General features: G+C 63.7%; 60 protein-coding genes, 2 tRNA genes and 1 pseudogene (2 of these 63 cut by a window edge). 13 read left to right on the plus strand and 50 right to left on the minus strand.

Going from position 1 to position 54,491, the window contains the following annotated elements; translation table 11 throughout:
• Positions 1–248, plus strand: the 3' portion of a protein-coding gene (locus tag AO057_RS00260) for an MDR/zinc-dependent alcohol dehydrogenase-like family protein (RefSeq protein ID WP_057673739.1). It extends 130 nt beyond the left edge of the window; the window shows 248 of its 378 coding nt (coding positions 131–378); its start codon lies beyond the left edge, outside the window; the stop codon is at positions 246–248.
• 22 nt (positions 249–270) lie between these two features.
• Here AO057_RS00260 and AO057_RS00265 read toward each other — a convergent pair whose 3' ends face one another.
• A complete protein-coding gene (locus AO057_RS00265; protein WP_057673740.1) occupies positions 271–747 on the minus strand; it encodes an FKBP-type peptidyl-prolyl cis-trans isomerase in 477 nt (158 codons plus the stop codon).
• A gap of 73 nt (positions 748–820) precedes the next feature.
• Between AO057_RS00265 and grxD the strand changes: the two genes are divergently transcribed.
• Positions 821–1,144: a Grx4 family monothiol glutaredoxin gene (gene grxD / locus AO057_RS00270; RefSeq protein WP_057673741.1), complete on the plus strand. Its 324-nt coding sequence runs from the start codon at positions 821–823 to the stop codon at positions 1,142–1,144.
• A gap of 69 nt (positions 1,145–1,213) precedes the next feature.
• Here the strand turns inward: grxD and AO057_RS00275 are convergent, their stop codons facing one another.
• On the minus strand, positions 1,214–1,867 hold the full coding sequence (locus AO057_RS00275; protein WP_057673742.1) for a lytic transglycosylase domain-containing protein: 654 nt from the start codon (positions 1,865–1,867) through the stop codon (positions 1,214–1,216).
• A gap of 2 nt (positions 1,868–1,869) precedes the next feature.
• Positions 1,870–3,615 (minus strand): proline--tRNA ligase, encoded by a 1,746-nt coding sequence (locus AO057_RS00280; protein ID WP_057673743.1) that lies wholly within the window; start codon positions 3,613–3,615, stop codon positions 1,870–1,872.
• A 92-nt stretch (positions 3,616–3,707) separates the two neighbouring features.
• Between AO057_RS00280 and AO057_RS00285 the strand changes: the two genes are divergently transcribed.
• A complete protein-coding gene (locus tag AO057_RS00285) occupies positions 3,708–4,355 on the plus strand; it encodes an RNA pyrophosphohydrolase (protein ID WP_057673744.1) in 648 nt (215 codons plus the stop codon).
• Positions 4,356–4,506: 151 nt separating this feature from the next.
• On the opposite strand, the gene proB is transcribed toward AO057_RS00285, so the two are convergent.
• From proB to rplU, 4 genes are all read right to left on the minus strand, one after another.
• Entirely contained in the window at positions 4,507–5,643 is a 1,137-nt protein-coding gene (proB, locus tag AO057_RS00290; RefSeq protein ID WP_057673745.1) for a glutamate 5-kinase, read from the minus strand.
• Between the two features lie 127 nt (positions 5,644–5,770).
• The gene (gene cgtA / locus AO057_RS00295) at positions 5,771–6,847 is read right to left on the minus strand and encodes an Obg family GTPase CgtA (protein WP_057673746.1); all 1,077 of its coding nucleotides are present in this window, start codon (positions 6,845–6,847) and stop codon (positions 5,771–5,773) included.
• A 140-nt stretch (positions 6,848–6,987) separates the two neighbouring features.
• On the minus strand, positions 6,988–7,245 hold the full coding sequence (gene rpmA, locus AO057_RS00300; protein ID WP_057673747.1) for a 50S ribosomal protein L27: 258 nt from the start codon (positions 7,243–7,245) through the stop codon (positions 6,988–6,990).
• A 12-nt stretch (positions 7,246–7,257) separates the two neighbouring features.
• Positions 7,258–7,569 carry a 50S ribosomal protein L21 gene (gene rplU / locus AO057_RS17320; protein ID WP_082605348.1) on the minus strand — a complete coding sequence of 104 codons (312 nt, stop codon included), beginning with the start codon at positions 7,567–7,569 and terminating at the stop codon, positions 7,258–7,260.
• A gap of 210 nt (positions 7,570–7,779) precedes the next feature.
• Between rplU and AO057_RS00310 the strand changes: the two genes are divergently transcribed.
• The 8 genes from AO057_RS00310 (at position 7,780) to AO057_RS00345 (ending at position 14,466) form a co-directional block, all read left to right on the plus strand.
• The gene (locus AO057_RS00310; protein ID WP_205630052.1) at positions 7,780–8,709 is read left to right on the plus strand and encodes a polyprenyl synthetase family protein; all 930 of its coding nucleotides are present in this window, start codon (positions 7,780–7,782) and stop codon (positions 8,707–8,709) included.
• A 24-nt stretch (positions 8,710–8,733) separates the two neighbouring features.
• Positions 8,734–8,810, plus strand: a tRNA-Pro gene (locus tag AO057_RS00315).
• Between the two features lie 197 nt (positions 8,811–9,007).
• On the plus strand, positions 9,008–10,744 hold the full coding sequence (gene pilB / locus AO057_RS00320) for a type IV-A pilus assembly ATPase PilB (RefSeq protein ID WP_057673749.1): 1,737 nt from the start codon (positions 9,008–9,010) through the stop codon (positions 10,742–10,744).
• Positions 10,745–10,768: 24 nt separating this feature from the next.
• Positions 10,769–11,986 carry a type II secretion system F family protein gene (locus AO057_RS00325; RefSeq protein ID WP_057673750.1) on the plus strand — a complete coding sequence of 406 codons (1,218 nt, stop codon included), beginning with the start codon at positions 10,769–10,771 and terminating at the stop codon, positions 11,984–11,986.
• A complete protein-coding gene (locus AO057_RS00330) occupies positions 11,986–12,828 on the plus strand; it encodes a prepilin peptidase (RefSeq protein WP_057673751.1) in 843 nt (280 codons plus the stop codon). Before AO057_RS00325 ends, AO057_RS00330 begins: the two co-directional genes overlap by 1 nt.
• Positions 12,829–12,831: 3 nt before the next feature.
• Entirely contained in the window at positions 12,832–13,440 is a 609-nt protein-coding gene (gene coaE, locus AO057_RS00335) for a dephospho-CoA kinase (protein WP_057673752.1), read from the plus strand.
• A 22-nt stretch (positions 13,441–13,462) separates the two neighbouring features.
• Entirely contained in the window at positions 13,463–14,218 is a 756-nt protein-coding gene (gene zapD, locus AO057_RS00340; protein ID WP_057673753.1) for a cell division protein ZapD, read from the plus strand.
• A 29-nt stretch (positions 14,219–14,247) separates the two neighbouring features.
• On the plus strand, positions 14,248–14,466 hold the full coding sequence (locus AO057_RS00345; RefSeq protein ID WP_057673754.1) for a DNA gyrase inhibitor YacG: 219 nt from the start codon (positions 14,248–14,250) through the stop codon (positions 14,464–14,466).
• Between the two features lie 15 nt (positions 14,467–14,481).
• Here the strand turns inward: AO057_RS00345 and AO057_RS00350 are convergent, their stop codons facing one another.
• The 5 genes and pseudogenes from AO057_RS00350 to AO057_RS00370 form a co-directional block, all read right to left on the minus strand.
• On the minus strand, positions 14,482–14,958 hold the full coding sequence (locus AO057_RS00350; protein ID WP_057673755.1) for an NUDIX domain-containing protein: 477 nt from the start codon (positions 14,956–14,958) through the stop codon (positions 14,482–14,484).
• A complete protein-coding gene (locus AO057_RS00355) occupies positions 14,955–15,833 on the minus strand; it encodes an ATP-binding protein (protein WP_057673756.1) in 879 nt (292 codons plus the stop codon). The genes AO057_RS00350 and AO057_RS00355 overlap by 4 nt, the downstream gene beginning before the upstream one ends.
• Positions 15,834–15,839: 6 nt before the next feature.
• The gene (gene argJ, locus AO057_RS00360) at positions 15,840–17,069 is read right to left on the minus strand and encodes a bifunctional glutamate N-acetyltransferase/amino-acid acetyltransferase ArgJ (RefSeq protein ID WP_057673757.1); all 1,230 of its coding nucleotides are present in this window, start codon (positions 17,067–17,069) and stop codon (positions 15,840–15,842) included.
• A 38-nt stretch (positions 17,070–17,107) separates the two neighbouring features.
• Positions 17,108–19,852 carry a preprotein translocase subunit SecA gene (gene secA, locus AO057_RS00365; protein ID WP_057677113.1) on the minus strand — a complete coding sequence of 915 codons (2,745 nt, stop codon included), beginning with the start codon at positions 19,850–19,852 and terminating at the stop codon, positions 17,108–17,110.
• Between the two features lie 391 nt (positions 19,853–20,243).
• Positions 20,244–21,194: pseudogene (locus AO057_RS00370) on the minus strand (M23 family metallopeptidase); the annotation flags it as partial.
• Between AO057_RS00370 and AO057_RS00375 the strand changes: the two are divergent.
• Complete coding sequence (locus tag AO057_RS00375; protein ID WP_240480701.1) at positions 21,189–21,536, plus strand: hypothetical protein; 348 nt, start codon at positions 21,189–21,191, stop codon at positions 21,534–21,536. The pseudogene AO057_RS00370 and the gene AO057_RS00375 overlap by 6 nt on opposite strands.
• A gap of 41 nt (positions 21,537–21,577) precedes the next feature.
• Here AO057_RS00375 and AO057_RS00380 read toward each other — a convergent pair.
• From AO057_RS00380 to AO057_RS00420, 9 genes are all read right to left on the minus strand, one after another.
• A tRNA-Thr gene (locus AO057_RS00380) sits at positions 21,578–21,653 on the minus strand.
• Positions 21,654–21,728: 75 nt separating this feature from the next.
• Positions 21,729–22,232: a ClpXP protease specificity-enhancing factor gene (locus tag AO057_RS00385; RefSeq protein ID WP_057673759.1), complete on the minus strand. Its 504-nt coding sequence runs from the start codon at positions 22,230–22,232 to the stop codon at positions 21,729–21,731.
• 17 nt (positions 22,233–22,249) lie between these two features.
• Complete coding sequence (locus AO057_RS00390; protein WP_057673760.1) at positions 22,250–22,861, minus strand: glutathione S-transferase N-terminal domain-containing protein; 612 nt, start codon at positions 22,859–22,861, stop codon at positions 22,250–22,252.
• 156 nt (positions 22,862–23,017) lie between these two features.
• Positions 23,018–23,773, minus strand: coding sequence for a cytochrome c1 (locus AO057_RS00395; RefSeq protein ID WP_057673761.1), 756 nt, complete (start codon positions 23,771–23,773; stop codon positions 23,018–23,020).
• Positions 23,774–23,789: 16 nt separating this feature from the next.
• Positions 23,790–25,226 (minus strand): cytochrome b, encoded by a 1,437-nt coding sequence (locus AO057_RS00400; RefSeq protein ID WP_057673762.1) that lies wholly within the window; start codon positions 25,224–25,226, stop codon positions 23,790–23,792.
• A gap of 11 nt (positions 25,227–25,237) precedes the next feature.
• Positions 25,238–25,849, minus strand: coding sequence for a ubiquinol-cytochrome c reductase iron-sulfur subunit (gene petA, locus AO057_RS00405; RefSeq protein WP_057673763.1), 612 nt, complete (start codon positions 25,847–25,849; stop codon positions 25,238–25,240).
• A 170-nt stretch (positions 25,850–26,019) separates the two neighbouring features.
• Positions 26,020–27,075 carry a 4-hydroxythreonine-4-phosphate dehydrogenase PdxA gene (gene pdxA, locus AO057_RS00410; protein WP_082605351.1) on the minus strand — a complete coding sequence of 352 codons (1,056 nt, stop codon included), beginning with the start codon at positions 27,073–27,075 and terminating at the stop codon, positions 26,020–26,022.
• Position 27,076: 1 nt separating this feature from the next.
• Positions 27,077–27,835 carry a Nif3-like dinuclear metal center hexameric protein gene (locus tag AO057_RS00415; protein ID WP_057673765.1) on the minus strand — a complete coding sequence of 253 codons (759 nt, stop codon included), beginning with the start codon at positions 27,833–27,835 and terminating at the stop codon, positions 27,077–27,079.
• Positions 27,832–28,212 (minus strand): hypothetical protein, encoded by a 381-nt coding sequence (locus AO057_RS00420; protein WP_057673766.1) that lies wholly within the window; start codon positions 28,210–28,212, stop codon positions 27,832–27,834. Before AO057_RS00420 ends, AO057_RS00415 begins: the two co-directional genes overlap by 4 nt.
• Positions 28,213–28,239: 27 nt before the next feature.
• Here AO057_RS00420 and AO057_RS00425 point away from each other — a divergent pair, with 27 nt between their 5' ends.
• Entirely contained in the window at positions 28,240–29,385 is a 1,146-nt protein-coding gene (locus AO057_RS00425; protein WP_057673767.1) for a S1C family serine protease, read from the plus strand.
• Positions 29,386–29,387: 2 nt separating this feature from the next.
• Here AO057_RS00425 and tatC read toward each other — a convergent pair whose 3' ends face one another.
• The 29 genes from tatC to AO057_RS00570 all read right to left on the minus strand — a co-directional run.
• A complete protein-coding gene (tatC, locus tag AO057_RS00430) occupies positions 29,388–30,173 on the minus strand; it encodes a twin-arginine translocase subunit TatC (RefSeq protein ID WP_057673768.1) in 786 nt (261 codons plus the stop codon).
• Positions 30,174–30,240: 67 nt separating this feature from the next.
• On the minus strand, positions 30,241–30,708 hold the full coding sequence (gene tatB, locus AO057_RS00435; protein WP_057673769.1) for a Sec-independent protein translocase protein TatB: 468 nt from the start codon (positions 30,706–30,708) through the stop codon (positions 30,241–30,243).
• 22 nt (positions 30,709–30,730) lie between these two features.
• Complete coding sequence (gene tatA, locus AO057_RS00440; protein ID WP_057673770.1) at positions 30,731–30,982, minus strand: Sec-independent protein translocase subunit TatA; 252 nt, start codon at positions 30,980–30,982, stop codon at positions 30,731–30,733.
• A 65-nt stretch (positions 30,983–31,047) separates the two neighbouring features.
• Positions 31,048–31,419: a histidine triad nucleotide-binding protein gene (locus tag AO057_RS00445; protein WP_057673771.1), complete on the minus strand. Its 372-nt coding sequence runs from the start codon at positions 31,417–31,419 to the stop codon at positions 31,048–31,050.
• Positions 31,420–31,457: 38 nt separating this feature from the next.
• The gene (locus AO057_RS00450) at positions 31,458–31,838 is read right to left on the minus strand and encodes a phosphoribosyl-ATP diphosphatase (RefSeq protein ID WP_057673772.1); all 381 of its coding nucleotides are present in this window, start codon (positions 31,836–31,838) and stop codon (positions 31,458–31,460) included.
• Positions 31,839–31,843: 5 nt separating this feature from the next.
• Complete coding sequence (gene hisI / locus AO057_RS00455; RefSeq protein WP_057673773.1) at positions 31,844–32,233, minus strand: phosphoribosyl-AMP cyclohydrolase; 390 nt, start codon at positions 32,231–32,233, stop codon at positions 31,844–31,846.
• A gap of 26 nt (positions 32,234–32,259) precedes the next feature.
• On the minus strand, positions 32,260–33,051 hold the full coding sequence (gene hisF / locus AO057_RS00460; protein ID WP_057673774.1) for an imidazole glycerol phosphate synthase subunit HisF: 792 nt from the start codon (positions 33,049–33,051) through the stop codon (positions 32,260–32,262).
• Positions 33,052–33,082: 31 nt separating this feature from the next.
• A complete protein-coding gene (locus tag AO057_RS00465; protein WP_057673775.1) occupies positions 33,083–33,925 on the minus strand; it encodes a D-hexose-6-phosphate mutarotase in 843 nt (280 codons plus the stop codon).
• Positions 33,918–34,658 carry a 1-(5-phosphoribosyl)-5-[(5-phosphoribosylamino)methylideneamino]imidazole-4-carboxamide isomerase gene (hisA, locus tag AO057_RS00470; protein WP_057673776.1) on the minus strand — a complete coding sequence of 247 codons (741 nt, stop codon included), beginning with the start codon at positions 34,656–34,658 and terminating at the stop codon, positions 33,918–33,920. The genes AO057_RS00465 and hisA overlap by 8 nt, the downstream gene beginning before the upstream one ends.
• A 55-nt stretch (positions 34,659–34,713) precedes the next feature.
• A complete protein-coding gene (gene hisH / locus AO057_RS00475; protein WP_057673777.1) occupies positions 34,714–35,388 on the minus strand; it encodes an imidazole glycerol phosphate synthase subunit HisH in 675 nt (224 codons plus the stop codon).
• 4 nt (positions 35,389–35,392) lie between these two features.
• Positions 35,393–35,989 carry an imidazoleglycerol-phosphate dehydratase HisB gene (gene hisB / locus AO057_RS00480; RefSeq protein WP_057673778.1) on the minus strand — a complete coding sequence of 199 codons (597 nt, stop codon included), beginning with the start codon at positions 35,987–35,989 and terminating at the stop codon, positions 35,393–35,395.
• Positions 35,986–37,083, minus strand: coding sequence for a histidinol-phosphate transaminase (hisC, locus tag AO057_RS00485; RefSeq protein WP_057673779.1), 1,098 nt, complete (start codon positions 37,081–37,083; stop codon positions 35,986–35,988). The genes hisB and hisC overlap by 4 nt, the downstream gene beginning before the upstream one ends.
• Positions 37,080–38,408, minus strand: coding sequence for a histidinol dehydrogenase (gene hisD, locus AO057_RS00490; protein ID WP_057673780.1), 1,329 nt, complete (start codon positions 38,406–38,408; stop codon positions 37,080–37,082). The genes hisC and hisD overlap by 4 nt, the downstream gene beginning before the upstream one ends.
• The gene (hisG, locus tag AO057_RS00495; protein WP_057673781.1) at positions 38,405–39,046 is read right to left on the minus strand and encodes an ATP phosphoribosyltransferase; all 642 of its coding nucleotides are present in this window, start codon (positions 39,044–39,046) and stop codon (positions 38,405–38,407) included. The genes hisD and hisG overlap by 4 nt, the downstream gene beginning before the upstream one ends.
• A 12-nt stretch (positions 39,047–39,058) precedes the next feature.
• Complete coding sequence (gene murA / locus AO057_RS00500) at positions 39,059–40,324, minus strand: UDP-N-acetylglucosamine 1-carboxyvinyltransferase (protein WP_057673782.1); 1,266 nt, start codon at positions 40,322–40,324, stop codon at positions 39,059–39,061.
• Positions 40,325–40,330: 6 nt separating this feature from the next.
• The gene (locus tag AO057_RS00505) at positions 40,331–40,573 is read right to left on the minus strand and encodes a BolA family protein (RefSeq protein ID WP_057673783.1); all 243 of its coding nucleotides are present in this window, start codon (positions 40,571–40,573) and stop codon (positions 40,331–40,333) included.
• A 5-nt stretch (positions 40,574–40,578) separates the two neighbouring features.
• Entirely contained in the window at positions 40,579–41,334 is a 756-nt protein-coding gene (locus AO057_RS00510) for an ABC transporter permease (RefSeq protein ID WP_057673784.1), read from the minus strand.
• Entirely contained in the window at positions 41,331–42,248 is a 918-nt protein-coding gene (locus AO057_RS00515; RefSeq protein ID WP_057673785.1) for an ABC transporter ATP-binding protein, read from the minus strand. Before AO057_RS00515 ends, AO057_RS00510 begins: the two co-directional genes overlap by 4 nt.
• Positions 42,249–42,288: 40 nt before the next feature.
• Complete coding sequence (locus AO057_RS00520; protein ID WP_057673786.1) at positions 42,289–42,561, minus strand: STAS domain-containing protein; 273 nt, start codon at positions 42,559–42,561, stop codon at positions 42,289–42,291.
• Positions 42,562–42,563: 2 nt separating this feature from the next.
• On the minus strand, positions 42,564–43,214 hold the full coding sequence (locus AO057_RS00525) for an MlaC/ttg2D family ABC transporter substrate-binding protein (RefSeq protein ID WP_057673787.1): 651 nt from the start codon (positions 43,212–43,214) through the stop codon (positions 42,564–42,566).
• A gap of 91 nt (positions 43,215–43,305) precedes the next feature.
• Complete coding sequence (locus tag AO057_RS00530; RefSeq protein ID WP_240480807.1) at positions 43,306–43,998, minus strand: MlaA family lipoprotein; 693 nt, start codon at positions 43,996–43,998, stop codon at positions 43,306–43,308.
• A gap of 83 nt (positions 43,999–44,081) precedes the next feature.
• Entirely contained in the window at positions 44,082–44,564 is a 483-nt protein-coding gene (gene mlaD, locus AO057_RS00535) for an outer membrane lipid asymmetry maintenance protein MlaD (RefSeq protein WP_057673789.1), read from the minus strand.
• Positions 44,565–44,574: 10 nt separating this feature from the next.
• Positions 44,575–45,357: a lipid asymmetry maintenance ABC transporter permease subunit MlaE gene (mlaE, locus tag AO057_RS00540; RefSeq protein WP_057673790.1), complete on the minus strand. Its 783-nt coding sequence runs from the start codon at positions 45,355–45,357 to the stop codon at positions 44,575–44,577.
• Positions 45,354–46,169: an ABC transporter ATP-binding protein gene (locus AO057_RS00545; RefSeq protein ID WP_057673791.1), complete on the minus strand. Its 816-nt coding sequence runs from the start codon at positions 46,167–46,169 to the stop codon at positions 45,354–45,356. The genes mlaE and AO057_RS00545 overlap by 4 nt, the downstream gene beginning before the upstream one ends.
• 184 nt (positions 46,170–46,353) lie before the next feature.
• On the minus strand, positions 46,354–47,820 hold the full coding sequence (locus AO057_RS00550; RefSeq protein WP_057673792.1) for a glutamate synthase subunit beta: 1,467 nt from the start codon (positions 47,818–47,820) through the stop codon (positions 46,354–46,356).
• A gap of 77 nt (positions 47,821–47,897) precedes the next feature.
• On the minus strand, positions 47,898–52,619 hold the full coding sequence (locus AO057_RS00555) for a glutamate synthase-related protein (RefSeq protein WP_057673793.1): 4,722 nt from the start codon (positions 52,617–52,619) through the stop codon (positions 47,898–47,900).
• A 174-nt stretch (positions 52,620–52,793) separates the two neighbouring features.
• A complete protein-coding gene (locus tag AO057_RS00560) occupies positions 52,794–53,492 on the minus strand; it encodes an REP-associated tyrosine transposase (protein ID WP_057673794.1) in 699 nt (232 codons plus the stop codon).
• A 48-nt stretch (positions 53,493–53,540) separates the two neighbouring features.
• Positions 53,541–53,999 carry an outer membrane lipoprotein gene (locus AO057_RS00565; protein ID WP_057673795.1) on the minus strand — a complete coding sequence of 153 codons (459 nt, stop codon included), beginning with the start codon at positions 53,997–53,999 and terminating at the stop codon, positions 53,541–53,543.
• A gap of 49 nt (positions 54,000–54,048) precedes the next feature.
• Positions 54,049–54,491, minus strand: the end of a protein-coding gene (locus AO057_RS00570) for a class I SAM-dependent methyltransferase (RefSeq protein WP_057673796.1). 502 nt of this gene lie beyond the right edge of the window; 443 of the gene's 945 nt are visible here — the last part of the coding sequence; its start codon lies beyond the right edge, outside the window; its stop codon occupies positions 54,049–54,051.

Below are 54,491 nucleotides of genomic sequence, written 5' to 3' on the forward strand. Positions count from 1 at the left end.
GTCAACTCGCGGTCAAATCCGGCATTGCGATCAAGTCGCTGGACGACATCGTGGCACTGGGTAACCGGATCGATGTGATCTTCGATCTCACCGGCATACCCGAAGTGCGCCGCGAACTGCGCGACAAGCTGGTGGCCGCCAAGAACGCGCACACGGTGATCGCCTCGGAAACCATCGTGCGCGTGATCTGGGCCCTGATCAGTCAGGACGCGCTGCCCGTGATCCAGGGCCGCAAGACGGGTTATTGAGCCGGGCGGCCCCAGCCGCCACTCAATGATGGTGGCCGTGCGCTCCGTGCACATGACCGTGGGCGATTTCCTCTGCGCTGGCGGCACGCACGTCCACCACGGTGACATTCAGGCGCAAGGCCTTGCCGGCCAGGGGGTGGTTGCCGTCCAGGTGCACCTCGGGGCCCTTGATCTTGACCACGGTGAAGACATGGGTGTGGCCGTCCTCGCCCCGGCCTTCGAGCTGGCCGCCGACCTTGACCCCGGGCGGGAACTGGGTCTTGGGGATGACCTGCACCAGGGCCTCGTTGCGCTCGCCGAAGGCGTCGGCCGGCTGCAGTTCCAGGCTGGCCTGGTAACCGGCTTCACGGCCCTCCAGCGCCTCTTCCACCTTGGGGAAGGTGTTGCCGTAGCCGCCGTGCAGGTAGGCATTGGGCTCCTTGCCGTCCTCCAGCAGCTTGCCCGTGGCGTCGCTGATGCGGTAGCGGATGGTGACGGCGGTGTCTTTGGTGATCTTCATGATGAGTAGGGGTTCTGCGGCCGGGGGCCAAAAATGAAATAATTGCGGTATTCGACTTCAAGGATACCGAAATATGAGCGACGCCCAGCAACGCATCGACGACCTCGTCAAACAGAGCGACGTGCTCCTTTTCATGAAAGGCAACGCCAGCTTCCCCCAGTGCGGTTTTTCCGGCCGCGCCATCCAGATCCTCAAGGCCTGCGGCGTGGACCCCAAGGCCGTGAAGACCGTCAACGTGCTGGAAGACGACGGCATCCGCCAGGGCATCAAGGAATACAGCAACTGGCCCACCATCCCCCAGCTCTACGTGAAGGGCGAGTTCATCGGCGGCTCCGACATCATGATGGAGATGTACGAAAACGGCGAACTGCAGAAGGTGCTGGGCACCCAGGCCTGAACCAGCCCGTTTCCAGATCAAGCCACCGCCAGCCCTGGGCTGCCGGTGGTTTTTTCACGCCCGCGCCGCTCAGCGTGCCACCGGCACCGCAGGCTCGTCGCGGTACTGCCAGGAGCGCTGCGCGGCGAGGACGGCGTTCGGGTAAGGGGACTTGCCGCGCGAGCCGTTGTAACGCCCCAGGGCCATGAAAAGATCGCCGCGCTCACGCTCCAGGTAATGGCGCAGGATGACGCAGCCAAAACGCAGATTGGTCTGCATATGGAACAGCTTGCCCACGTCACCGTCGCCGATCAGGCGCGACCAGAAGGGCATGACCTGCATATACCCCCGTGCGCCCACGCCGGAAACGGCAAACTTGCGGAAGTTGCTTTCGACCTGGATCAGGCCCAGCACCAGCGCCGTGTCCAGGCCGGCGCGCTTGCTTTCGTACCAGACGGTCTGCAGGAAATCACGGCGCTCGGGCCACTCCGCCTTCTTCTTGCGCAGGCGCTCGCTCATGGCACCGAGCCAGCGCAGGTAGGCCAGGCGGGCCTCGGTATCGGTGAATTCGGGCACCGGCGGCGCCCTGTTGGCGATGGCCGCGCCCAGGGCCGTGCGCACGGAGTCGGCCAGCGGTTCTTCGATCTGGCCGCCAGCGCGTGCCAGCGGCGGCAGGGCCAGGCCCGCGCTTATCGCCAGCAGGGCCCGCAGCCCCGTGCGCCGCTGCATGGCCGGACCCGTCATCGTCAGGCGCCGAGCCTGGATTTCAGCATAGCGGCCATGTCCGCCAGCGGCAGCTGGGTGGCGGCCGCGTCACGACGATGCTGGTACTCGACCTTGCCTTCCTTGAGCGTGCGGTCACCGATGGTGACGCGGTGCGGCACGCCGATCAGCTCCCAGTCGGCAAACATGGCGCCGGGGCGCTCGCCGCGGTCGTCCAGGAGCACGTCGATGCCGGCGGCCATGCACTCGGCATAGAGTTGCTCGGAGGCCGCTTTCACTTCGGGGCTGCGGTCCGGGTTGATGGGGCAGATCACCACCGTGAAGGGGGCGATGCTGTCGGGCCAGATGATGCCCTTGTCGTCGTGGTTCTGCTCGATGGCGGCGGCCGGCAGGCGCGTGATGCCGATGCCGTAGCAGCCCATCTCCATGAACTGTGGCTTGCCGTTCTCGTCGAGGAAGGTGGCGTTCATGGCGCGGCTGTACTTGGTGCCCAGGTAGAACACATGGCCCACCTCGATACCGCGCTCGATGGACAGCGCGCCCTTGCCGTCGGGCGACAAGTCACCGGCCACCACGTTGCGGATGTCTGCCACGAGATCGGGCTCAGGCAGGTCGCGGCCCCAGTTGACGCCCGTGCTGTGGAAACCCGCTTCGTTGGCGCCGCAGACCCAGTCGGCCATCACCGCCACCTCGCGGTCGGCCACCACATGCAGCGGCTTCTTCAGGCCGACCGGGCCCAGGTAACCGGGCTTGCTGCCGAAGTGTTCCAGGATCTCGGCCTCGGTGGCGAAGCGGAAGCCGCCTTCCATGCCCGGCAGCTTGCCGACTTTGACTTCGTTCATGTCGTGGTCGCCGCGCAGCAGCAGCAGCCAGACCGTGGTCTTGCCGATTTCTTCCTTGTCGGTGATCTCGTCGGTGGCCAGCACGATGGATTTGACCGTGCGCGCCAGCGGCAGGCCCAGCAGTTCGGCCACCTCGGCGCAGGTGCTCTTGCCCGGCGTGGCCACTTTCTGCATGGCCTGGCCGGCGGCCGGACGGGGCTGTTGCGGCGCCAGGGCCTCGGCCTTCTCGATATTGGCCGCGTACTCGCTGCCCGGGCAGTAGACGATGGCGTCCTCGCCCGTGGCGGCGATCACCTGGAATTCCTCGCTCAGATCACCACCGATGGCACCGCTGTCGGCGGCCACGGCACGGTAGGTGAGGCCGAAACGGTCGAAGATCTTGCGATAGGCCTGGGCCATGACCTGGTAGCTGGCCTTGGCCGCGACCTGGTTACGGTCGAAGCTGTAGGCGTCCTTCATGATGAACTCGCGCCCGCGCATCAGGCCGAAACGCGGACGGCGCTCGTCGCGGAACTTGGTCTGGATCTGGTACAGGTTCTTGGGTAGCTGTTTGTAGCTCTTGATCTCCTGGCGCGCGATGTCGGTCACCACCTCTTCGCTGGTGGGCTGGATGACGAAGTCGCGGTCGTGCCTGTCCTTGATGCGCAGCAGCTCGGGGCCCATCTTGGCAAAGCGGCCCGTCTCCTGCCACAGCTCGGCGGGCTGCACCACAGGCATGGTGAGCTCCACGGCGCCGGCGCGGTTCATCTCCTCGCGCACGATGGCCTCCACCTTGCGGATCACGCGCAGGCCCATGGGCATGTAGTTGTAGATGCCGGCGCCCAGCTTCTTGATCATGCCGGCGCGCATCATGAGCTTGTGGCTCACCACCTCGGCGTCGGCCGGTGCTTCCTTGAGGGTGGAGATGAGAAATTGGGAGGCTTTCATGGCGTGCTTTTTCTGACGGATGCAGGCTGATTCCCTTGATGCGCGGCAAGTGCCGTGCATAATGGAAACAGTTCAAAATTTGGGGTTTGATTATGCTTGACCGGGACGGCTTTCGGCCCAATGTCGGCATCATCCTGCTCAACCAGAAGAATCAGGTTTTCTGGGGCAAACGCATACGCACCCACTCGTGGCAGTTTCCGCAGGGTGGCATCGACCGGGGCGAAACCCCGGAACAGGCCATGTTCCGCGAGCTGCATGAAGAAGTCGGGCTCCAGCCCGAGCACGTGCGCATCGTGGCCCGGACCCGCGACTGGTTGCGCTACGAGGTGCCGGATCGCTACATCCGACGCGAAGCACGTGGCCACTACAAGGGCCAGAAGCAGATCTGGTTCCTGCTGCAGCTGACGGGCCAGGACTGGCACCTGAACCTGCGTGCCACCGACCACCCCGAGTTCGACGCCTGGCGCTGGAACGAGTACTGGGTGCCGCTGGACATGGTGGTGGAGTTCAAGCGCGGCGTCTACGAAATGGCGTTGACCGAACTGGCGCGTTTCCTGCCCCGCAACGACCAGCGCAACCGTTTCCTGCGCCAGGGCCATCGCCCGCGCGAGGGCGATCACCTGCACCACGTTTCGACGGTCGACGGTCACGGCATGGAACTGCCGCCCGGCGCCAGCTTTGACCCCGACCCGCAATCGGATCAAGCCAGCAAGGATCGCACGGAACCGCAGGGGCAATAGGCCGGCAACGAAACTTGCGAAGAAACCGTAGCGAGCGGCCCGAGCGCAAGGCGGACGGAGCGCAGGAACCGGAACGTACTTGGGGTACGTGAGGATTCCGAGTACCGCCCAACGCAGCGATCGGGTCGCGCAGTAGGTTTATTCGCCAGTTTCAGCGCATGAGGACCAGGTTGTCCCTATGCACCATCTCGGGCTCGGCGATGTAGCCCAGCAGTTTCTCGAACTCGCCCGAGGGCTTGCGGCACAGCAGACGCGCCTCGGAACTGGCGTAGTTGGCCAGGCCGCGGGCGATCTCGGCGCCCTGTTCGTCGCGCACGGCGATCACCTCGCCTCGGGAAAACTCGCCTTCCACGGCCGTCATGCCGATGGGCAGCAGGCTCTTGCCCTCTTCCACCAGCTTGCGTGCCGCTCCGGCATCCACCACCACGGCACCGCGCAGCTGCAGATGGTCGGCCATCCACTGTTTGCGTGCCTGGGTCTTGGCGGTCTGCGCCACCAGCAGGGTACCGATGGATTCGCCCTGCACCAGGCGCACCAGCGCATCAGGCTCGCGGCCCCAGGCGATCACCGTTGATGCCCCGGAGCCGGCAGCGCGCTTGGCCGCCAGGATCTTGGTGATCATGCCGCCCTTGCCCAGGCTGGAGCCAGCGCCACCCGCCATGGCCTCGAGGGCCGGGTCGCCGGCATTCGCTTCATGTACAAACTTTGCGGCCGGATCCTTGCGCGGGTCGGCCGTGTACAGGCCCTTCTGGTCGGTCAGGATGATGAGGGCATCGGCCTCGACCAGATTGGCCACCAGGGCACCCAGGGTGTCGTTGTCGCCGAACTTGATTTCGTCCGTGACCACGGTGTCGTTTTCGTTGATGACCGGCACCACGCCCAGCTGGATCAGGGTCAGCAGGGTGGAGCGGGCATTGAGGTAGCGCTCGCGATCGGCCAGGTCGGCATGCGTGAGCAACACCTGGGCGCTGCCCAGGCCATGCGCACGCAGGCGCGTCTCGTACATCTGTGCCAGGCCCATCTGGCCGACGGCAGCGGCGGCCTGCAATTCGTGAATTTCCTTGGGACGGCTGGTCCAACCCAGGCGCTTCATGCCTTCGGCGATGGCGCCGCTGGAAACCATGATGACCTCGCGCCCCTCACGAATGAGGACGGAAATCTGGCGGCTCCACTCCTCGATGGCGGCTTCGTCCAGCCCACGCCCTTCGTTGGTGACGAGGCTGGAGCCGACCTTGACCACGATGCGCCGGGCGGCGCGCATGACAGCTGTCGCGGATTTCTGATTCATGTTGAGGGCAGCAGCTGCACGAGGGGTATCGGCAGCGATAGAGGCAATCCGGGGATTCTAGTTCGCCCCAAGGCGGACTCGCCCTCTCAGGGGGCAGCGCAGCCCACGCAGTAACGAGCGTGGACGATCACGATTCGTCCGGCATGTCCTTGAAGCGTGGATCGACCTCGGCCACGGGGGGCTGCTCGGCCACCTGCTGGATCTTGACCTGCTTGTAGACAGTCTTGACCAGGTGGTCGCAACCTTCGTGCGTGAGCGCCGAGATCTGGAACACCGGACCTTTGTACTTCATGCGCTTGATGAAATCGTTGACGCGAGCCTCGCGCTCGTCGAGCGGGATCATGTCCAGCTTGTTGAGCACCAGCCAGCGCGGCTTCTCGTACAGCCCCGCGTCGTACTTCTTGAGCTCGGCCACGATGCCCTTGGCCTGGGCCACGGGGTCGGCGTTGTCATCGAAGGGCGCGAGGTCCACCACATGCAGCAGCAGGCGGGTGCGCTGCAGATGGCGCAGGAACAGGTGACCGAGGCCGGCGCCTTCGGAAGCCCCCTCGATCAGGCCCGGCAGGTCGGCCACCACGAAACTCTGCTCGGGGCCCACACGCACCACGCCCAGGTTGGGATGCAGGGTGGTGAAGGGATAGTCGGCAATGCGCGGACGGGCGTTGGAGATGGCCGTGATCAGGGTGGACTTGCCGGCATTGGGCAGGCCCAGCAGGCCGACGTCGGCCAGCACCTTGAGCTCGAGCTTCAGGTTCTTCTTCTCACCCGGCCAGCCCGGCGTCTTCTGGCGCGGGGCACGGTTGATGGCGCTCTTGAAGCGCATGTTGCCGAAGCCGCCGTCGCCGCCCTTGGCGATGGTGATGACCTCGCCCGGTGTCAGCAGCTCGTAGAGCACCTCACCGGTCTCGGCGTCGGTGATGATGGTGCCCACGGGCATCTTGAGCGTGATGTCCTCGCCGGCGGCGCCGAACATGTCCGAGCCCATGCCGTGCTGACCGCGCCTGGCATCGAAACGACGGGTAAAGCGGAAATCGACCAGGGTGTTGAGGTTGGGGTCGGCCACCGCAAAGACGTGACCACCACGGCCACCATCGCCGCCGTTGGGGCCGCCAAACTCCTTGTACTTCTCATGCCGGAACGAGACGCAGCCGTTCCCCCCATCGCCGGCGGCGATGTCGATAAAGGCTTCGTCAACGAACTTCATGAGAATGATTCTCCCAGATGACAAGCCGCTGGCGGCTTGCGTTACAGGCTAACTTCGCGATGCGCAAGTCAAACACGGTGGGCTGAAAACAAAAACCCTGCGCTTGAGGCGCAGGGTTTCGTGCGGGAGCCAGTGGAGCCTCAAGCAGCGGTGATGTTCACCGTGTGCTTGTTGAGTTCGCCCTTGATGGCAAACGACACCTGGCCGTCGACCAGTGCAAACAGGGTGTGGTCCTTGCCGATGCCGACATTGGTGCCGGGATGGAACTTGGTGCCACGCTGGCGCACGATGATGGAACCGGCGCTGACCTGCTGGCCACCGAAGGCCTTCACGCCGAGCATCTTGGGCTGCGAATCGCGCCCGTTTCGCGTAGAGCCGCCGCCTTTTTTCTGTGCCATGTCTCTTGCTCCTTATGCGGAGATGGCGCCGATTTGCAGTTCGGTGAACTGCTGGCGGTGCCCTTGACGTTTCTGATAGTGCTTGCGACGGCGCATCTTGAAGATGCGAACCTTGTCGTGCTTGCCGTGAGCCACGACCGTGGCTTTGACAGTCGCGCCGGACACCAGGGGTGTACCGACCTTGAGTTCAGCGCCGTTGCCGACTGCCAGAACCTGGTCGATGACGATCTCCTGGCCTACGTCCGCAGCAATCTGTTCTACTTTAATTTTTTCGCCAGCAGCAACACGATACTGTTTGCCACCGGTTTTTATGACCGCGTACATGAATGACCTCTTGAATTGAGCCTCTGCAGACGGATTTCCGCAGAGCCGAATATTGTAGCACGGCTTGCACTCACTGACATGGCCATCCCGGGAGCCGCCAAGGGCGGAGGGGCATCTTCCTATAATCGGGCCATCCCGCACCGGTTTACCCCCATCCCACCCGTGAACGCCCCCCACCCCGCCTCCCCGCTTGCCCTGATAACCGACGACATGCGGGAGGTGGACCGTGTCATTGCCGAAAAGCTGGATTCCGGGGTCCCCCTGGTGGGCCAGGTGGCGCGCTACATCATCAGCGCCGGCGGCAAGCGCCTGCGCCCGGCCCTGCTGCTGCTGGCCTGCGGCGCCCTGGGCTACCGTGGTGAACAGCGCTACAACCTGGCAGCCGTGGTCGAGTTCATCCACACGGCCACCCTGCTGCACGACGACGTGGTGGATGATTCCACCCTGCGCCGCGGCAACGCCACGGCCAATGAGACCTACGGCAACCCGGCCAGCGTGCTGGTCGGCGACTTCCTCTATTCCCGCGCCTTCCAGATGATGGTGGACGCACAAAGCATGCGCATCATGCAGGTGCTGGCCGACGCCACCAACGTCATCGCCGAAGGCGAGGTGCAACAGCTCATGAACATGCACAACGCCGACCTGGACGAGGCCGGTTACCTGCAGGTCATACGTTCCAAGACGGCCAAGCTGTTCGAGGCCAGCGCCCGCTGCGGCGCCATCCTGGCAGGTGCAGAGACCCCGCTGGAAGATGCCTGCGCCGAATACGGCCAGGCCCTGGGCACGGCCTTCCAGGTCATCGACGATGTGCTGGACTACGCGGGCGATGCCACAGTGATGGGCAAGAGCCTGGGGGACGATTTGCGCGAGGGCAAGGCGACCTTGCCGCTGATCGCCGCCATGCAGCGCGGCACCGACCCCGAACGCAAGCTGATCCGCGACGCCATCGAACACGGCTCCGTGGCGGAGCTGGACCAGGTGATCGCCATCGTGCGGCGCACCGGCGCCCTGGACGTGTCACGCCAGGCTGCGGCCCGTGAAGCCGAGCGCGCCGTTGCGGCCGCGCAGCGCCTGCCCGCCGGGCCCCATGCCGCCAGTTTGATACAATTGGCATCTCAGCTGTTGGCGCGTCAGTCGTGACGCCCACCCGGCAGTTCGGGACATCGGAATGTAGCGCAGCCTGGTAGCGCACTTCGTTCGGGACGAAGGGGTCGGAGGTTCGAATCCTCTCATTCCGACCAATCACTTGCCTTGCTCCAGCCCCGACGGGCGCGGGTATCCCCCTGGGTAACCCGGCAAGGCTTTCCCGCTGCATCTTTTCCATGTTGCGCCGCTACGTCTGCTTGCAAAATGGCGCCGTGCTTTCGTTTACATCAGCCGGGCAATCGGCGATGATCCGTGGGTTTCCTCACCCCCGGAATTTCGAAAACCACAGTCCATGGCCGCCGTAGATACCGCCATCCACCGCGAAAATGCTCCCGTTGCCCTGCCCGGACTGGGGCGCGCCCTGATTCTGGCTGGCAAGCTGGAGCAGAAGTCGGCCGAGGAGCTCTTCCGCAAGGCGTCCAGCAACCGCACCAGTTTCATCGCCGAACTCACGGGTTCGGGAGCCGTTTCCGCAGCGGATCTGGCCCACACCATGTCGGCGGCATTCGCCGCCCCGCTGATCGACCTGGATGCCGTCGACACACAACGCCTGCCCAAGGAACTGCTGGACCCCAAGATCTGCCATGACTACCGCGTGGTGGTCCTGGGCAAGCGCACCAACCGGCTGGTGGTCGCCACGGCCGACCCCTCTGATCAGGCCGCCGCAGAAAAGATCAAGTTTGCCAGCCAGATGGGCGTGGACTGGGTCATTGCGGAATATGACAAGCTGCTCAAGCTGGTGGAAGTCCACGCCACCTCGGCCTCGGAAGCCATCGACAACATCGTCGGTGGTGATATCGAATTCGACGAGTTCACGACCGAGGCCGTGAGCGACAGCGCCGAGTCCGCCACTTCCGAGGTGGACGACGCGCCGGTCGTCAAGTTCCTGCACAAGATGCTGATCGATGCCATCGGCATGCGCGCTTCGGACCTGCATTTCGAGCCCTACGAGCACAACTACCGTGTGCGTTTCCGCATCGACGGCGAACTGCGCGAGATCGCCTCGCCGCCCGTGGCCATCAAGGACAAGCTGGCCTCGCGCATCAAGGTCATCTCGAAGATGGACATCTCCGAGAAGCGGGTGCCGCAAGACGGCAAGATGAAGCTCAAGGTCGGCCCCGAACGCGTCATCGATTTCCGGGTCAGCACGCTGCCCACGCTGTTCGGTGAAAAGATCGTGATCCGTATCCTGGACCCGAACAGCGCCAAGCTGGGCATCGATGCGCTGGGCTACGAACCGGAAGAAAAAGAACGGCTGCTCAAGGCCATCAGCCGTCCCTACGGGATGATCCTGGTCACCGGCCCCACCGGCTCGGGCAAGACGGTGTCGCTGTACACCTGTCTGAATCTGCTGAACAAGCCGGGGGTGAACATCGCCACGGCCGAGGACCCGTCCGAAATCAACCTGCCGGGTGTGAACCAGGTCAACGTCAACGACAAGGCCGGCCTGACCTTCGCCGCCGCGCTCAAGTCTTTCCTGCGCCAGGATCCCGACATCATCATGGTCGGCGAAATCCGCGACCTGGAGACTGCCGACATCGCCATCAAGGCCGCCCAGACCGGCCACCTGGTGTTGTCCACGCTGCACACCAATGACGCGCCCACCACCCTCACGCGCATGCGCAATATGGGGATCGCCCCGTTCAACATTGCCTCCAGCGTGATCCTGATCACGGCACAGCGTCTGGCGCGCCGCCTGTGCCCGAACTGCAAGGCGCCGGCCGAGATTCCCAAGAAGACGATGCTCGATGCCGGCTTCCAGCCGGACGAACTGGACGGTTCCTGGATCAACTACCGCCCGGTCGGCTGTTCCGCCTGCAACAATGGCTACAAGGGACGCGTGGGCATCTACCAGGTCATGCCGATCACCGAGGAGCTGCAGCGCATCATCCTGCGCGATGGCTCCGCCCTGGAAATCGCCAAGCAGGCGCAGGCCGAGGGCGTGCGCTCGCTGCGCCTTTCCGGCCTGCACAAGGTCAAGCAGGGCCTGACTTCGCTCGAAGAAGTCCTGGCCGTCACCAACGAATAACAAACGGGAGCTTCAGGGGACAGCATGGCAACAGCACAATCCAAGGGCGCCAAGGAAGTGGTCTTCGAGTGGGAAGGCAAGGATCGCAACGGCAAGATGGTGCGCGGCGAGATACGCGCCGCCGGAGAAAACCAGGTACTTGCCTCGTTGCGCCGCCAGGGCATCATGCCCGGCAAGGTCAAGAAACGCCGGATGAGATCCGGCAAGAAGATCACCTCCAAGGACCTGACCCTGTTCACGCGCCAACTGGCCACCATGATGAAGGCCGGCGTGCCCCTGCTGCAGGCCTTTGACATCGTGGGTCGCGGCAATGCCAACCCCAGCGTGACACGACTGCTCAACGACATCCGCAACGACGTCGAGACCGGCACATCATTGAGCACGGCCTTCCGCAAGTACCCGATCTACTTCGACAACCTCTATTGCAACCTGGTCGAAGCAGGCGAGCAGGCCGGTATCCTGGACCAGCTCCTGGACCGCCTAGCGGTCTACATGGAAAAAACCCAGGCCATCAAGTCCAAGATCAAGTCGGCCCTGATGTACCCGATCTCGGTGGTCGTGGTGGCTTTCGTCGTGGTCGCCGTCATCATGATCTTCGTCGTTCCGGCCTTCAAGCAGGTTTTCTCCTCGTTCGGCGCCGACCTGCCAGCCCCGACGCTGATGGTCATCGCCATGAGTGAATTCTTCGTCGCCTGGTGGTGGCTGATTTTCGGCGGTATCGGCGGTGGCCTCTACTTCTTCTTCCAGGCCTGGCAGCGCAACCGCAAGATGCAGCAGTTCATGGATCGGCTGATGTTGAGGATCCCCGTCTTCGGTGCCTTGATCGATAAATCGTGCATCGCGCGCTGGACCCGCACGCTCTCCACCATGTTTGCCGCTGGTGTGCCGCTGGTGGAAGCCCTGGACTCCGTGGGCGGTGCCGCGGGCAACTGGCTGTATGAAGAAGCCACCCTCAAGATCCAGCACGAAGTCTCCACCGGCACCAGCCTGACGGCGGCCATGGCCAATGCGCATCTGTTCCCGAGCATGGTCCTGCAGATGTGTGCCATCGGCGAAGAGTCCGGCTCGATCGACCACATGCTGGGCAAGGCGGCCGACTTCTATGAAGCCGAGGTGGATGACATGGTCGCCGGCCTGTCCAGCCTGATGGAGCCCATCATCATCGTGTTCCTGGGCACCATCGTCGGTGGCATCGTGGTCGCGATGTACCTCCCCATCTTCAAGCTGGGCCAGGTGGTCTGATGCTGGTCTCGCAGGTGTTCGATGCCGGCCTGGCCGGCGTGCTGGGACTGATGATCGGCAGTTTCCTCAATGTCGTGATCTATCGCCTGCCAAAAATCATGGAACGGCAGTGGGCTGCCGAGTGCGCCGAACTGGCCGGCAAGGACTTGCCGCAGGCGGAAACCTTCAACCTGGTGCTGCCGCGTTCGCGTTGCCAGAAGTGCGGCCATCAGATCCGCTGGCACGAAAACATCCCCGTGCTGAGCTACCTCTTTCTGCGTGGCAAATGCTCGGCCTGCAGCACGCCGATCAGCCCGCGCTATCCCTTGGTCGAATTGACCACCGGCGCCCTGTTCTTCTACTGTGTCTGGAGCTGGGGTGCCACCCCGATGGGTCTGGTCTGGTGCGGTTTCTCGGCGGCCATCGTCGCCCTGGCCATGATCGACTGGGACACCACGCTGCTACCCGACAGCATCACCCAGCCCCTGCTCTGGGCCGGCCTCATCGCGGCGGCACTGAAGTGGAACAACGTGCCCCTGGCTGACGCGCTCTGGGGCGCGATCGCCGGCTATCTGGCCTTGTGGCTGGTGTACTGGAGCTTCAAGCTGGTCACCGGCAAGGAAGGCATGGGGTTTGGCGATTTCAAGCTCTATGCGGCCCTGGGGGCCTGGTTCGGCTGGACCGCACTGGTGCCGATCATCCTGATGGCTTCGGTGATCGGCGCCATCATCGGCATCGCCCTCAAATTCAGCGCTGGCTTGCGTGAAGGCGGCTATGTGCCTTTCGGCCCCTTTCTGGCCGCCGCCGGGCTGACCGCCATGATCTTCGGGCCGCAAAGCATCCTGCGTTCTGTCGGGTTGTGAACGATGCGGGGCGTGACACGTCTCGGTCTCACAGGCGGCATAGGCAGCGGCAAGAGCACGGTGGCCGGCATGCTGGCCGAGCGCGGGGCCGCGATCATCGATGCCGATGCGATTTCACGCCAGACCACGGCGGCAGGCGGCCACGCCATCGATGCCATCCGGCAGGCCTTCGGTCCGGCCTTCATCACCCCCGAGGGCGCCCTTGATCGGGACAGCATGCGCGCCCTGGCCTTCAGTGACCCCACGGCACGCCAACGCCTGGAACAGATCGTGCATCCGCTGGTCGGCCTGGAAACCCGGCGCCAGGCCGAGGCTGCCATCACGTCTGGTTACCACTGCATCGTCTTCGACATCCCCCTGCTGGTCGAATCCGCCCACTGGCGCGCCCAACTCGACCAGGTGCTGGTGCTGGACTGCCGGCCCGAGACCCAGATCGAACGGGTGATGCGGCGCAACCGGCTCAGCCGAGACGAGGTCGAGCGCATCCTCGCACAGCAGGTGAGCCGTCGCCTGCGCCTGCAGGCGGCCGACCACGTGATCTGCAACGAAGGCCTGGACCTGCCTGAATTGGCTCGTCTGGTCGGGCTCCTGGCACGCCGCTTCGGGCTATGATTCGCCGTCCGGAAGTACCAGCGTGATCACCTACGAATATCCCTTCAACGAGCGCATCAGAACCTATCTGCGTCTGGAGAACCTGTTCCGCCGACTGCTCGAGCTGGTCGCGCGCGACGAGGCACTTGATCACCACTACGCCCTGGCCAGCCTCTTCGAAGTCATGGACGTAGGCGCCCGTGCCGACCTCAAGGCGGACGTGCTACGCGATCTGGACCGCCAGAAACAGATCCTCAACGGGTACCGGGGTAATCCGAGCATTGCCCAGTCCGTGCTCGACGAAGTCCTGCAGCAGGTCGAGCAGTGCTACAGCCAGCTCAACAACCTCTCCGGCAAGGCAGGCCACCACCTGACCGAGAACGACTGGCTCATGAGCATCCGCAGCCGCATCGGCATTCCGGGGGGTACGTGCGCCTTTGATCTGCCGGCATACTTCGCTTGGCAACACCAAACGGGCGACCAGCGCCGCACCGACCTGCAGCGCTGGATCGCCACCCTGACCCCCATCGCCGATGCCATCGGCCTGCTGTTGACGCTGCTGCGGGACGCGGGTGTACCGCAAAAAGTCATGGCACCGGGAGGTCAGTACCAGCAGCCCCTGCCCCAGGGACGCACTTTCCAGTTGCTGCGCCTGACCATCGACCCTGCCTTGGGTCTGATTCCGGAAATCAGTGGCAATCGCCTGATCGTCTCGATCCGTCTGATGCGTCTCGAAGCCGATGACCGTCTGCATGCCAGCAACCAGGACGCTTCGTTCGACCTGACTCTGTGCTCCTGAGACTTCAGTCCCAGTAACGCCATCGCGCCATGCAACGTCCCACTGACACGTCAGCAGACCAGGCAAGACGGGTACCCTGCCCGACGTGTGGCGGCGATAGCATTTACGCCCCCAGCAATCCCTACCGGCCCTTTTGCAGCGAGCGTTGCAAGAAAATGGATTTCGGCGCCTGGGCCAGTGAAAACTTCCGCATGCCGGCCGACGCACCACCGGATGACCAGGAATTCGGCGACCCCAAGCTGCAATAGCCTGCGCGCCGGAGTTCAGACTGAGGCGCGGGTAGCGCCTGTATAAGCGCGCTCTTCGGCCAGCCACTGCAACACCGGTACGGCGCCAGGTAGCACGGGGGTCATCTGGACCGGCAGTTGCTGCCACGCAAAGGACTGGCCTTCGCGCATCTGCAGCTCGCCACGCCAGGACGTGACCTTGCAGAAATTCAAGCGCACCAGCGCATGCGGATAGTCGACCAGTTCGCTCTTCCAGGGCTGGATCGCCAACGCTTCAATACCCAGTTCTTCATGCAACTCGCGTTCCAGCGCCTGCGCCACGCTTTCCCCAGCCTCCAGCTTGCCGCCCGGGAACTCCCAGTAGCCGGCATAGACCTTGCCGTCAGGACGGGAGGTCAACAAGAAGCGTCCATCCGGCTGGATCAACACACCAACGGCGACTTCGGTCACCGGCCGGTCTGACCCGCCCTCACGCGGGCGGTCCCCATCAGCGACCAGGGGCCGGCTGCTCATGCCTGGCCAACATGCTTGCCGGCATAGTCCTTGGCGAACTGGTAGGCCACCCGACCGCTGCGGGAACCACGCTCCAGCGCCCAGACCAGCGCCTCTGGCTGGGCGGCTGCAATGGCGGATTCCGACACGTCGAAAGACGACAGCCATTGCGCCACGATGCTCAGGTACTCGTCCTGGCTGAAGGGATAGAAGCTGACCCACAAGCCGAAGCGCTCGGACAGGGAGATCTTCTCCTCCACCACCTCGCCAGGATGGATCTCGCCATCCTCGGTGTGGCTATAGCTGAGGTTGTCCTTCATGTACTCGGGCAGCAGATGACGGCGGTTGCTGGTCACGTAGATCAGCACGTTGGGCGTGGTGGCCGATACCGAGCCATCGAGTATGGACTTCAAGGCCTTGTAACCGGGCTCGCCGTCTTCGAAGCTCAAGTCATCACAGAAAACGATGAATTTCTCGGGGCGCTGCGAGACAGCGTCCACGATGTCGGGCAAATCCACCATGTCGGACTTGTCGACCTCGATCAGGCGCAAGCCCTGCTCGGCATAGGTGTGCAGGCAGGCCCGGATCAGCGAGGACTTGCCGGTCCCGCGCGCGCCGGTCAGCAACACGTTGTTGGCCGGCAGGCCGCGCACGAACTGCTCGGTGTTGCGCTGGATCTTCTCTTTCTGCTGGTCGATTTCCTTGAGATGTTCCAGCTTCATCGCTCCCACGTGGCGCACCGGCTCGATGACGCCGTGGCCCGAGCTGCGCTTGCGGTAGCGGAAGGCGATGGAGGCCCCCCAGTCGGGCTGGCTCAGCGGCTGGGGCAGGATGGATTCGATGCGCGCCATGAGATGCTCGGCACGCAGCAACAGGCGTTCAAGTTGGGACTGCATGAAAAATCAGGAACGGTAATCGGCGTTGATGGTCACGTACTCGTGGCTGAAGTCACAGGTCCAGACCGTGTCCTCGGCCTGGCCGCGCCCCAGCGCCACGCGCACCGTGATCTCGCTCTGTTTCATCACGCGCTGGCCGTCTTCCTCGCGATAGGACGGGTTGCGCCCACCTTGTACGGCGACATGCACATCGTCCAGGAAAAGATCGATGCGGCTCTGGTCGAGGTCGGCGATGCCGGCATAACCCACCGCGGCCAGGATACGGCCCAGGTTCGGATCGCTGGCGTAGAAGGCCGTCTTGACTAGCGGCGAGTGGGCGATGGCATAGGCCACCTGGCGGCACTCCTCTGCCGTCTTGCCGCCCTGCACACGGATGGTGATGAACTTGGTCGCGCCCTCGCCGTCGCGCACGATGGCCTGCGCCAGCTTGCGCGCCATCTCCAGCATGACCGCCTTCAACTGCCGGCCCTCGGCGCTGTCCAGCGATTCGATCACCGGATGGGCTGCCTTGTTGCTGGCAATGACGACAAAGGAATCATTGGTGGAAGTGTCGCCATCGACCGTGACGCGATTGAAGGAACCTTCGGCCAGCTCACGCGCCAGCTGCTGCATCACGGCCGGGCTGACGCAGGCATCGGTCGCCATATAACCCAGCATGGTGGCCATATTCGGGCGGATCATGCCGGCCCCCTTGCTGATGCCGGTGATGCTGACCTTGGCGCCAGCGATGGTGACTTGCGCACCGAAAGCCTTGGGCACGGTGTCGGTGGTCATGATCCCCTCGGCCGCGCGCATCCAGTTGTCCTGGCGCGCATCAGCCAGCGCCGCCGGCAGGCCGGCCTCGATACGATCGAGCGGCAAGGGTTCCATGATCACGCCGGTCGAGAACGGCAACACCTGCTCCGGCGCAATTTTCAGCTGTTTGGCCAGCGCCGCACAGGTGCTTCGCGCACGTGCCAGACCTTCCAGCCCGGTGCCCGCGTTGGCATTCCCCGTGTTGATCACCATCGCGCGGATACCGCGTCCGGTGGCAAGATGTTCACGGCACACCTGCACCGGTGCAGCGCAGAAGCGGTTTTGCGTAAAGACACCGGCTACCGAAGCGCCCTCATCGAGCAGTACAACCGTGAGGTCTTTTCGATTGGCCTTGCGTATGCCGGCTTCAGTGACGCCGATGCGCACCCCCGCGATGGGAAAGAGTTCGGCCGGATTGGGAGCAGACAGGTTGACGGGCATGGTGCAACTCGAGAACGATGAGTAATACGAGGAAGGCGTCAGCTCAGCTTGCCGTGGCAATGCTTGTATTTCTTGCCGCTGCCACAGGGGCAGGGTTCGTTGCGGCCCACACGCGGCATGGCTGCCACCTGGGTCGCGGCGTCAACGGTGGTCACCACTTCGCCGGTTTCAGACGGCGCGGTATAGGTCACGTTGGTGATGTGCTCAGCCTTGCTCTCCATGGCCTCGGCCGCCTGCTCGATCTGCTCGCTGGACTGCACGCGCACCGTCATGAGCACACGCGTCACTTCGTTCTTGACGGAATCCAGCAACTGGCCAAACAGTTCGAAAGCCTCGCGCTTGTACTCCTGCTTGGGTTGCTTCTGCGCGTAACCGCGCAGGTGGATGCCTTGGCGCAGATAGTCCAATGCGCTCAGATGCTCGCGCCACTGCGTGTCGATACTCTGCAGCAGCACCATGCGCTCGAATTGGGTGAAATTGCCGGCGCCAACCTGCGTCACCTTGGCTTCGTAGGCTGCATGCGCTGCGGCAATCACCTTTTCCAGGATGTCTTCGTCACTGATCGCGCTGGCATCCTGCACCAGACTTTGCAGGGACAAGTCCAGCTGCCATTCGTCATGCAGCACTTTTTCAAGAGCCGGAATATCCCATTGCTCTTCCACCGATTCTTCCGGCACGAATTGACGCACCAGATCGGCAAAGCAGCCCTCGCGCAGCGAGGCGATCTGCGTCGACAACGCTTCCGCGTCGAGGATCGCATTGCGCTGCTGGTAGATGACCTTGCGCTGGTCATTCGCCACATCGTCGTATTCAAGCAGCTGCTTGCGGACATCGAAATTGCGAGCCTCGACCTTGCGCTGGGCACTCTCGATGCTGCGCGTGACGATGCCGGCTTCAATGGCCTCACCATCAGGCATCTTCAGCCTGTCCATGATGGCGCGCACGCGGTCGCCCGCAAAGATGCGCATCAGCGCATCGTCCAGGCTCAGGTAGAAGCGCGAAGAACCCGGATCACCCTGGCGACCGGAACGACCACGCAGCTGGTTGTCGATGCGGCGTGACTCATGGCGCTCGGTGGCGATGATGCGCAGGCCGCCCAGAGCCACCACCTTCTCATGCTCATGATTCCACTGCACGCGCAGCGCGTCGATCTTCTGCTGCTTGCTGTTCGAGTCCAGCGATGCATCGGCTTCGATCGCCTCGATGGCCTTCTCCACATTGCCGCCCAGCACGATATCGGTCCCGCGGCCCGCCATATTGGTGGCGATGGTGATCATCTTGGGACGACCGGCCTGGGCGATGATGTCTGCCTCGCGTGCGTGCTGCTTGGCATTGAGCACCTGGTGCGGCAACTTGGCCTTCTCCAGCAACTGCGCAATGATTTCTGAATTCTCGATCGAGGTGGTCCCCACCAGCACCGGCTGGCCCCGCTCGTAGCACTCGCGGATATCGGTGATGGCCGCTTCGTACTTCTCGCGCGTGGTCTTGTACACGCGATCGAGCTGGTCGTCCCGGCTGCTCGGTCGGTTGGGCGGAATCACCACCGTCTCCAGGCCGTAGATCTCCTGGAACTCGTAAGCCTCGGTGTCGGCGGTACCGGTCATGCCGGCCAGCTTGCCGTAGAGACGGAAATAGTTCTGGAAAGTGATGGAGGCCAGGGTCTGGTTCTCGGCCTGGATCGCCACCCCCTCCTTGGCTTCGACGGCCTGGTGCAGGCCGTCGCTCCAGCGCCGGCCGGTCATCAGACGGCCCGTGAACTCGTCGACGATGACCACCTCGCCGTTCTGGACCACATAGTGCTGGTCCCGGTGGTACAGGTGCCGTGCCCGCAGGCCGGCATAAAGATGGTGCACCAAGGTGATGTTGGCCGGGTCGTAAAGACTGGCGCCTTCTGGCAGCAGCCCTGCCTGGGCCAGCAGGGCCTCGGCCTTTTCATGACCCATCTCGGTCAGGAAGACTTGGTGGCTCTTCTCGTCCACCGTGAAGTCACCGGGCTTGATCACTCCCTCGCCGGTGCGGGGATCGGCCTCGCCCTCCTGGCGGGTCAGGCCCGGCACCAGCTTGTTGATGGCCAGGTACAGCGCCGTATGGTCTTCCGCCTGGCCGCTGATGATGAGCGGCGTGCGCGCCTCGTCGATCAGGATCGAGTCGACCTCGTCGACGATGGCGTAGTTCAGGCCGCGCTGCACCCTGTCCACCACCTCGTAGACCATGTTGTCACGCAGATAGTCGAAACCGTATTCGTTGTTGGTACCGTAGGTGATGTCGGCGGCATAGGCGGCCTGTTTTTCCTGGCGCGACATCTGCGGCAGGTTCACGCCCACCGTGAGACCCAGGAAGTTGTACAAGCGCCCCATCCACCGGGCATCGCGGTTGGCCAGGTAATCGTTGACCGTCACCACGTGCACACCCTTGCCGGTCAGGGCGTTCAGATAGACCGGCAGCGTGGCTGTCAATGTCTTGCCTTCGCCGGTGCGCATTTCCGATATCTTGCCCTGGTGCAGCGACATGCCGCCCATGAGCTGTACATCGAAGTGACGCATCTTCATCACCCGCTTGGAGGCCTCCCTGACGGTAGCGAAAGCTTCCGGCAGCAGCGCCTCCAGGCTTTCGCCTTGGGCAACGCGTTCACGGAATTCGACGGTCTTGGCCTGCAAGGCACTGTCGTCCAGCTTTTCGAATTCCGGTTCCAGCGCATTGATGCGGGCTGCCACGCCGCGGTATTGTTTGAGCAGCCGGTCATTGCGGCTACCAAAAATTTTGGTGAGGATGTTGATGCCCATGAACGCCGCACCGCCCTGCTGGTCAAAAAAACCGGCAGCGCCGTGCAATCCTTATCTGTCTAGTGGTGAGTGTCGCCAGTTAAGGCAACAGCTGTCCCCGGCGCCTTGCGGCACCGGGAGCGCGAAGCGCTTGATTCTACCTTTGTGCCGCTGGCGCGGCGGGTGCCGCAGGCACGGGCAATGCCGTCGCGGCAGCCACGGCTGGAGCAGCAGCAGGGGCTGCTGCTGCCGGCTTGGCCGGGGAGCCTGCCGGAACGGAGGCCAGCGTCCCATTCACAGACGCTGGGGCCGTCAGCGGCACGACCACCTTGACGGGCGCCGGTAGCGTCGTCACCGGCGGTTTGGGCGCAGCGACAGCCACGGGTGCAACTGGTGCTGGGGCCCTCACGGCCGGGGCAGCAGCAGCCGAGGCCAGCGCCAGCTGTTGCGCAGGCTGGCTGCGACTGGCGTTCATGAACTTGTGCGGATCCTGGGGCACACCACGCACCAATACCTCAAAGTGCAGGTGCGGGCCAGTGGAACGCCCCGTGGTACCCACTTCGCCGATCTTCTGCCCCCGCTTGATCAGATCACCCTTTTTCACCGTGAGCTTGGACGCATGGGCATAACGGGTGATCAGGTCCTTGCCATGGTCAATCTCGACCATATTGCCGTAATCGGGGCGAAACTCCTGGGTCACCACCACACCGCCGGCTGCCGCCAGAATGGCCGTGCCGGTCGCCGATTGGTAATCAATGCCGGTGTGCAGGGCCGAACGCCCGGTAAATGGGTCAATCCGCCAACCAAAACCGGAACCGGCACCGCCGAACGCCACCGGGTGCTGGGTCGGGATCATCATGGTGCGAACTTTTTGTTCAAACAGGCGGGACTCGACCACCGCCATCAGATCGGTACGCTGCTCCGTCACCCGGTCCAGGTCCGCCAGTGTTTTCTCCAGCTCTTCCATCGTCAGGGGGCGGCCCGACACCAGGGCACCACCCTGGCCAGGTTTGGCCCGGATGTCGGCGGGATTGATACCGGCCAAGCCAGACACACGCTCGCCCAGGGACTCCAGTTGCAGCAGTTTGGCCTGCATTTCGCCGAGCCGGCGGGCCATGACGTCGAGGTTCTCGCGCATGAAGCGATCCCGCAGGGCAAATTCGTCCTTGACCACCAGCTTGACCAGAGCGCCAATCACGGGCCAGCCTTCACGCGCGCCCTTCAGGAACACCCAATGGTACAGACCAGCAGCCACCAGCATCAGCGCGAAGGACAGGCTCAGGCCGACCAGCAGCAGCTTGGTACCACTCAGATGTATTGCACGGCTTTTGGCCAGCCATGCATCCGTGATAATCAAATGCATCTCTATTCCTTCTCAACCCACAATCGAATGACGACCCGCCGCCATCAGTCAGTCACGCTACTGCAGGCAACACAGGAATCGCCGATGCTGGCCCGCCTGAGCGAACTCAGCAAAGACTCCATCGCCCGGCTCAAGGCTGTTGAAGCGATGATACCGGCCGTGCTGCGCTCTGCGGTCACGGCCGGGCCGATCGACGGTTCGAATTGGTGTCTGATTGTTAACAGCAATGCTGCTGCTGCCAAAATCCGCCAGCTTCTGCCGGCGATGGAGGCTCATTTGCGCACCAAAGGTTGGCAGATTAGCGCAATACGGCTCAAAGTTCAAATCCCGTCGGGCCGCTGAATGCGACCGAAGCCATCAAAAACGTGATTTTTGCCGGGAAATGGTGCCGATTGTCGGATTCGAACTGACGACCTACCGCTTACAAGGCGGTTGCTCTACCAACTGAGCTAAATCGGCACGCTGACAATTTTACTGTACGGCCCCGAGGCCAGGAAAACAGGCGCCCGGTGCCCCACGCGCCCACAGGCCGTCTTATTTGACACGCTTGAGCGCAGGACGCGTGCCACCCGGCCGCGGTGGTTCAGGCTCATCACCCCCCTCATCGCGGACCGGCACGACACTGCTCAGGACGGTCGCCGGACTGGCGACCGGTTCCGGCTCAACGGGTAGCCCCACCGAACCGACTTCGTCGGTCATTGGCGTTTGCTCGTCCTCGTCCAGTGCGAACGCCATGCCCTGACCGCTTTCGCGGGCATAGATGGCCATGACGCGGTTCAGCGGGACCATGATGTCGCGGGCCACGCCCGCAAAGCGCGCCTTGAACTCAATGTAGTCGTTCCCCAGCTTCAGGGCGCTGGTGGCGTCCATGCTGATGTTGAGAACGATCTCGCCGTCCTTGACGTATTCGCGCGGGACACGCACCGTGTCATCGACCCGCACGGCCACATAGGGCGTCAGGCCGTTATCGGTGCACCACTCGTAAAGGGCGCGAATCAGATAAGGGCGGGTCGAAGTCGTCCCGCTGGCACTCGTCATAGACACGGAAGCTGGCCTTACTTGCGCATCACCTTCTCGGACGGTGTCAGCGCTTCGATATAAGCAGGTCGCGAGAAGATACGCTCTGCATATTTCAGCAACGGCGCAGCATTCTTGCTCAGCTCGATGTCGTAGTAGTCCAGGCGCCACAGCAGCGGAGCGATAGCCACGTCCAGCATGGAGAAGTTCTCGCCCAGCATGTACTTGTTCTTCAGGAACACCGGGGCGAGCTGGGTCAGGCGGTCACGGATGTGCGAACGCGCCTTTTCCAGGGCCTTTTCATTGCTCTTGGCGGCACGCGATTCGAGCGTGGACACGTGAACAAACAACTCCTTCTCGAAGTTGAGCAGGAACAGACGCACGCGGGCACGATCGACCGGGTCGCCGGGCATGAGTTGCGGATGCGGAAAACGCTCGTCGATGTACTCGTTGATGATGTTCGACTCGTACAGGATCAGGTCGCGCTCCACCAGGATCGGCACCTGACCGTAGGGGTTCATGACATTGATGTCTTCGGGCTTGTTGTAGAGGTCAACGTCACGGATCTCGAAATCCATGCCCTTCTCGAACAGGACAAAACGGCAGCGGTGGGAGAAGGGGCAGGTCGTGCCCGAGTACAACACCATCATGGGGGGAGCTCCTAAAAATCAAAACCTAGTTTCAGGGCAGACTGATCTGTGAGCAAATCAGGTCGAAACTAAAAGAGTGGGCTGCATTGTCGCAAACCCACTCTATAAATAGCAAGTTTTGCACCGATTTGGTGCAAAATTAATCAAAAGAGGCGTTTACTTGACGTCTTTCCAGTAGGCCGCATTGAGTCGCCAGGCGATCAGGGTGAAGACCAGCAGGAAAAGCATGACCCAGACACCCACACGCACGCGCGTGTTCTGCGAGGGCTCGCCCATCCACTGCAGGAAGTTCACCAGGTCACCCACTGCCTGGTCGTACTGCAGGGGAGACATGGTACCGGGGGTCACCTGCTGCCAGCCCTTGAAGATCTCCACGTCGTGGCCGTGTTCCTTGCGGATCTCGACCAGTGGCCGGCGCTGGCCTTGCAACTCCCACAGCACGTGCGGCATGCCGACGCTGGGGAAAGCCAGGTTGTTCCAGCCCGTGGCCTTGGTCTCGTCCGGATAGAAAGTGCGCAGGAAGGTGTAGAGGTAATCAGCACCGGTGCCACCGTGGCCGGCGCGCGAGCGCGCGATCACGGTGAGGTCAGGGGGATTGGCTCCAAACCACTCCTTGGCCTGCTTCGGATCGATGGCCGACTTCATGGTCTCGCCGACCTTGTCGGTCGTGAACAGCAGGTTGTCCTTGATCTGCTCGGTGGTGAAACCGATGTCCTGCAAGCGGTTGTAGCGCATGTAGGCTGCCGAGTGGCAGTTCAGGCAGTAGTTGACGAAGAGACGGGCACCGTTCTGCAACGAGGCATGGTCACTGGTGTTACCAGGTGCCTTGTCCCAGGCAACGCCGCCACCGGCGGCATGGAGGGTTCCGCTGAGAGCGAGGAAGGTGGTCAGGGCAAGAATGAATTTTTTCATTTTTGTAGTCTCCGGCTCAGTGGGCCTCGAAGGTCACGCGGCTGGGCACAGGCTTGGTCTGACCCAGACGACTCCACCAGGGCATCAGCAGGAAGAATGCAAAGTAGCCGAAAGTGAAGAGTTGGGAAACACGCTGAGCGACGTCTTGGCCCCAAAGGTTGCCCCAGACACCCGGAGCCTGGATACCAAGGTAGCCAAGAATCAGGAACATGAACACGAAGAAACCGTACAGATACTTGTGCCAGTCCGGACGGTAGCGGATCGACTTGACCGGGCAGTTGTCCAGCCAGGGCAGGAAGAACAGGATGATGACGGCACCGCCCATGACAAGCACGCCCCAGAACTTGGCATCGATGGCCAGCATCAGCGCGATCAGCACCAGCGCAGCACCCAGCACCACACCCTTGCCCAGCGTCGAAAGCTGGGCACGCAAGACGCCCAGGGCAGCGGCCAGCGCCACGCAGGCGATGAGGGCGTACATCATTTGATCGGTGATGGCCCGCAGCATCGAATAGTAAGGCGTGAAATACCAGACCGGGGCGATGTGCGCCGGGGTCTTGAGCGGGTCGGCCGGGATGAAGTTGTTGTACTCCAGGAAGTAGCCGCCGAACTCGGGTGCGAAGAACACGATGGCAGAGAACGCCATCAGGAACACGCTGACCCCCATGATGTCGTGCACCGTGTAATAGGGATGGAAGGGGATGCCGTCCAGCGGCTTGCCCTTGGCATCCTTGGGCGCGTTCGGGCCCTTGATCTCGACGCCGTCGGGATTGTTGGAGCCGACATCGTGCAGGGCCAGCAGGTGAGCCACCACCAGGCCCAGCAGGACCAGAGGCACGGCGATCACGTGGAAGCTGAAGAAGCGGTTCAGCGTCGCATCCCCGACCACGAAGTCGCCGCGGATCAGCAAGGCCAGGTCCGGACCGATGAAGGGGATGGCGGAGAACAGGTTCACGATCACCTGGGCGCCCCAGTAGCTCATCTGGCCCCAGGGCAGCAGGTAGCCCATGAAGGCCTCGGCCATCAGCACCAGGAAGATGGCGCAGCCGAAAATCCAGACCAGCTCACGCGGCTTGCGATAGCTGCCGTAGATCAGGCCGCGGAACATGTGCAGGTAGACCACCACGAAGAAGGCAGAAGCGCCGGTGGAGTGCATGTAGCGCACCAGCCAGCCCCAGGGCACGTCGCGCATGATGTACTCGACCGAGCCGAAGGCCAGGGCCGCATCCGGCTTGTAGTGCATGACCAGGAAGATGCCGGTCACGATCTGGATCACCAGCACCAGCATGGCCAGCGAACCGAAGAAATACCAGAAGTTGAAGTTCTTCGGAGCGTAGTACTCCGACATGTGCACGCGGTAGGCGTCGAACGCGGTCGGGAAGCGGTTTTCCAGCCAGTTGGTGAGCTTGGCCACCACCGGAGCGTCGGCAGCGATTTCCTTGAATTCAGCCATGTTCTTGTTCCTCAAGCCTTCTTGTCTTCACCGATCAGCAGCTTGCTGTCGGACAGGTACATGTGCGGCGGCACTTCCAGGTTATCCGGAGCCGGTTTGTTCTTGAACACGCGGCCAGCCATGTCGAAGGTCGAGCCGTGGCAGGGGCAGAGGAAGCCGCCCTGCCAGTCGTCCGGCAGCGAAGGCTGGGCACCCGGCTGCAGCTTGTCGGACGGCGAACAACCCAGATGCGAGCAGATGCCGACACCCACAAACAGTTCCGGTTTGATCGAGCGATGGCGGTTCTTGGCGTAGTCGGGCGTCGGGTAGGCCTTGCGATCGGAGTTCGGATCGGCGAGCTGGCCTTCCACCTTTTCCAGGGTGGCCAGTTGCTCGGGCGTGCGGCGCATGATCCACACCGGCTTGCCGCGCCACTCGATGGTCACCTTCTCACCCGGCTTGAGGGCAGAGATGTCAACCTCGACCGCCGCACCGGCCGCCTTGGCGCGCTCGGAAGGCTGGAAAGTGCGGACGAAGGGAATGGCGGCTACCACGCCACCTACGGTACCTGCACAACCAGTGGCAATCAGCCATGTCCGTTTGCTCGGGTCCATCTGACTCTTATCGGCAAGCGTGTCGCTCATGGAAATCCTCAATCAAGTCTACCGGGTTCGGAATCTATATGCTTATTGACTTATATGATCATACAAATCAGCTGATGATTCTAGCTGACGTCATCGGGTCCAAATTGGAGTTTGGGAGCTTGCGCACTGATGCGCAATACCCGGAAGCACTAACCCCAAGGGCGTAGGCGTCAACTTTGCGCATGGCACCGGCTCAACTGGCGCGCCATGCGCACCGCCTCGATCAGACTGGAAGCATCGGCCCGGCCAGTACCGGCGATGTCGAAAGCCGTGCCATGGTCCGGGCTGGTGCGCACCAGCGGCAAACCGAGGGTGACATTCACGCCCTTTTCGACGCCCAGGTATTTGACAGGGATCAATCCCTGGTCGTGGTACATCGCGACCACGACATCGAATTCACCTGGTTGGCCCTCGCGTGCACGCGCTCGCATGAACACGGTGTCCGGAGCATGCGGGCCATGCACATCCAGTCCCCCGGCACGCGCCTGCGCCAGGACCGGCGCAATGATGTCGATCTCCTCGCGCCCGAACAACCCACCCTCGCCCGCATGCGGGTTCAGGCCGGCAACGGCAATGCGTGGCGCACGGCCCAGCATGGAAGTCAATGCCGCGTGGGTGATGTGCAGGGTCTGCAGCACGTTGTCGAAGGTCACCGCCTCGATCGCCTGCCGCAGCGACACATGGATGCTGACCAGTACCGTGCGCAACTCGTCGTTGACCAGCATCATGCGCACGGGCACTTCGCTGACCGGCCGCCCCAGGAAGGCCGCTGCCTCGGCCTGCAACAGCTCGGTGTGACCGGGAAAGGCATCAAAGGGTGCGCCCGCCGCCGCGAGCGCTTCCTTGTGCAAGGGCGCGGTGACCAGGCCGGCAATCTCGCCACGCAGCGCGGCCTGTGCCGCCCACACCACGCAACGCCCGGCCAGACGGCCAGCCTCGGCGCTGATGCGGCCGAAAGGCACGGGAGCCGCCAGCGCCTCGACCTGCAGCACCGGCAGGCAATGCGGCGGCGCCGTCAGCGCATCCTCTGCGCTGTCCAGCAGCACGAGCGGCTGGACAGCCTCGCCCTCGCGCCGGATCAGCTGCGTTGCGCGTCGCAACGTGGCGACGTCGCCCACCACGAAGCAGCCGCGTGTGAGTTCGGGGGCATCGCGAAAGGCCTTGGCGATGATTTCCGGCCCGATGCCGGCGGCATCGCCCAGGGTGATGGCCAACGCTCGCTTCATGTCAGGCCGGGTTGTCGATCTCGATGAACTCATGGACCAGCCCCAGCTGTGCCGCAACATGCCCCGCCACGGCCGGCGCGCCATAGCGTTCGCTGGCGTGATGGCCACAGGCAATGAAAACGACGTCGCACTCGCGTGCGTAATGCGCCTGCGGCTCGGAAATTTCGCCTGTGATGAAGGCATCGGCGCCAGCAGCAATGGCCGCCTCGAAATAGCCCTGCGCGCCACCCGTGCACCACGCAATCTTCTGGATGGCTTTCCCGGAGCTTCCTACCACCGTGACCGTGCGCTTGAGCACCTGCTGCACGTGACTGGCCAGTGCAGCTGCATCGGCAAACGCTCCGCCATCCATGCGCTGACCCAGGAAGCCGATGTCCTGCTCGCCAAAACGCGACTGAACCTGCAAGCCCAGCCGCGCCGCGAGCTGGGCGTTGTTGCCCAGTTCCGGATGCGCGTCCAGGGGCAGGTGGTAGGCGTAGAGGTTGATGTCATGCGCCAGCAACAGGGCCAGGCGTTGTTTCATCCAGCCCGTCACGCGGCCATCCTGCCCGCGCCAGAACAGGCCATGGTGCACGAAGATGGCATCAGCCTGCGCCGCAATCGCCGCCGCGATCAGGGCCCGGCTGGCGGTGACGCCCGAGATGATCTTGCGCACTGGCAGGCGCCCTTCCACTTGCAGGCCGTTGGGGCCGTAGTCGCGAAAGCGCTCGGGTTGCAGCAGGGCATCGAAGGCCTGCAGAAGCTGGATGCGGTCCGTCATGGCGCCGATTGTCGGTCAGTTTGTGTGTCAGGCTGGCCCGGCGACACCTCGAGACTGCAGTCGCAACCCTGCCCGGCGGCAATCCAGCGGCCGGCCAGCCGCCGCAGCACCGGCAGCAGAACGGGCACCAGCCAGCCCAGATCCGTCGGCAAGGCGGCGCGCAGCACCTCCCGCGGCTGCACCATGGCACCGCAGCGGTACTGGGCCCGGTTCTCGTCCCAGCGCAGCGCCGTACAGGCACCACGGCGGTACCCCGACAGCAAAATGCCCAATGGACAGGGCTCATGCAGGCAGCAGACACCGCAGCCATTGCAGGGCTGGCCCAGGACCGGTTTGGACGGGGCAAGTGGCTGGATATGGATGATCCGCGGCAACATGGCAGGAGGCACTCTACAATTTCCCACATGAAACGTTACTGGCTGCTGTTTTCACAGGCTGTCACCGTCTTGCTGGCGGTCTATTTTGTCTTGGCTACGCTCAAGCCGGAATGGATCCTCAGTCCGCAGGGCGGATCACCGACGGTTGCCCTCTTCCAGGCGCCTTCCGACCGCAATGCCGCTCCTCCCCCTGGCAGCTTCCGCCTGGCCGCCCAGAAAGCCTCGGCCGCCGTGGTCAGCATCAACACCAGCAAGGCAGCCCGGCGCAACCCGAACAGCAACGACCCCTGGTTCCGCTTCTTTTTCGGCGACCAGGACAACGAGCCCCAGGTTGGCCTGGGCAGCGGCGTCATCGTGAGCCCGAATGGCTACATCCTGACCAACAACCATGTGATCGAGGGTGCCGACGAGATCGAAGTCATCCTCAACGACAGCCGGCGCAGCCGGGCCCGCGTGATCGGCAGCGATCCGGACAGCGATCTCGCCGTTCTGAAGATCGAACTCGACAAGCTGCCCGTCATCGTGCTGGGCAATTCCGACGCGCTGCAGGTGGGCGACCCTGTGCTGGCCATCGGCAATCCCTTCGGCGTGGGCCAGACCGTCACCAGCGGCATCGTCAGCGCCCTGGGGCGCAACCAGCTGGGCATCAACACCTTCGAGAACTTCATCCAGACCGATGCCGCCATCAACCCCGGCAACTCGGGCGGCGCGCTGGTGGATGCCAGTGGCAACCTGCTGGGCATCAACACCGCCATCTACTCACGCTCGGGCGGCAATATGGGCATCGGCTTCGCCATCCCTGTGGCCACGGCCCAGCAGGTGCTGGAGAGCATCGTCAAGGAAGGCCAGGTCACACGCGGCTGGATCGGCGTTGAGCCCAGCGACCTGTCGCCGGAACTCGCGGAAACCTTTGGCGTGAAGACGGATGAGGGCGTGATCATCACCGGTGTTCTGCAAAACGGACCGGCGGCTCTCGCCGGCATCCGTCCGGGTGATGTCATCACGAACGTGGCCGGCAAGCCGGTGCAGAACGTTTCGGAACTGTTGTCCCGGGTGGCCGCACTCAAGCCGGGCAGTCCGGCCAGCTTCGGCGTGCGCCGTCAGGACCGGACGCTGGACATCAGCATCACGCCCGGCGTTCGTCCAAAACCACGCCGCGTTCCGCAGCAATAGGATCAGGAATCAGCCGGCTCGGCGTCGGGCGCACGTGTGTGCTTGATGAAGATCTGCGCCGCCCAGATGCCGACCTCGTAGAGCAGACACATCGGGATGGCCAGCGCCAGCTGCGACACCACATCGGGCGGCGTCACGATGGCCGCGATGATGAAGGCCAGCACGACAAAATAGCCGCGGAAATCCTTGAGCTTCTGGATGCTCACCAGGCCCATGCGTGCCAGCACGATGACCACGATGGGCACCTCGAAGGCCAGGCCGAAGGCGATGAACATGGTCAGCACAAAGCTCAAATAGGCCTCGATATCCGGCGCGGCCGTGATGCTCTTGGGTGCAAAACTCTGGATGAAGGCGAAGACCTGCCCGAACACGAAGAAGTAGCAGAAGGCCACGCCGATGAAGAACAGCACCGTGCTGGAAATCACCAGCGGGAGCACCAGCTTCTTCTCATGGGTGTACAGGCCGGGCGCGACGAAGGCCCAGACCTGGTAGAGCACCACCGGCAGGGCCAGCAGGAAGGCTGCCATCAGCAGGATCTTGAGCGGCACCATGAAGGGCGAGATGACCGAGGTGGCAATCAGCGTCGTGCCTTTGGGCAGGTGCGCCACCAGCGGTTCAGCCAGGATGTCGTAGAGCGCAGCCGGGCCCGGGTAGAGGGCCAGGATGGCCGCGGCAATGGCCATGGCTATCACCGTTTTGATGAGCCGGTCGCGCAACTCGATCAGGTGCTGCACGAAGGGCTGCTCGGTACCGGCCAGCTCGTCGTCTTTGCTTTGTGGGTCTGCCATGCGTTGTTACCGGTTGCGGGGCCGTGCTGCCCGCACCCTGCCTGTGTGCTGGGCGAGCCGGCGAAGCTCAGTTCAGTTTCTGGGGCCGGTAGCGGGCCACCCGCGCCGCGCCGGACAAGGCCCGGGTACGAACGCCCTGGCGTGCCTTGTACCAATTGGGTGTGCTGCCGCGCTTGAGGCGCCAGTTCTTGCCCGGGTGCTTGTACTCGGGAGCGATATCCAGGCTGGACGACAGATCGGACGCCGACTCCAGCCCCGAGGTTGCGCCAGCCCAGTCCTTCTCGAAGTCCGATGCGGTGGTCTGGATCGAGTTCTCGACCTCATGGGCCGCCCCCTCGACCGTGCTTTTCATCTTCTTGAGCTCTTCGAGCTCCATCGACCGGTTGACTTCGGCCTTGACGTCCGACACATAACGCTGGGCCTTGCCCAGCAAGGTGCCGATGGTGCGCGCCACGCGCGGCAACTTCTCCGGCCCGATGACGATCAACGCCACCGCGCCGATGAGCGCCATCTTGGAAAGGCCGAGATCGATCATGCCGGGGGGCTACGCGGGGCGATCAGGACTTGGTCTTGGCTTCGACGTCGATGGTGTTCTTGTCAGCCGCGGGAGCTGCCGTGCTGGCCACCTGCTGGGGAGCGGGTGCAGCAGCGGGTTTCTCCTCGGTCGAGGAGCCATCCTTCATGCCGTCCTTGAAACCCTTGACGGCGCCACCCAGGTCGCTGCCCAGGTTTTTCAGCTTCTTGGTGCCGAACACCATGACCACGATCAGCAGCACGATCAGCCAGTGCCAGATGGAAAAGGAACCCATATTTCTCTCCTAAGGAATTCGTGATTTTAATCGCCACGCCGCGCAATCGGTGCGAACCGGGGAAATCAACCTTTCAACCAGGGGCGCGGACCACCGATCACGTGGATGTGCAGGTGGTGCACTTCCTGGCCGCCGTCGCCTCCGGTATTGCAGACCATGCGAAAACCGCCCTCCGGATAGGGCCGGCAGCCCTGCTCCTGGGCCAGCCGCGGCGCCAGGGCCATCATGCGCCCGAGCAGGTCCACATGGTCGGGTCCGACCTGGGCCATCGAAGGGATATGCCGCTTGGGAATCAGCAGGAAATGCACCGGCGCCCAGGGGTTGATGTCGTGAAAGGCAAAGATGTCTTCGTCCTCGTAGACCTTTTTGGCGGGAATCTTGCCGGACACCAGCTTGCAGAAGATGCAATCCGGATCGCTGTGCTTGACCTCACTCATGCGTGAAACTCCGTGAATGATGCAGGGATGGCGAGGGCTTACTGCGCCCCGCTCTCGCGGGCCAGCGCCTTGCGCAAGGCCTTTTCCTCGATGCCGCTGATGCCTTCGCGGCGCTCCAGCTCGGCGATCACGTCGGCCGGCTTCAGACCGTAGTGGGCCAGGGCGATCATGGTGTGAAACCAGAGATCGGCCACCTCGCCCACGATCTTGCTGCGCTCGCCGCCGTGGTCCGCGTCCTTGGCCGCCATCACGACCTCGGTCGCCTCCTCGCCCACCTTCTTCAGGAAGGCGTCCGGGCCCTTGTGCAGCAGTCGGGCCACGTAGCTTTTTTCAGGATCGCCACCGCGCGCTGGCAGGCGGCTCTCAATCACGGCCGCCAGGCGGGCCAGGGCATCGACAGAATTCGTGGGCTCAGCCATGGTCGTCACTTGTAGATGGTTTCGGGGTCCTTGAGGACCGGATCGACGGCACGCCAGGCGCCGTCCTTGTAAACACTGAAGAAGCAGCTGTGGCGGCCGGTGTGGCAGGCGATGCCGGGCTCGTGGCCCAGCTGGGTCACCTTGAGCAGGACCACGTCGTTGTCGCAATCCAGGCGGATTTCGTGCACGGTCTGCACGTGGCCCGACTCCTCGCCCTTGAACCAGAGCTTGCTGCGCGAGCGGCTGAAATAGACCGCACGCCCGAGCTCGGCGGTTTTCTGCAGCGCCTCGCGGTTCATCCAGGCGAACATCAGTACATCGTTGCTGCCCTGCTCCTGGGCAATCACCGGCACCAGGCCCTGCGCGTCCCATTTCACTTCGTCGAGCCAGTTCATGCGCTTATTGTCGTCCGGTTTGGTGTTCAGGCTGCCGCTTCGATACGCACCGGAATGCCGGCGCGGGCCATCCGGTCCTTGGCCTGGGCAATGGTGTACTCGCCGTAATGGAAGATGCTGGCGGCCAGCACGGCATCGGCGCCGCCGATCTTGACGCCCTCCACCAGATGGTCCAGGTTGCCCACGCCCCCCGAGGCGATGACCGGCACGCTGACGGCATCGCTGACCGCGCGCGTGAGCGCCAGGTCGAAGCCGGACTTGGTACCGTCACGGTCCATGCTGGTCAGCAGGATCTCGCCGGCGCCGTGTTCGGCCATCTGGCGCGCCCAGGCTACGGCATCCAGCCCGGTGTTCTTGCGCCCGCCGTGGCTGTAGACGTCCCAGCCCTCGCCGCGCGCCAGCAGGTCTTCGCCGTAACGGCGCTTGGCGTCAATGGCCACCACGATGCACTGGGCGCCGTACTTGTGCGAGGCGTCGCGGATGACCTGCGGGTTGGCGATGGCCGCCGAATTGAAGCTGGTCTTGTCGGCCCCGGCATTGAGCAGGCGCCGCACGTCCTCGACGGTGCGCACGCCGCCACCCACGGTCAGCGGGATGAACACCTGGGAGGCCACGGCCTCGATGATGTGCAGGATCAGGTCGCGCCCGTCGCTGGTCGCGGTGATGTCGAGGAAGGTGAGTTCGTCTGCCCCCTGCTCGTTGTAACGCGCAGCGATTTCCACCGGGTCTCCGGCATCGCGCAGTTCGACGAAATTGACGCCCTTGACAACGCGTCCGCCTGTCACGTCCAGGCAGGGAATGATACGTTTGGCCAGCATGCCCGGATTGTAGGACGGGGCGCACCCGCCCTCAGGCGAGGCTCAGTCGCTGCCAGCCCTGCCAGGTGCCGCCGGCGGGCACGGCGATGGCCTGCATGACCTGGGCCGCCTCCACGCAAAGCATGTGGGCATAACCATCGGCCGGCAGGTCGGGCAATGCGGCCGCCAGCTCCGCGCCCGGGTTCCAGACCACGGTCTGGGCCCAGCCGGGACTTTGTTCGATCCGCAGGCGCTGCGGCCCGTCGCGCAAGACCAAGGCCTGGGGCGCGGCGTCATAAACGCGGTCGAATCCCCCCTGGAAACGCAAGGGATCGGCCGCACGACCATGCTGGTCCGTCAGCGCATCCCACTCGGGCCGGCCTTCCAGGCCCGCGAGCTGCACTGCCGCGATGTCATCGACCGCCAGATAGGTGTGCAGGGCCCCGGTGAAGCTCAGGGGCACGACGTCCATGTTGTGCACGTCCAGGGTGAGCTGCAGGCAGCCCGGGCGCAATTCCAGCGCCAGGGTGAGCTCGAAAGCCTGGGGCCAGAATTGCCGCGTCGCCGCACTGGCGGACAGACGCAGGCGCATGTGCGCTGCTTCCGGCGTGAGCACAGGCGGCATGTCGGCCACCCAGGGCAAGTTGCGCGCGAAGCCATGCTTGGGCAGCGGCCCGCGCTGGTTGAACTGGGGAAAACAGACGGGAACGCCGCCGCGTATCGCGGACTGGCCGTCAAAAGCGCTGCGGGGGCTGAGATAAAGACGTTCACGGCCACCCGCCACCCAGGACACGACATGGGCGCCGTGCAAGAGGACCCGCAGGCGATCGCCGTTGGGCAGGCTCAGGGAGAGTGCAGGAAGGCCGTGAAACAGCTCGGGGCTGGGCTCAGCCATTCAGCTCGTCGGCGCGGATCTGGGCGGCTTCGAAGTCGAGGTCGCCGGTATAGATGGCGCGCCCGCAGATCACGCCCTCGACGCCTTCACTCTCCACCGCGCACAGCGCCTCGATGTCGGCCATATTGCTCAGACCACCGGAGGCGATCACCGGGATGGTCAGGGCCTGGGCCAGCTTGACCGTGGCGTCGATATTGATGCCCGAGAGCATGCCGTCACGGCCGATGTCGGTGTAGATGATGCCTTCCACACCGTAGTCCTCGAACTTCTTGCCCAGGTCGACGACTTCGTGGCGGGTCAGTTTGCTCCAGCCATCGGTTGCGACCTTGCCGTCCTTGGCGTCCAGGCCGACGATGATGTGGCCGCCGAAGGCCGTGCAGGCGTCCTGCAGGAAACCGGGGTTCTTGACGGCGGCCGTACCGATGATGACGTAGCGCAGGCCGGCGTCCAGGTAGCGCTCGATGGTGTCCAGGTCGCGGATGCCGCCACCGAGCTGCACGTCGATCTCGCTACCCACCTCCTTGAGGATGCTGCGGATGGCCAGTTCGTTCTTCGGCTGGCCCGCAAAGGCACCGTTCAGGTCTACCAGGTGCAGGCGGCGGGCGCCCTTGTTCACCCATTTGCGCGCCATCATCGCCGGATCTTCGCCGAAGGTGGTGGACTGGTCCATATCGCCCTGCTTGAGGCGCACACAGTGACCGTCTTTCAGATCAATCGCAGGAATTAAAAGCATGATGCTGGGGCAAGGTCTAGGACAGACGCGCGTTCAGGTTGAACCGGGCGAAGAATCAGGGGTTCCAGTGGAGGAAGTTGCGATAGAGGGCCAGGCCGTGGGCAGCGCTTTTCTCTGGGTGGAATTGTGTCGCAAAAATATTATCGCGTGCAATCGCCGCCGTGAAGCGGCCACCATAGTCTGCCTCGCCTGCGCTGTGGCGCGCATCCGACGGTCGGGCATAGAAACTGTGCACGAAATAGTAGTAGCTGCCGTCCGGCACGCCGGCCCACACCGGGTGGCGCCCCTGGCCAGGGTCCATCTGCCGCACCTGGTTCCAGCCCATCTGCGGTACCTTGTAACGGCTGCCATCGGGCTGCAGGCGGCCGGCCAGGTCGAACTTGACGACTTCGCCGTGGATCAGGCCCAGGCCCGGCGTATCACCCTCGGCGCTGTGGTCCAGCATCATCTGCATGCCCACACAGACACCGAACAGGGGCTTGGTCGCTGCCGCCTCCAGCACCGCATCACGCAGGCCGGATTCCTGCAATTCGCGCATGCAGTCCGGCATGGCCCCCTGCCCCGGCAGTACGACGCGGGCCGCCGCCCGCACCTCATCGGGGCGCGAGGTGATGAGCACGTGCCAACCGCTGCCCTGGGCCGCGGCCTGCACGGCCTGCGACACCGAGCGCAGATTGCCCATGCCGTAGTCCACCACGGCGACGGTCTTGGCCGGCAGTCCGGAAGTCATACGGCTAGAGCGATCCCTTGGTCGAGGGAATGGTGCCCACCGAGCGCGAGTCGATTTCCAGCGCAGCGCGCAGGGCGCGGGCAAAAGCCTTGAACACCGTCTCGGCCTGGTGGTGGGCATTTTCACCACGCAGGTTGTCGATGTGCAGCGTGACGAAGGCGTGGTTCACGAAACCCTGGAAGAACTCATAGGCCAGCTGGCTGTCGAAGCTGCCGATCATGCCGCTCTTGAAAGGCACGTGCATCTCCAGGCCAGGACGGCCGGAAAAGTCGATCACCACACGCGACAGCGCCTCGTCCAGCGGCACGTAGGCGTGGCCGTAACGGCGGATACCTTTTTTGTCGCCGACGGCCTTGGCCACGGCCTGGCCCAGGGTGATGCCCACGTCTTCCACCGTGTGGTGGCCGTCGATGTGCAAGTCGCCCTTGGCCTGGATGTCCAGGTCGATCAGGCCGTGGCGCGCGATCTGGTCCAGCATGTGATCGAAGAAACCGATGCCGGTCGACAGGTTCGACTTACCCGTTCCGTCCAGGTTGACCTTGACGGTGATCTGGGTCTCCGCGGTGTTGCGGGTGACTTCGGCAATACGTGGTGTGCTCATAAGGATTCTTTCAGCGCGGCCAGCATCAGCTGGTTTTCCTGCGGCGTGCCCACCGTCAGGCGCAGGCAATTGGCCAGCAGGGGATGCAATTTCGACACATTCTTCACCAGGACCTTGCGCGCCTTCATGCCTTCGAAGGTCTTGGCCGCATCGGGCACGCGCAGCAGGATCATGTTGGCGTCGCTGTTCCAGACCCGGACCCCGGGCAGGGCCTTCAACGCTTCCAAAATCATAGCACGCTGGGCTTTTATCTCCTGCGCCTGGGCCGCAAACACGTCGGTGTGCTCGAGCGCAAACAGCGCGCACTCGTAGTTCAGCACGCTGACGTTGTAAGGCGGGCGTACCTTGTCGACCTCGGCGATCAGCGCCGCCGGGCCCATCATGTAACCCAGCCGCACGCCGGCCAGACCGAACTTGGAGAGCGTGCGCATCAGCAGCACATGGCTGTTGGCCGCCGGCTTGGCGCGGATGCGCTCCAGCCAGCTGCGCGCGGCAAAGGGCTGGTAGGCCTCGTCCATCACCACCAGGCCACCCTGCTCGCCCACGGCGGCAATGATCTTCTCGATCGCGGTGTCGTTCCAGAGATTGGCTGTCGGGTTGTTCGGATAGGCGATGTAGGTGATGCTGGGTTTGTGCTTGGCAATGGCCCCCAGCATGGCAACCACATCCAGTTCGAACTCCGGCGTGAGCGGCACGCCGTGAAAGGCCAGGCCTTGCAGCTGCGCGCTCATGGCGTACATCACAAAACCCGGCACCGGCGCCAGGATGGAAGCGCCCGGCACGTCGCAGGCCATGGCCAGCAGGGAGATCAGTTCGTCCGAGCCGTTGCCCAGCATCAGCTCGTAGCCCTCGGGCATGCCGGCGTAGCTTGCGAGCGCGGCCCGCAGATCGTTGACGCGGTCGTCCGGATAGCGGTTCAGCGCCAGCTGGCCCAGGCGCTGACCCAACTCAGCCTGCAGCGCGGGCGGCAGGCTGTAGGGGTTCTCCATGGCGTCGAGCTTGACCAGACCCGCCGACGCCTGCACGGCATAGGCATGCATGCCCTGGACATCCTGGCGGATCAGGCGCTGCAGCTTGGGATCGAGGACCGTCATTTCTTGTGATCTTTCAGGCGCATCTCAGCCGCGCGGGCATGGGCTTGCAGACCTTCACCGTGCGCCAGCACCGAGGCGATCTGCCCCAGGGTCTGCGCGCCGGCTTCGCTGACCTCGATCAGGCTGCTGCGTTTCTGGAAGTCATAGACGCCCAGCGGCGAGGAGAAACGCGCAGTGCCGCTGGTGGGCAGCACGTGGTTGGGGCCGGCGCAGTAATCACCCAGCGACTCGCTGGTGTAAGCCCCGAGGAAGATGGCCCCGGCGTGCTTGAGCAGGGGCTCCCAGCGGTTCGGCTCCTTGCTGGAGACTTCCAGGTGCTCGGGCGCAATGCGGTTGCTGATGGCGCAGGATTCTTCCATGCTGCGCGTGTGGATCAGGGCACCGCGGCCGTTGAGCGACTTGGCAATGATCTCGGCGCGCGGCATCTGGGGCAGCAGGCGGTCGATCTCGCGCTGTACGGCGTCGATATATGCCGCATCGGGGCACAGCAGGATGCTCTGCGCCAGTTCGTCGTGCTCGGCCTGGCTGAACAGGTCCATGGCCACCCAGTCGGCCGGTGTGCTGCCGTCGGCCAGCACCAGGATTTCGCTGGGGCCGGCGATCATGTCGATGCCGACCTGGCCAAAGACACGGCGCTTGGCGCTGGCCACATAGGCATTGCCGGGGCCGGTGATCTTGTCCACGCCGGGCACGGTGGCCGTACCGTAGGCCAGGGCCGCCACGGCCTGGGCGCCGCCGATGGTGAAGGCACGCGTGACGCCGGCCACATAAGCGGCCGCCAGCACCAGCGGGTTTTTCTCGCCGCGCGGGGTAGGCACCACCATGATGATCTCGCCCACCCCGGCCACATGGGCGGGAATGGCGTTCATCAGCACGGAAGACGGATAAGCGGCCTTGCCGCCCGGCACGTAGATGCCCACACGGTCCAGCGGCGTGACCTTCTGGCCCAGCAGGGTGCCGTCGGCATCACGGTAGCTCCAGCTCTCGCCGCTGGCACGCTTCTGTGCCTCGTGGTAGCTGCGCACACGCTGGGCAGCAGCGGTCAGGGCCTCGCGCTGCGCCGCAGGCAGCGCTTCATAGGCGGCCTTCAGTTCGTCCTGCGTCAACTCCAGCGCCTGCATCGACGTGGCCGGCAACCCGTCGAAGCGCGCGGTGTACTCCAGCACGGCGGCATCGCCGCGCATACGCACGTCGGCCAGGATCTCGGCCACGCGCAACTCGATGGCCGCATCGGTCTCGCCGGACCAGTGCTGGCGCTCCTTGAAACGCTGCTCGAAATCAGCTTGCGCGGTGGACAGGCGCAAGGGGCGGGCCTGGAGGCTCATGGCTGCCCCAGTGCCTGGCCGAAGGCGTCGATGATGCGGCGGATCGGTTCGCGCTTGAGCTTGAGCGCGGCCTGGTTGACGACCAGACGCGAGCTGATGTCCATGATGCGCTCGACCTCGACCAGGTGATTGGCCTTGAGCGTGTTGCCGGTGGAGACCAGGTCGACGATGGCGTCGGCCAGACCGGTCAGCGGCGCCAGCTCCATGCTGCCGTAGAGCTTGATCAGGTCCACGTGCACGCCCTTGGCGGCAAAGAATTCGCGTGCGATGGCCACGTACTTGGTCGCCACGCGCAGGCGCGCGCCCTGGCGTACCGCGGCGGCGTAGTCGTAGCCTTCGCGCACGGCCACGCTCACGCGGCACTTGGCGATCTGCAGATCCAGCGGCTGGTAGAGCCCGTCGCTGCCATGCTCGATCAGTGTGTCCAGGCCGGTGATGCCCAGATCGGCGCCGCCGTACTGCACATAGGTCGGCACATCGGTGGCACGCACCAGCACCACACGCACCTCGGGCTGGTTGGTGGCCAGGATGAGCTTGCGGGTTTTCTCGGGATCGTCCAGCACCTCGATGCCGGCCGCCTTGAGCAGGGGCAGGGTCTCGTCGAAGATGCGACCTTTGGAGAGGGCGAGTGTGATCATTGGGTCATTTTCTCACTTGATACGCTCGATGTCCGCGCCTATGGCTGCCAGCTTGGCTTCCATGCGGTCATAACCCCTGTCCAGATGATAGATGCGGTCGACAACGGTCTCCCCCTCGGCTACCAGGCCGGCGATCACCAGGCTGGCCGAGGCCCGCAGGTCGGTGGCCATGACGGTGGCGCCCGAGAGATGCGCGACCCCTTCGATCACGGCCACCTTGCCGTCGATCTGGATCCTGGCGCCCAGGCGCACCAGCTCGTTGACGTGCATGAAACGGTTTTCGAAGATGGTCTCGGTCACCTTGGCCGTCCCCTGGGCGATGCAGTTGAGCGCCATGAACTGGGCCTGCATATCGGTGGGGAAACCCGGGTACTCGGTGGTGCGAAAGCTCTGCGCCTGCAACCGGCCCTGCGACTGCACGCGGATGCCCTCGGGCAAGGCGGTCACGGTGGCGCCCGCGGCCACCAGCTTCTCGATCACGGCGTCCAGATGGTCGGCGCGACCATACTTGAGCACCACATCGCCCCCCGTGGCCGCCACGGCACACAGGAAGGTGCCCGCCTCGATGCGGTCGGCCACCACCTGGTGCTCACAGCCGTGCAAGGCCTCCACGCCCTGGATACGGATGCGGCTGCTGCCGTGCCCCTCGATCTTCGCGCCCATCTTGATGAGCATTTCGGCCAGATCCGGAATCTCCGGCTCCTGCGCCGCGTTTTCCAGGATGGTCTCGCCTTCGGCCAGGGTCGCAGCCATCAACAGGTTCTCGGTGCCGGTGACGGTGACCATGTCGGTCGTGATGCGCGCGCCCTGCAGGCGTTTCCTGCCCTTGGGCAATTTGGCAATCATGTAACCATGTTCGACCGTGATCTCGGCCCCCATGGCCGTCAGGCCCTTGATGTGCTGGTCCACCGGTCGCGAGCCGATGGCGCAGCCGCCGGGCAGCGAGACTGTGGCCTCGCCAAAGCGGGCCAGCAGCGGACCCAGGGCCAGCACCGAAGCGCGCATGGTCTTGACCAGTTCGTACGGCGCTTCCGGACTGCTCAGGGTGGACGCATCGATGTGCACCGTGCCGTCGTCGCTCTGCTGAACCTGCACGCCCATGTTGCGGATCAGCTTGAGCATGGTGGACACGTCCTGCAGGCGCGGCACGTTGAGCAGCGTCACCGGCTGCGCCGTCAGGAGGGCAGCACAGAGCTCGGGCAGGGCCGCGTTCTTGGCGCCGGAAATCGGCACTTCACCGCGCAGCTCGCGCCCGCCGCGTATCAGCAATTTATCCATGGTCGTTCACTTCGCTTGCGCGGCCCATTCGGCCGGCGTATAGGTTTTCATGGACAGGGCATGCACTTCGTCGGTGTGCATCTTCTGGCCCAGCGTGGCATAAACGCGCTGGTGACGCTGGATGGGGCGCTTGCCCTCGAACTCGGGCGAGACGATGGTGGCATACCAATGGCGCCCGTCACCCGTGAGCTCGATGTGCTCGCACGTCAGTGCGGCGGCGATGAGGGTCTGGAGTTCATCTGCAGTCATGTTGTTTATCCGCGTATCTTGTAGCCGGTGCGCAGCAGTTGCACGGCCAGGCTGCCAACCCCCAGCAGCGCGATGCCCACGATGGCCAGGCTCAACCAGGGCGAGACATCACTCACGCCAAAGAAACCGTGGCGGAAGCCGTCGATCATGTAGAAGAAGGGGTTGAGGTGGCTCACCCCCTGCCAGAAGGCCGGCAGGGAATGGATGGAATAGAACACGCCGCTGAGGAAGGTCATGGGCATGATGACGAAATTCTGGAAGGCCGCCAGCTGATCGAACTTCTCGGCCCACAGGCCGGCGATCAGGCCCAGCGAGCCCAGCAGGGCCGCCCCCAGCACAGCAAACACCAGAATCCACAGCGGCGCCTGGATCGTGAGGTCGGTGAACCAGAAGGTCACCAGGAACACCCCCGAGCCCACCACCAGGCCACGCAGCACCGAAGAGCCGACGTAGGCCAGGTACCAGGCCCAGTGCGACAGGGGGGTGAGCAGCAGGAAGACCAGGTTGCCCATGATCTTGCTCTGGATCAGCGAGGACGAACTGTTGGCAAAGGCGTTCTGCAGCACGCTCATCATCACCAGCCCGGGAATGAGGAAAGCGGTGTAGCCGATGCGGTCGTAGACCTTGACGTGGTCTTCCAGCACATGGCCGAAGATCAGCAGGTAGAGCACGGCCGTGAGCACCGGCGCGGCGATGGTCTGGAAGCTGACCTTCCAGAAACGCAGCACTTCCTTGTACAGCAGGGTCTGCCAGCCGCTCATTTCTGATCTCCCATCACCTGGAGGAAGACATCTTCCAGATCGGCTTTGGTGATCTCGACATCGTCCACGACCACCCCGGCCTCGCGCACGGCGGCCAGGTAGGTCTCGATCTCGCGCGCGTCATGCGCGGGAAACTGCACGATGCGTCCGGTCACCCGCGCCTGCTTGGCCAGGCCGGCCGGCAGCTGCCCCTCGATTTTCATGCGCAGCACATGGCTGGACGCGGTCTTGAGCAATTCGCTGGTGCGTTCCAGCGCCACCACCCGGCCCGCCTTGAGCATGGCAATGCGGCCGCACAGGGCCTCGGCCTCCTCCAGATAGTGCGTGGTCAACAGCACCGTGTGGCCCTGCTTGTTCAGACGCGAGACGAAGGCCCACAGAGTCTGGCGCAACTCCACGTCGACGCCAGCGGTGGGCTCGTCCAGCACGATGACCGGTGGCTTGTGCACCAGGGCCTGGGCCACCAGCACACGCCGCTTCATGCCGCCGGAGAGCTGGCGCATATTGGCCTGGGCCTTGTCGGCCAGGCCCAGGCTTTCCAGAAGCTCGTCGATCCAGGCGTCGTTGTTCTTCACGCCGAAATAGCCAGACTGGATGCGCAGGGTTTCGCGCACATTGAAGAAGGGGTCGAACACCAGTTCCTGGGGCACCACGCCGAGCAGCTTGCGCGCCTGGGCGTAGTCGGCCTGCACGTCATGGCCCAGCACGGACACTTTGCCCTGGCTGGCACGCACCAGGCCGGCCAGGATGCTGATCAGGGTGGTCTTACCCGCGCCATTGGGGCCGAGCAGGCCGAAGAACTCGCCCTCCTCGATGTCCAGGCTGACATCGTCCAGAGCGGCGAAGGTGGCGCCCTTGGGACCGCGGGCGAGCGGATAGAGCCGGGAGACGGACTGGAAGGAGATGGCGGGCATGGGAACCCGCTATTTTAGGCGCTCGCGGGAGCCCCTGCGCTCAGGTGGCCGGCAACAGCAGTTCGGCCACCCCATAGAGGCGGGCCAGATCGACCAGGCGGGAGGAAAGGTTGCGAATTTCGAAACCCTTGTCGCGCTTCAGGCTGGCACGGCGGAACTCCAGCAGCACGGACAGGGCGGAAGAATCGAAGCGTTGGAGCGAAGCTGCGTCCACCACCACCGCGGCCCCCGTCTGCGACGGCAGGCCCTGCACCAGCATGCGCAGACAGGCCGAGGCCTGCTTGTGGGTCAGTTCAGAGGGTAGGACCAGCATGTTCAGGCCTTCCTGGCATTGGCCTTGTTGCGCTCGACCAGCGAGGCAATCAGGCCGTCGATGCCCTTGGCATGGACCTCCTGGGCGAACTGGCTGCGGTAGGTTTCCACCAGCCAGACGCCCATGACGTTGAGGTTGTAGATCTTCCAGCCCCGGCCCTCACCCGGGGTTTTCTCCAGGCGGTAGTCCAGCTGCACGGGTTCAGGATTGCCCTTGCCCTTGACTTCCGTGCGGACCACGACTTCCTTGTCCTCTGGCGCCGCACGCATGGGCTTGAGAGATACCGTCATGTCGTTGACCTGTGACAGGGCGCCGGCGTAGGTGCGCACCAGCAGGATCTTGTATTCCTCCTGCAGGCGCTTCTTCTGCTCCGGGGTGGCCTGGCGCCAGCCGGGCCCGACCGAGGCCGCCGTCATGCGCTGGAAATTCACGTTGGGCATGATCTTGCTGTCGACCAGGGCGATCAGGCGATTGATGTCGCCGTTCTTGATGGCCGCATCAGCCTTGATGCTGTCGAGCACCTCGTTCGACAGCTTCAGGATCACGACATCAGCACCTTCGTCGGCCGCCCAGGCAGGCGTCCAGGCCGGTGCCAGAAGAATGGCCATGGCGGCACAGGCGGCCAGCAGGCGATGGAAAACTCGTCGTTGCATGGTGTAACACTCCAGAACACAGGCAATGCGTCGGCTGGATGCCGACCTCACCGTAACGCCCGCCAGCTCTTCCCAGCCGACAGGGAAGACATCATTTGGCAGTTTCATCCCCGTCAGTCTCGACATCTTCGATCATCGGCTCTTCGGGCGGGTTCCCGTCATAGACAAGATTGCGTCGATGCTGCAGATAGGCGTCGCGCAGGAAAGTATATTTGTCCAGGGCAGCCCCTTCAAGCAGGTCTTCCTGCTTGAGCAGGCGTCCCCGCTTGTGAACCACGCGCACGCCGATCAGCGTATTGCGCGTGGGCACATCCTCGATATGGGTCACGAGGTCCCCACGCCAATCCGCGGGCAGGGCAGCGGTATCGCGCACCGTCGAGGGCCCCAGCAAGGGCAGCATGACATAAGGCCCCGCCCCCACCCCCCAATAACCCAGGGTCTGGCCGAAATCCTCGTTGTGGCGCGGGATCTGCATCTCGCTGGCCACGTCCAGCACGCCCGCCAGCCCGAAGAAGGAATTCACCCAGAAGCGGGTGAAACTCTCGCCGGCAGCCTGTCCCTTGAGCTGCAACACGCTGTTGACCGTGGTCCAGGCATCTTCGAGATTGGCGAAGAAGTTGCCGATGCCCCTGCGCAGCAGCTCAGGCGTGGACTCCTGGTAAACCGTGGCCACCGGCTTGAGCACGGCGCGGTCGAGCGCATCGTTGAACTTGTAGACACCCCGGTTCCAGGGTTCCAGAGGGTCCGCAGGATTGGCTTGCGGACCGGTCGCGCAGCCGGTCATAAGCAAGCCCAGCGCCAGCGCCAGCAGGCGCAACAGCCAGGACTGCAGAACTGGCCGGCCCGGGTGTGAGCAACCCGCCAACGTCATTTCTTGGCCGCGTTCGGCCCAGCGCCTTCAGCCGACTTGTTGTAGATGAACTGGCCGATCAGGTTTTCCAGCACGATGGCCGACTGGGTGGAGGAAATGACGTCACCTGCGCCCAGGTTCTTCTCCTCGGCGCCGGCCTCGATGCCGATGTACTGGTCACCCAGCAGACCGCTGGTAAGAACCTTGAGCGAGCTGTCCTTGGGAAATTTGTACCGGCTCTCCATGGCCAGCACCACGCGGGCCTGGAACGTCTTGTCATCGAAGGTGATTCCCTCGACGCGGCCCACCACCACGCCACCACTCTTGACGGCCGCCTTGGGCTTGAGCCCCCCGATGTTGTCGAACCGGGCCTCGACGCGGTAGGTGGACTGGAAGCTCAGGTTCAGCAGATTGGCGGCCTGCAGCGCCAGGAACAGGATGGCCCCCCCGCCGATCAGGACAAACAGGCCGACCCACACATCATTTTTTGAGCGTTGCACCACACTCTCCTCAAATCGTAAACATCATTGCCGTCAGGATGAAATCCAGACCCAAAACCGCCAGCGAGGCCATCACCACGGTCCGCGTGGTGGCACTCGACACCCCTTCAGGCGTCGCCTGCGCCTCATAACCTTGCAACAAGGCCACGAAGCTCACAGTGAAGCCGAACACGATGCTTTTCACGACACCATTGCCCACGTCATTCCAGACATCGACGCCGCCCTGCATCTGGCTCCAGAAAGCCCCCGGATCAACGCCGATCATGACCACACCGACCAGCCAGCCCCCCATCACGCCCACCGCGCTGAAGACGGCGGCCAGCAGAGGCATGGCGATCACGCCGCCCCAGAAGCGCGGCGCCAGGATGCGGCGGACCGGGTCGACTGCCATCATTTCCATGGCGCTGAGTTGCTCGCCCGCCTTCATCAGGCCGATCTCGGCGGTCAGCGAGGTACCGGCACGGCCGGCAAACAGCAAGGCCGCCACCACCGGGCCGAGTTCGCGCACCAGGCTCAGCGCCACCATCTGGCCCAGCGCCTCGGTCGAGCCGTAGTCCACCAGGATGTAGTAACCCTGCAGGCCCAGCACGAAACCCACGAACAGGCCCGAGACCACGATGATCGCCAGTGAGTGGTTGCCCAGGAAATGCACCTGGTCGCGCACCAGCCCCAGGCGCTTGAAGGTGGGGCCGGCCAGCTGCACCAGCCGAAAGAACAGCCGCGTCGCGTAGCCCATGTCGTCGAGCTTGCGCCGCACGGCATAACCGACATCGGATGGGCGCCACCAGCTCATGCTTGTACCTCGCCGAAATCCTGCTCGACGCTGGGGCCAGGATAGTGAAAATGCACCGGCCCTTCGGCCCGGGCCTGCACGAACTGCTGCACCAGGGGATCCGTCGAGCGCTTCACTTCATCAGGCGTGCCCTGGGCCGCGATGCCGCCGTTGGCCAGGATCACCACCTGGTCGGCAATCTGGAAGGTTTCCTCCAGGTCGTGCGACACGACGATGCTGGTCAGCCCCATGGCGTCATTCAAACGACGGATCAGTTGGGCGGCCGTACCCAGGGAAATCGGGTCCAGCCCGGCAAACGGCTCGTCGTACATCACCAGCTCGGGGTCGAGCACGATGGCCCGCGCCAGCGCCACACGCCGCGCCATGCCGCCCGAGACCTCGCTGGGCATCAGATCGCGCGCACCGCGCAAGCCGACGGCATTGAGCTTCATCAACACCAGGTGACGAACCAGTTCCTCGGTCAGATCGGTATGTTCGCGCAGGGGAAACGCCACGTTCTCGAACACGCTGAGATCGGCGAACAGGGCACCGAACTGGAACAGCATGCCCATGCGGCGCCGCGCCAGGTACAGCTGGTGCTGGTCCATGCGGGTCACATCTTCGCCATCGAAAAGCACCTCACCCTGCTGGGCCAGGTTCTGCCCGCCAATCAGGCGCAGGACGGTGGTCTTGCCTCCGCCGGACGCCCCCATCAGGGCGGTCACCTTGCCACGCGGAATGCTCAGGCTGACGTTGTCAAGAATGACGCGGTCACTGTAGCCAAAGGTGACGTTGCGCAGCTCGACCAAGGGAGTGTCTGATGATGCAGCCATAAAAATGCAAAAGCCGGCGTGTTCCGGCTTTTGCATCATACGGCAAAGCGGCTGGTCAGCGCGGCAGGGTGCTGACCCCCATCAGGAACTCGTCGACGGCACGCGCGGCCTGGCGTCCCTCGCGCATGGCGGGCGGCCAGCCCGCCATTCCTGTTGCGCCCATCGGGCGATTCGGGAAGGCCGCCTAGCGCGGAAGGGTGCTGCTACCCATCAGAAACTCATCGACGGCCCGGGCAGCCTGGCGGCCTTCCCGAATCGCCCACACCACCAGGCTCTGTCCGCGGCGGATGTCGCCCGCCGCAAAGACCTTGGGTGCGCTGGTGAGGTAGCCACCCTGGAAGTCCGTGCCGGCCTTGGCGTTGCCACGGGCATCCTTGCCGACGCCAAAGGCATCCAGGATGGTCGCCACCGGGCTGACAAAACCCATGGCCAGCAACACCAGATCCGCCTTGTATTCCTTCTCGGTACCCGGAATCTCGACGAACTTGCCGTCCTTGAGCTCGACGTGCACGGTCTTCAGGCCGGTGACCTTGCCGTTCTTGCCCATGAATTCCTTGGTCGAGACGGCGAACTCGCGCGCACAGCCTTCCTCGTGGCTGGAGCTGGTGCGCAGCTTGAGCGGCCAGTAGGGCCAGACCAGGGGCTTGTTCTCCTGCTCGGGCGGCTGGGGCATCACTTCGAACTGGGTCACGCTGGCCGCGCCATGGCGGTTGCTGGTACCGACGCAGTCGGAGCCCGTGTCGCCGCCACCGATCACGATGACGTGCTTGCCATCGGCGCGGATCTGGTCCTTGATCTTGCCGCCCGCGTTGATGCGGTTCTGCATGGGCAGGAATTCCATGGCGAAATGGACGCCATCGAGGTCACGCCCCGGCACGGGCAGGTCGCGCGACTGCTCGGCACCACCGGCCAGCACCACCGCATCAAACTCCTTCTGGAGTTGCGCGGGGCTGACCGTTTCCTTGGCCCAGTTGGTGACCTTGGAGTCCTTGGGCAATTCGCCGACCATGACGTTGGTCTTGAACACCACGCCCTCGGCTTCCATCTGCTTCACCCGGCGGTCGATGTGCGACTTGTCGAACTTGAAGTCGGGAATCCCGAAGCGCAGCAAGCCGCCGATGGTGTCGTTCTTCTCGAACACGGTCACGGCGTGACCAACACGTGCCAGCTGCTGGGCGGCCGCCATGCCGGCCGGGCCCGAGCCGACGACGGCGATCTTCTTGCCGGTCTTCACAGTGGCCGGCTGCGGCTTGACCCAGCCCTGCTCCCAGGCCTTGTCGATGATGGCGTGCTCGATCGATTTGATGCCCACGGCATCGTCATTGATGTTGAGCGTGCAGGCCGCCTCGCAGGGCGCCGGGCAGACACGACCCGTGAAATCCGGGAAGTTGTTGGTCGAGTGCAGCACCTCGATCGCGTTCTTCCAGTCGCCCTGGTAGACCAGGTCGTTGAAGTCCGGGATGATGTTGTTGACCGGGCAGCCGCTGTTGCAAAAAGGTGTGCCGCAATCCATGCAGCGTGCGCCCTGCACCTTGGCCTGCTCATCGCTCAGGCCGATCACGAATTCCTTGTAGGTCTTGACGCGCTTCGCCACGGGCTCGTAGCCCTCCTCGATGCGCTCGTACTCCATGAAGCCGGTGACTTTTCCCATGATGCTTTCCTGTTTCTCTGTTCAGTTGGGGACAGAGCAGATTCGCTACGCAAATCCTGATCTGTCCCGCAAAGCCATTACTTGGCCGGAGCGGCTTCTTTCTTGGCCGCGACCTTGGCGGGAGCGGGCGCAGCCTTCTTGGCGTTGATCTCGCCCAGGGCGCGCTTGTACTCGTTCGGGAACACCTTGACGAACTTGGCGCGGGCTTCGGTCCAGTGGTCCAGCAGTTCGCGTGCACGCTTGCTGCCGGTCCAGCGGTGGTGGTCTTCCAGCAGCTTCTTGAGCTGTGCTTCGTCGGTCTGGTCGCGATGCCAGATGGCGCGCGGGATGTTTTTTTCCTGCTCGGCCGCCGGCAGCACCTTGTCCAGCGACACCATGGCGGTGTTGCAGCGCGTAGCAAATTGACCATCCTCGTCATAGACGTAGGCCAGACCACCGCTCATGCCGGCAGCAAAGTTGCGGCCGGTCTTTCCCAGCACGGCCGCCGTGCCACCCGTCATGTACTCGCAGCCATGGTCACCCGTGCCTTCGACTACGGCGTTGGCCCCCGAGAGGCGCACGGCAAAACGCTCGCCGGCCACGCCGCTGAAGAAAGCCTCGCCACTGGTGGCGCCGTACATCACGGTGTTGCCGACGATGATGTTGCGGGTGGATTCGCCGCGGAAGTCGATGCTCGGGCGCACCACGATGCGGCCGCCCGACAAGCCCTTGCCGGTGTAGTCGTTGGCGTCACCGATCAGGTACAGAGTGATGCCGCGCGCCAGGAAAGCACCGAAGGACTGACCACCCGTGCCTTCGAGCTGTATGCGCAGGGTGTCGTCTGCCAGGCCTTCCGGGTGCACCTTGGTCAGTGCGCCCGAGAGCATGGCACCCACGGAGCGGTTGACGTTGCGCACCACCTCCATGAACTGGACCTTCTCGCCCTTGTCGATGGCGGCCCGGGATTTCTCGATCAGCACGCGGTCCAGGCTCTTCTCCAGGCCGTGCTCCTGCTCGGCCACATGGAAAACGGGCACGCCGGCGGGCACGATGGGCATCGCGAACAGACGGCTGAAGTCCAGGCCACGGGCCTTCCAGTGCTCCAGGCCCTTGCGCATGTCCAGCAGATCGGCGCGACCGATCATGTCATCGAACTTGCGGATGCCCAGCTGCGCCATGATCTGGCGCACTTCTTCGGCGATGAAGAAGAAGAAGTTCACCACGTGCTCGGGCTTGCCCGAGAATTTCTTGCGCAGCACCGGGTCCTGCGTGGCCACGCCCACCGGGCAGGTGTTGAGGTGGCACTTGCGCATCATGATGCAGCCCTCGACCACCAGCGGCGCGGTGGCGAAACCGAACTCGTCGGCCCCCAGCAGGGCACCGATGGCCACGTCTCGGCCGGTCTTCATCTGGCCATCGGCCTGCACACGGATGCGGCCGCGCAGGCGGTTGAGCACCAGGGTCTGCTGGGTCTCGGCCAGGCCGATTTCCCAGGGGCTGCCGGCGTGTTTGATGGACGACCAGGGCGAAGCCCCCGTGCCGCCATCGTGGCCGGCGATCACAACGTGGTCACTCTTGCACTTGGCCACACCCGCGGCGATGGTGCCCACACCGATTTCGGACACCAGCTTGACGCTGATGCTGGCGTGCGGCGCCACGTTTTTCAGGTCGTGGATCAGCTGGGCCAGATCCTCGATCGAGTAGATGTCATGGTGCGGCGGCGGCGAGATCAGGCCCACGCCCGGCACAGAGTAGCGCAGCTTGCCGATGTAGTCGGACACCTTGCCGCCCGGCAGCTGGCCGCCTTCGCCCGGCTTCGCACCCTGGGCCATCTTGATCTGGATCTGGTCCGAACTCGACAGGTATTCGGCGGTGACGCCAAAACGGCCCGAGGCCACCTGCTTGATCTTGGAGCGCAGCGAGTCACCGGCTTCCAGCGGCAGGTCGACTTCAACCTGTTCAGCGCCGATCACGCTCTTGAGCGTCTCGCCCTTCTTGATCGGAATGCCCTTGAGTTCATTGCGGTAGCGGGCCGGATCTTCGCCGCCCTCGCCGGTATTGCTCTTGCCGCCGATGCGGTTCATGGCCACGGCCAGCGTGGCATGCGCCTCGGTGGAAATGGAGCCCAGGGACATGGCGCCGGTGGCAAAACGCTTGACGATCTCGCTGGCGGGCTCGACCTCTTCCACCGGAATGGCCTTGGCAGGATCGAGCTTGAACTCGAACAGGCCGCGCAGCGTCATGTGCCGCTGACTCTGGTCGTTGATGATCTGCGCGTATTCCTTGTAGGTGCTGAAGCTGTTGGCACGCGTGCTGTGCTGCAGCTTGGCAATGGCGTCCGGCGTCCACATGTGCTCTTCGCCACGGGCCCGCCAGGCGTATTCGCCGCCGGTATCCAGCATGGTGGCCAGCACCGGATCGTTGCCGTAGGCGGCCTTGTGCATGCGGATGGCTTCCTCGGCCATCTCGAAAACACCGATGCCTCCCACGCGGCTGGGCGTGCCCGTGAAATATTTTTCGATGGTTGCGTCGTTGATGCCGATGGCTTCGAACAGCTGGGCACCGCAGTAGCTCATGTAGGTCGACACGCCCATCTTGGACATGATCTTGGACAGGCCCTTGCCGATCGCCTTGATGTAGTTGTAGATGGCCTTGTCGGCGCTCAGGTCACCCGGCAGATCCTGGTGCATGGCAGCCAGGGTTTCCATCGCGAGGTAGGGGTGCACCGCTTCGGCACCATAGCCGGCCAGCACGCCGAAGTGATGCACTTCACGCGCGGTGCCGGTTTCGACCACCAAGCCGGCCGAGGTGCGCAGGCCCTCACGCACCAGGTGCTGGTGGATGGCCGACAGCGCCAGCAGCGCGGGTATGGCCACCTGGGTGGCGCTGATCGCGCGATCGCTGATGATCAGGATGTTCTTGCCACCCTTGATGGCGTCAACGGCTTCGGCGCACAGCGACGCCAGCTTGGCTTCCACGCCCTCGTGGCCCCAGGCCAGCGGATAGGTGATATCCAGCGTGGCGCTGCGGAACTTGCCCTGCGTAGTGGTCTCGATGTTGCGCAGCTTGGCCATGTCCGAGAAGTCCAGGATAGGCTGGCTCACCTCGAGACGCATGGGCGGGTTGACCTGGTTGATGTCCAGCAGGTTCGGCTTGGGCCCGATGAAGGACACCAGCGACATCACGATGGCTTCGCGGATCGGGTCGATCGGCGGGTTGGTCACCTGGGCAAACAGCTGCTTGAAGTAGTTGTACAGCGGCTTGTTCTTGTCGGAGAGAACGGCCAGCGGGCTGTCGTTGCCCATGGAGCCGATGCCCTCTTCGCCGTTGACGGCCATGGGCGCCATCAGGAACTTGATGTCTTCCTGCGTCATGCCGAAAGCCTGCTGGCGATCCAGCAGCCTTGCGGCATCGGCGGCGGGCACCTCGGCCACACCGGTCTCGACATCGTCGAGCTTGATGCGCAGGTTCTCGATCCACTGCTTGTAGGGCTTGCTGTTGGCGAGGCTGGCCTTGAGCTCCTCGTCGTCGATCATGCGGCCCTGCTCCAGGTCGATCAGGAACATCTTGCCGGGCTGCAGGCGCCACTTGCGCACGATCTTGCTCTCCGGCACCGGCAGCACGCCCGACTCGGAGCCCATGATGACCAGGTCGTCGTCGGTGATGCAGTAGCGCGAGGGACGCAGGCCGTTGCGGTCCAGCGTGGCGCCGATCTGGCGGCCGTCGGTGAACACGATGGAGGCCGGGCCGTCCCAGGGCTCGAGCATGGCGGCGTGGTATTCGTAGAAAGCCTTGCGGCGCTCGTCCATGGTGGTGTGCTGCTCCCACGGTTCGGGGATCATCATCATCACGGCCTGGCTGATCGGGTAGCCAGCCATGGTCAGCAGTTCCAGGCAGTTGTCAAAGGTGGCGGTATCCGACTGGCCGGCAAAGCTGATCGGATAGAGCTTCTGCAGGTCTTCACCCAGCACCGGCGATGACATTACGCCTTCGCGCGCTTTCATCCAGTTGTAGTTGCCCTTGACGGTATTGATCTCGCCGTTGTGCGCCACATAACGGTAGGGGTGAGCCAGCGGCCACTCCGGGAAGGTATTGGTCGAGAAACGCTGATGCACCAGACCCAGGGCCGAGACGCAGCGCTTGTCCTGCAGGTCCAGGAAGTAGGTGCCCACTTGGTCGGCCAGCAGCAGGCCTTTGTAGACCACGGTGCGGCTGGACATGCTGGGAACGTAGTATTCCTTGCTGTGCTTGAGTTGCAGGGCCTGGATGGCGGCACTCGCGGTCTTGCGGATCACATAAAGCTTGCGCTCCAGTGCGTCCTGCACGATCACATTGCTGCCGCGGCCGATGAAGACCTGGCGCAGCACCGGCTCCTTCTCGCGCACGGTGGGCGACATCGGCATGTCGCGGTTGACCGGCACATCGCGCCAGCCCAGCAGCACCTGGCCTTCGGCCTTGATGGCACGCTCCATCTCCTGCTCGCAGGCCAGGCGGGAGGCATGCTCCTTGGGCAGAAAGATCATGCCCACGCCATACTCACCGGGCGGCGGCAGGGTGACGCCCTGCTTGGCCATCTCCTCGCGGTACAGGGTGTCCGGCAGCTGGATCAGGATGCCGGCGCCGTCACCCATGAGCTTGTCAGCGCCCACTGCGCCCCGGTGGTCGAGGTTTTCCAGGATCTTGAGCGCGCCCTGCACGATGTCATGGGTCTTGTGGCCCTTGATGTGCGCGACGAAGCCTACGCCGCAGGCGTCATGTTCATTGGCGCTCGAATACAAACCGTTTTCTTGGAGATGCTTAATCTCGGCAGCCGTGGTCATGGCGCACTCCTAAATATTTCGCAGGGGTCGTTAGCATAGTGCACCGCAACAATATTTCCAAGGAAAATAATTGGGGTCAGATTCTTATTATTTTTCTACTTTTCCGTTCTCAAAATAATTGGGGACATATTAAATACATCCAAGTCACGGCTCGGGAATGAAGAAGCGGGTCCATCAGACCAGTGATGCCTTGGAACTGGGACGGCCTGGATGCGACTTGCTGAGGCGACGCTCGGTTTTCGTCTGCAGTGCCGCCATGAATTCGGGGCCTCCAAGCGCCCATCCTCTCAGGGCCGACTCGGTCAAGGCCAGTTGTTGTTGTTGGCTCAGCCCCTCCTGCACCAGCCTGGCATAGGCGGCCTCACGGGCAAAAGGCGTGTTGCCCAGCTCCCAATAGAGCGGATGGGGCGTCACCATGCGGTCTACCCGCAAGCCGGCATAGTGCGCATGGCTGGACCAGGGATAGTCCCGCGCCATGGTGACCAGACCGGCGCGCACCGGGTTCAGGTCGATGTAGGCCATGCAGGCCAGCAGATGGCTCTCGGCCTCGATCAGGGTGGACTTGTAGCGACCCTCCCACAAGGTCCCGCTGCGACCGTGGCTGTCATTGAAATAACGCACGTAGCGACGACCGACCGCCTGCATCAAACGCGACAGGCCGTCACCCGTCTGGGGTGTCAGCAGCAGATGGAAGTGGTTGTCCATGAGCACATAGGCATGGACGGCCACTTCGTGCTGACGCGCATGGTCCTCGAGAAACTCCAGCATGCGCTGACGGTCGGCGTCCGCCAGGAAAATGGCCTGCCGGTTATTGCCACGCTGGATGACGTGATGCGGATAACCGGGAACGCTGAGACGGGGAAGGCGGGCCATGATGGTGCGGAACGGGGCCGCACCATCATAAGTTGGTTCCGGCCCCGTTTATTGTTTAGGCGCCTTGGCCACACGCACTTTGCCACTGGTGGTGATCAGGATGACCGCCTCACCAGGCTGGAACACCTCCGCACCTTTGGCCTGCACGAGGGCACGCCGCTCACCGTTCTTGAGTTGAACGAGGATTTCATAAGCTTCTTCGCGTGTGCCCGCACGCTCGATCACGTTGCCGGCCACGGCGCCAGCGGCCGCTCCCAGGATACCGATGATCTGCGCCTCGCGTTGCCCGCTGCCGGCGCCGTAGCCTGCCAAACCACCGACCACACCACCAGTCGTGGCGCCCACGCCCGACTGGCTACCCTCAACCGTCACCGTGCGCACAGAGAGCACCACCGCATCCACCACGGTGGAAAGGCGCTGGGCATCGCCGCGCTGGATCACGTCCGGGCTGCTGCTCGCACAACCGGCCAGCGCCAGCACGAACCCCCACATCCAAAGCTTCTTCATGATTTCATCCTCAATAAAAATTTCGCGCCTGCACCGGCAGGCCGCATCTTCAGACAACGCCAGACGGCACCGGCGGTTGACCCTCTGGCAAACGGAAACGGCTTTGCAGCAGTTCCGTCAACCCGAACTCCTCAAGTATCGCCTGCAGGCGCTGGGCCGCCGCACGCTTGCGCTGGCCGGTGTACCGCGCAATGATGAGTTCATTCTTGAGACTGTGCTCCCAGCCCACGAGTTCCGTCACAGTGACCTGGTAACCCATGGCTTCCAGGTAAAGGCACCGCAGCACGTTGGTGATCTGGCTGCCCATTTCGCGGGTATGCAGGGGATGGCGCCACAACTCTGCCAGCGGCGTACGCGACAAGGACAAGGCCTTGCCAGAATTCAGGGTCCGAGCCACCTCGGCCTGGCAGCAGGGCACCAGCACCATATAGCGGGCCTGCTTCTGCAAGCCGAAAGCAATGGCATCGTCGGTGGCCGTGTCACAGGCGTGCA

The organism is Curvibacter sp. PAE-UM (assembly GCF_001432305.1).
In the GTDB taxonomy this organism is placed as follows: Bacteria; Pseudomonadota; Gammaproteobacteria; order Burkholderiales; family Burkholderiaceae_C; genus Hylemonella.

What these genes read in the sequence shown, in the direction of transcription:
- AO057_RS00445 (WP_057673771.1), bottom strand. Translation starts at nt 31,419, where the DNA reads ATGAGTGAGGTCAAGCACAGCGATCCGGATTGCATCTTCTGCAAGCTG.
- AO057_RS00505 (WP_057673783.1), bottom strand. Translation starts at nt 40,573, where the DNA reads ATGACTGCAGATGAACTCCAGACCCTCATCGCCGCCGCACTGACGTGC.
- AO057_RS00545 (WP_057673791.1), bottom strand. Translation starts at nt 46,169, where the DNA reads ATGGCTGCATCATCAGACACTCCCTTGGTCGAGCTGCGCAACGTCACC.
- AO057_RS00560 (WP_057673794.1), bottom strand. Translation starts at nt 53,492, where the DNA reads ATGGCCCGCCTTCCCCGTCTCAGCGTTCCCGGTTATCCGCATCACGTC.
- AO057_RS00265 (WP_057673740.1), bottom strand. Translation starts at nt 747, where the DNA reads ATGAAGATCACCAAAGACACCGCCGTCACCATCCGCTACCGCATCAGC.
- proB (WP_057673745.1), bottom strand. Translation starts at nt 5,643, where the DNA reads ATGAATCAGAAATCCGCGACAGCTGTCATGCGCGCCGCCCGGCGCATC.
- AO057_RS00465 (WP_057673775.1), bottom strand. Translation starts at nt 33,925, where the DNA reads ATGGCTGAGCCCAGCCCCGAGCTGTTTCACGGCCTTCCTGCACTCTCC.
- petA (WP_057673763.1), bottom strand. Translation starts at nt 25,849, where the DNA reads ATGAGCGACACGCTTGCCGATAAGAGTCAGATGGACCCGAGCAAACGG.
- AO057_RS00565 (WP_057673795.1), bottom strand. Translation starts at nt 53,999, where the DNA reads ATGAAGAAGCTTTGGATGTGGGGGTTCGTGCTGGCGCTGGCCGGTTGT.
- AO057_RS00400 (WP_057673762.1), bottom strand. Translation starts at nt 25,226, where the DNA reads ATGGCTGAATTCAAGGAAATCGCTGCCGACGCTCCGGTGGTGGCCAAG.
- AO057_RS00375 (WP_240480701.1), top strand. Translation starts at nt 21,189, where the DNA reads ATGCATCTCTATTCCTTCTCAACCCACAATCGAATGACGACCCGCCGC.
- hisD (WP_057673780.1), bottom strand. Translation starts at nt 38,408, where the DNA reads ATGAGCCTCCAGGCCCGCCCCTTGCGCCTGTCCACCGCGCAAGCTGAT.
- grxD (WP_057673741.1), top strand. Translation starts at nt 821, where the DNA reads ATGAGCGACGCCCAGCAACGCATCGACGACCTCGTCAAACAGAGCGAC.
- AO057_RS00325 (WP_057673750.1), top strand. Translation starts at nt 10,769, where the DNA reads ATGGCAACAGCACAATCCAAGGGCGCCAAGGAAGTGGTCTTCGAGTGG.
- AO057_RS00385 (WP_057673759.1), bottom strand. Translation starts at nt 22,232, where the DNA reads ATGACGAGTGCCAGCGGGACGACTTCGACCCGCCCTTATCTGATTCGC.
- AO057_RS00310 (WP_205630052.1), top strand. Translation starts at nt 7,780, where the DNA reads ATGCGGGAGGTGGACCGTGTCATTGCCGAAAAGCTGGATTCCGGGGTC.
- hisH (WP_057673777.1), bottom strand. Translation starts at nt 35,388, where the DNA reads ATGACTTCCGGACTGCCGGCCAAGACCGTCGCCGTGGTGGACTACGGC.
- AO057_RS00395 (WP_057673761.1), bottom strand. Translation starts at nt 23,773, where the DNA reads ATGAAAAAATTCATTCTTGCCCTGACCACCTTCCTCGCTCTCAGCGGA.
- AO057_RS00355 (WP_057673756.1), bottom strand. Translation starts at nt 15,833, where the DNA reads ATGCAGTCCCAACTTGAACGCCTGTTGCTGCGTGCCGAGCATCTCATG.
- hisF (WP_057673774.1), bottom strand. Translation starts at nt 33,051, where the DNA reads ATGCTGGCCAAACGTATCATTCCCTGCCTGGACGTGACAGGCGGACGC.
- cgtA (WP_057673746.1), bottom strand. Translation starts at nt 6,847, where the DNA reads ATGAAGTTCGTTGACGAAGCCTTTATCGACATCGCCGCCGGCGATGGG.
- AO057_RS00280 (WP_057673743.1), bottom strand. Translation starts at nt 3,615, where the DNA reads ATGAAAGCCTCCCAATTTCTCATCTCCACCCTCAAGGAAGCACCGGCC.
- tatC (WP_057673768.1), bottom strand. Translation starts at nt 30,173, where the DNA reads ATGGCAGACCCACAAAGCAAAGACGACGAGCTGGCCGGTACCGAGCAG.
- AO057_RS00345 (WP_057673754.1), top strand. Translation starts at nt 14,248, where the DNA reads ATGCAACGTCCCACTGACACGTCAGCAGACCAGGCAAGACGGGTACCC.
- hisB (WP_057673778.1), bottom strand. Translation starts at nt 35,989, where the DNA reads ATGAGCACACCACGTATTGCCGAAGTCACCCGCAACACCGCGGAGACC.
- AO057_RS00555 (WP_057673793.1), bottom strand. Translation starts at nt 52,619, where the DNA reads ATGACCACGGCTGCCGAGATTAAGCATCTCCAAGAAAACGGTTTGTAT.
- AO057_RS00285 (WP_057673744.1), top strand. Translation starts at nt 3,708, where the DNA reads ATGCTTGACCGGGACGGCTTTCGGCCCAATGTCGGCATCATCCTGCTC.
- AO057_RS00275 (WP_057673742.1), bottom strand. Translation starts at nt 1,867, where the DNA reads ATGACGGGTCCGGCCATGCAGCGGCGCACGGGGCTGCGGGCCCTGCTG.
- AO057_RS00520 (WP_057673786.1), bottom strand. Translation starts at nt 42,561, where the DNA reads ATGCTGGTCCTACCCTCTGAACTGACCCACAAGCAGGCCTCGGCCTGT.
- secA (WP_057677113.1), bottom strand. Translation starts at nt 19,852, where the DNA reads ATGGGCATCAACATCCTCACCAAAATTTTTGGTAGCCGCAATGACCGG.
- hisG (WP_057673781.1), bottom strand. Translation starts at nt 39,046, where the DNA reads ATGATCACACTCGCCCTCTCCAAAGGTCGCATCTTCGACGAGACCCTG.
- AO057_RS00530 (WP_240480807.1), bottom strand. Translation starts at nt 43,998, where the DNA reads ATGACCGGCTGCGCGACCGGTCCGCAAGCCAATCCTGCGGACCCTCTG.
- AO057_RS00420 (WP_057673766.1), bottom strand. Translation starts at nt 28,212, where the DNA reads ATGTTGCCGCGGATCATCCATATCCAGCCACTTGCCCCGTCCAAACCG.
- hisC (WP_057673779.1), bottom strand. Translation starts at nt 37,083, where the DNA reads ATGACGGTCCTCGATCCCAAGCTGCAGCGCCTGATCCGCCAGGATGTC.
- AO057_RS00415 (WP_057673765.1), bottom strand. Translation starts at nt 27,835, where the DNA reads ATGACGGACCGCATCCAGCTTCTGCAGGCCTTCGATGCCCTGCTGCAA.
- AO057_RS00390 (WP_057673760.1), bottom strand. Translation starts at nt 22,861, where the DNA reads ATGATGGTGTTGTACTCGGGCACGACCTGCCCCTTCTCCCACCGCTGC.
- AO057_RS00510 (WP_057673784.1), bottom strand. Translation starts at nt 41,334, where the DNA reads ATGAGCGGCTGGCAGACCCTGCTGTACAAGGAAGTGCTGCGTTTCTGG.
- AO057_RS00515 (WP_057673785.1), bottom strand. Translation starts at nt 42,248, where the DNA reads ATGCCCGCCATCTCCTTCCAGTCCGTCTCCCGGCTCTATCCGCTCGCC.
- AO057_RS00425 (WP_057673767.1), top strand. Translation starts at nt 28,240, where the DNA reads ATGAAACGTTACTGGCTGCTGTTTTCACAGGCTGTCACCGTCTTGCTG.
- tatA (WP_057673770.1), bottom strand. Translation starts at nt 30,982, where the DNA reads ATGGGTTCCTTTTCCATCTGGCACTGGCTGATCGTGCTGCTGATCGTG.
- AO057_RS00450 (WP_057673772.1), bottom strand. Translation starts at nt 31,838, where the DNA reads ATGGCTGAGCCCACGAATTCTGTCGATGCCCTGGCCCGCCTGGCGGCC.
- hisA (WP_057673776.1), bottom strand. Translation starts at nt 34,658, where the DNA reads ATGCTTTTAATTCCTGCGATTGATCTGAAAGACGGTCACTGTGTGCGC.
- AO057_RS00525 (WP_057673787.1), bottom strand. Translation starts at nt 43,214, where the DNA reads ATGCAACGACGAGTTTTCCATCGCCTGCTGGCCGCCTGTGCCGCCATG.
- AO057_RS00350 (WP_057673755.1), bottom strand. Translation starts at nt 14,958, where the DNA reads ATGAGCAGCCGGCCCCTGGTCGCTGATGGGGACCGCCCGCGTGAGGGC.
- tatB (WP_057673769.1), bottom strand. Translation starts at nt 30,708, where the DNA reads ATGATCGATCTCGGCCTTTCCAAGATGGCGCTCATCGGCGCGGTGGCG.
- argJ (WP_057673757.1), bottom strand. Translation starts at nt 17,069, where the DNA reads ATGCCCGTCAACCTGTCTGCTCCCAATCCGGCCGAACTCTTTCCCATC.
- AO057_RS00330 (WP_057673751.1), top strand. Translation starts at nt 11,986, where the DNA reads ATGCTGGTCTCGCAGGTGTTCGATGCCGGCCTGGCCGGCGTGCTGGGA.
- mlaE (WP_057673790.1), bottom strand. Translation starts at nt 45,357, where the DNA reads ATGAGCTGGTGGCGCCCATCCGATGTCGGTTATGCCGTGCGGCGCAAG.
- coaE (WP_057673752.1), top strand. Translation starts at nt 12,832, where the DNA reads ATGCGGGGCGTGACACGTCTCGGTCTCACAGGCGGCATAGGCAGCGGC.
- pilB (WP_057673749.1), top strand. Translation starts at nt 9,008, where the DNA reads ATGGCCGCCGTAGATACCGCCATCCACCGCGAAAATGCTCCCGTTGCC.
- murA (WP_057673782.1), bottom strand. Translation starts at nt 40,324, where the DNA reads ATGGATAAATTGCTGATACGCGGCGGGCGCGAGCTGCGCGGTGAAGTG.
- rpmA (WP_057673747.1), bottom strand. Translation starts at nt 7,245, where the DNA reads ATGGCACAGAAAAAAGGCGGCGGCTCTACGCGAAACGGGCGCGATTCG.
- rplU (WP_082605348.1), bottom strand. Translation starts at nt 7,569, where the DNA reads ATGTACGCGGTCATAAAAACCGGTGGCAAACAGTATCGTGTTGCTGCT.
- pdxA (WP_082605351.1), bottom strand. Translation starts at nt 27,075, where the DNA reads ATGAAGCGAGCGTTGGCCATCACCCTGGGCGATGCCGCCGGCATCGGG.
- AO057_RS00550 (WP_057673792.1), bottom strand. Translation starts at nt 47,820, where the DNA reads ATGGGAAAAGTCACCGGCTTCATGGAGTACGAGCGCATCGAGGAGGGC.
- hisI (WP_057673773.1), bottom strand. Translation starts at nt 32,233, where the DNA reads ATGAACTGGCTCGACGAAGTGAAATGGGACGCGCAGGGCCTGGTGCCG.